General features: G+C 58.0%; 44 protein-coding genes (1 of these 44 running past the window's edge). 14 read left to right on the top strand and 30 right to left on the bottom strand.

Annotated features, from left to right (window positions below):
- Positions 1 to 530: the end of an NADP-dependent isocitrate dehydrogenase gene (locus BOSE62_RS01840; protein WP_159640941.1), read on the top strand. 697 nt of this gene lie to the left of the window's left edge; the window shows 530 of its 1,227 coding nt (coding positions 698-1,227); its start codon lies beyond the left edge, outside the window; the stop codon is at positions 528 to 530.
- On the opposite strand, the gene BOSE62_RS01835 is transcribed toward BOSE62_RS01840, so the two are convergent.
- Positions 525 to 1,751: an FAD-dependent oxidoreductase gene (locus BOSE62_RS01835; protein WP_159640938.1), complete on the bottom strand. Its 1,227-nt coding sequence runs from the start codon at positions 1,749 to 1,751 to the stop codon at positions 525 to 527. The genes BOSE62_RS01840 and BOSE62_RS01835 overlap by 6 nt on opposite strands.
- 60 nt (positions 1,752 to 1,811) lie before the next feature.
- Here BOSE62_RS01835 and BOSE62_RS01830 point away from each other — a divergent pair, with 60 nt between their 5' ends.
- Positions 1,812 to 3,641 carry a cation:proton antiporter domain-containing protein gene (locus tag BOSE62_RS01830; RefSeq protein ID WP_159640935.1) on the top strand — a complete coding sequence of 610 codons (1,830 nt, stop codon included), beginning with the start codon at positions 1,812 to 1,814 and terminating at the stop codon, positions 3,639 to 3,641.
- Here BOSE62_RS01830 and alaS read toward each other — a convergent pair.
- From alaS to dapA, 8 genes are all read right to left on the bottom strand, one after another.
- A complete protein-coding gene (gene alaS / locus BOSE62_RS01825; RefSeq protein WP_159640932.1) occupies positions 3,619 to 6,267 on the bottom strand; it encodes an alanine--tRNA ligase in 2,649 nt (882 codons plus the stop codon). The genes BOSE62_RS01830 and alaS overlap by 23 nt on opposite strands.
- A 55-nt stretch (positions 6,268 to 6,322) precedes the next feature.
- Positions 6,323 to 6,808: a hypothetical protein gene (locus BOSE62_RS01820; protein ID WP_159640929.1), complete on the bottom strand. Its 486-nt coding sequence runs from the start codon at positions 6,806 to 6,808 to the stop codon at positions 6,323 to 6,325.
- Complete coding sequence (locus BOSE62_RS01815; RefSeq protein ID WP_159640926.1) at positions 6,801 to 7,427, bottom strand: glutathione S-transferase family protein; 627 nt, start codon at positions 7,425 to 7,427, stop codon at positions 6,801 to 6,803. The genes BOSE62_RS01820 and BOSE62_RS01815 overlap by 8 nt, the downstream gene beginning before the upstream one ends.
- 312 nt (positions 7,428 to 7,739) lie before the next feature.
- On the bottom strand, positions 7,740 to 8,828 hold the full coding sequence (recA, locus tag BOSE62_RS01810; protein ID WP_159640923.1) for a recombinase RecA: 1,089 nt from the start codon (positions 8,826 to 8,828) through the stop codon (positions 7,740 to 7,742).
- 147 nt (positions 8,829 to 8,975) lie between these two features.
- Positions 8,976 to 11,363, bottom strand: coding sequence for a response regulator (locus BOSE62_RS01805; protein WP_443028815.1), 2,388 nt, complete (start codon positions 11,361 to 11,363; stop codon positions 8,976 to 8,978).
- A gap of 43 nt (positions 11,364 to 11,406) precedes the next feature.
- Positions 11,407 to 12,021 carry a DUF2062 domain-containing protein gene (locus BOSE62_RS01800; protein WP_236553772.1) on the bottom strand — a complete coding sequence of 205 codons (615 nt, stop codon included), beginning with the start codon at positions 12,019 to 12,021 and terminating at the stop codon, positions 11,407 to 11,409.
- The gene (gene smpB / locus BOSE62_RS01795; RefSeq protein ID WP_159640920.1) at positions 12,014 to 12,496 is read right to left on the bottom strand and encodes an SsrA-binding protein SmpB; all 483 of its coding nucleotides are present in this window, start codon (positions 12,494 to 12,496) and stop codon (positions 12,014 to 12,016) included. The genes BOSE62_RS01800 and smpB overlap by 8 nt, the downstream gene beginning before the upstream one ends.
- A complete protein-coding gene (dapA, locus tag BOSE62_RS01790; protein ID WP_159640917.1) occupies positions 12,496 to 13,371 on the bottom strand; it encodes a 4-hydroxy-tetrahydrodipicolinate synthase in 876 nt (291 codons plus the stop codon). The genes smpB and dapA overlap by 1 nt, the downstream gene beginning before the upstream one ends.
- A 114-nt stretch (positions 13,372 to 13,485) precedes the next feature.
- On the opposite strand from dapA, the gene BOSE62_RS01785 reads away from it, so the two are divergent.
- Together BOSE62_RS01785 and BOSE62_RS01780 are read left to right on the top strand one after the other, a co-directional pair.
- Entirely contained in the window at positions 13,486 to 15,477 is a 1,992-nt protein-coding gene (locus BOSE62_RS01785) for a lytic transglycosylase domain-containing protein (protein WP_159640914.1), read from the top strand.
- A gap of 191 nt (positions 15,478 to 15,668) precedes the next feature.
- On the top strand, positions 15,669 to 16,274 hold the full coding sequence (locus BOSE62_RS01780; RefSeq protein WP_159640911.1) for a hypothetical protein: 606 nt from the start codon (positions 15,669 to 15,671) through the stop codon (positions 16,272 to 16,274).
- A gap of 43 nt (positions 16,275 to 16,317) precedes the next feature.
- Here the strand turns inward: BOSE62_RS01780 and BOSE62_RS01775 are convergent, their stop codons facing one another.
- The 5 genes from BOSE62_RS01775 to BOSE62_RS01755 all read right to left on the bottom strand — a co-directional run bounded on the left by BOSE62_RS01775 (position 16,318) and on the right by BOSE62_RS01755 (position 21,501).
- Positions 16,318 to 17,103, bottom strand: a complete 786-nt coding sequence (locus tag BOSE62_RS01775; protein WP_159640908.1) for a polyphosphate kinase 2 family protein — start codon at positions 17,101 to 17,103, stop codon at positions 16,318 to 16,320.
- Positions 17,104 to 17,267: 164 nt separating this feature from the next.
- Positions 17,268 to 18,209, bottom strand: coding sequence for a tetratricopeptide repeat protein (locus tag BOSE62_RS01770; RefSeq protein WP_159640905.1), 942 nt, complete (start codon positions 18,207 to 18,209; stop codon positions 17,268 to 17,270).
- 55 nt (positions 18,210 to 18,264) lie between these two features.
- Positions 18,265 to 19,125, bottom strand: coding sequence for an alpha/beta fold hydrolase (locus BOSE62_RS01765; RefSeq protein WP_236553770.1), 861 nt, complete (start codon positions 19,123 to 19,125; stop codon positions 18,265 to 18,267).
- Between the two features lie 102 nt (positions 19,126 to 19,227).
- On the bottom strand, positions 19,228 to 21,012 hold the full coding sequence (gene aspS, locus BOSE62_RS01760; protein ID WP_159640902.1) for an aspartate--tRNA ligase: 1,785 nt from the start codon (positions 21,010 to 21,012) through the stop codon (positions 19,228 to 19,230).
- 207 nt (positions 21,013 to 21,219) lie between these two features.
- Entirely contained in the window at positions 21,220 to 21,501 is a 282-nt protein-coding gene (locus BOSE62_RS01755) for a hypothetical protein (RefSeq protein WP_159640899.1), read from the bottom strand.
- An 884-nt stretch (positions 21,502 to 22,385) separates the two neighbouring features.
- Between BOSE62_RS01755 and BOSE62_RS01750 the strand changes: the two genes are divergently transcribed.
- Positions 22,386 to 23,006, top strand: a complete 621-nt coding sequence (locus BOSE62_RS01750) for a cation transporter (protein ID WP_159640896.1) — start codon at positions 22,386 to 22,388, stop codon at positions 23,004 to 23,006.
- A gap of 43 nt (positions 23,007 to 23,049) precedes the next feature.
- On the top strand, positions 23,050 to 25,044 hold the full coding sequence (locus tag BOSE62_RS01745; protein WP_159640893.1) for a TonB-dependent receptor plug domain-containing protein: 1,995 nt from the start codon (positions 23,050 to 23,052) through the stop codon (positions 25,042 to 25,044).
- A 303-nt stretch (positions 25,045 to 25,347) separates the two neighbouring features.
- Here the strand turns inward: BOSE62_RS01745 and BOSE62_RS01740 are convergent, their stop codons facing one another.
- On the bottom strand, positions 25,348 to 26,862 hold the full coding sequence (locus BOSE62_RS01740) for an FAD-binding protein (RefSeq protein WP_159640890.1): 1,515 nt from the start codon (positions 26,860 to 26,862) through the stop codon (positions 25,348 to 25,350).
- Positions 26,862 to 27,194 (bottom strand): hypothetical protein, encoded by a 333-nt coding sequence (locus tag BOSE62_RS01735; RefSeq protein ID WP_159640887.1) that lies wholly within the window; start codon positions 27,192 to 27,194, stop codon positions 26,862 to 26,864. The genes BOSE62_RS01740 and BOSE62_RS01735 overlap by 1 nt, the downstream gene beginning before the upstream one ends.
- 72 nt (positions 27,195 to 27,266) lie before the next feature.
- Here BOSE62_RS01735 and rnd point away from each other — a divergent pair, with 72 nt between their 5' ends.
- Positions 27,267 to 28,448, top strand: coding sequence for a ribonuclease D (gene rnd, locus BOSE62_RS01730; RefSeq protein ID WP_159640884.1), 1,182 nt, complete (start codon positions 27,267 to 27,269; stop codon positions 28,446 to 28,448).
- Here rnd and BOSE62_RS01725 read toward each other — a convergent pair whose 3' ends face one another.
- The 4 genes from BOSE62_RS01725 to BOSE62_RS01710 all read right to left on the bottom strand — a co-directional run bounded on the left by BOSE62_RS01725 (position 28,449) and on the right by BOSE62_RS01710 (position 34,075).
- Positions 28,449 to 29,969: a Ppx/GppA family phosphatase gene (locus tag BOSE62_RS01725; protein WP_236553768.1), complete on the bottom strand. Its 1,521-nt coding sequence runs from the start codon at positions 29,967 to 29,969 to the stop codon at positions 28,449 to 28,451.
- Complete coding sequence (locus BOSE62_RS01720) at positions 29,966 to 32,155, bottom strand: RNA degradosome polyphosphate kinase (protein ID WP_159640881.1); 2,190 nt, start codon at positions 32,153 to 32,155, stop codon at positions 29,966 to 29,968. The genes BOSE62_RS01725 and BOSE62_RS01720 overlap by 4 nt, the downstream gene beginning before the upstream one ends.
- A gap of 3 nt (positions 32,156 to 32,158) precedes the next feature.
- A complete protein-coding gene (locus tag BOSE62_RS01715) occupies positions 32,159 to 32,716 on the bottom strand; it encodes a DnaA ATPase domain-containing protein (protein WP_159640878.1) in 558 nt (185 codons plus the stop codon).
- A gap of 72 nt (positions 32,717 to 32,788) precedes the next feature.
- The gene (locus tag BOSE62_RS01710) at positions 32,789 to 34,075 is read right to left on the bottom strand and encodes a heavy-metal-associated domain-containing protein (protein WP_159640875.1); all 1,287 of its coding nucleotides are present in this window, start codon (positions 34,073 to 34,075) and stop codon (positions 32,789 to 32,791) included.
- Between the two features lie 62 nt (positions 34,076 to 34,137).
- Between BOSE62_RS01710 and purM the strand changes: the two genes are divergently transcribed.
- Together purM and purN are read left to right on the top strand one after the other, a co-directional pair.
- On the top strand, positions 34,138 to 35,244 hold the full coding sequence (gene purM / locus BOSE62_RS01705; RefSeq protein ID WP_159640872.1) for a phosphoribosylformylglycinamidine cyclo-ligase: 1,107 nt from the start codon (positions 34,138 to 34,140) through the stop codon (positions 35,242 to 35,244).
- Positions 35,237 to 36,202 (top strand): phosphoribosylglycinamide formyltransferase, encoded by a 966-nt coding sequence (gene purN / locus BOSE62_RS01700; RefSeq protein ID WP_159640869.1) that lies wholly within the window; start codon positions 35,237 to 35,239, stop codon positions 36,200 to 36,202. Before purM ends, purN begins: the two co-directional genes overlap by 8 nt.
- 175 nt (positions 36,203 to 36,377) lie before the next feature.
- Here the strand turns inward: purN and BOSE62_RS01695 are convergent, their stop codons facing one another.
- The 3 genes from BOSE62_RS01695 to BOSE62_RS01685 all read right to left on the bottom strand — a co-directional run bounded on the left by BOSE62_RS01695 (position 36,378) and on the right by BOSE62_RS01685 (position 41,999).
- Positions 36,378 to 37,010, bottom strand: a complete 633-nt coding sequence (locus BOSE62_RS01695; RefSeq protein ID WP_201295628.1) for a LuxR C-terminal-related transcriptional regulator — start codon at positions 37,008 to 37,010, stop codon at positions 36,378 to 36,380.
- Positions 37,011 to 37,193: 183 nt separating this feature from the next.
- The gene (gene putA / locus BOSE62_RS01690; protein ID WP_159640866.1) at positions 37,194 to 40,673 is read right to left on the bottom strand and encodes a bifunctional proline dehydrogenase/L-glutamate gamma-semialdehyde dehydrogenase PutA; all 3,480 of its coding nucleotides are present in this window, start codon (positions 40,671 to 40,673) and stop codon (positions 37,194 to 37,196) included.
- A gap of 552 nt (positions 40,674 to 41,225) precedes the next feature.
- On the bottom strand, positions 41,226 to 41,999 hold the full coding sequence (locus BOSE62_RS01685) for an SDR family oxidoreductase (RefSeq protein ID WP_159640863.1): 774 nt from the start codon (positions 41,997 to 41,999) through the stop codon (positions 41,226 to 41,228).
- A gap of 83 nt (positions 42,000 to 42,082) precedes the next feature.
- Here BOSE62_RS01685 and BOSE62_RS01680 point away from each other — a divergent pair, with 83 nt between their 5' ends.
- A complete protein-coding gene (locus BOSE62_RS01680) occupies positions 42,083 to 42,574 on the top strand; it encodes a nuclear transport factor 2 family protein (protein ID WP_159640860.1) in 492 nt (163 codons plus the stop codon).
- Positions 42,575 to 42,584: 10 nt separating this feature from the next.
- Here BOSE62_RS01680 and BOSE62_RS01675 read toward each other — a convergent pair whose 3' ends face one another.
- From BOSE62_RS01675 to BOSE62_RS01650, 6 genes are all read right to left on the bottom strand, one after another.
- Positions 42,585 to 43,577: a 5'/3'-nucleotidase SurE gene (locus tag BOSE62_RS01675; protein ID WP_159640857.1), complete on the bottom strand. Its 993-nt coding sequence runs from the start codon at positions 43,575 to 43,577 to the stop codon at positions 42,585 to 42,587.
- Between the two features lie 28 nt (positions 43,578 to 43,605).
- The gene (locus BOSE62_RS01670) at positions 43,606 to 46,230 is read right to left on the bottom strand and encodes a TonB-dependent receptor (RefSeq protein ID WP_159640854.1); all 2,625 of its coding nucleotides are present in this window, start codon (positions 46,228 to 46,230) and stop codon (positions 43,606 to 43,608) included.
- Between the two features lie 188 nt (positions 46,231 to 46,418).
- Positions 46,419 to 46,841, bottom strand: a complete 423-nt coding sequence (gene ndk, locus BOSE62_RS01665; RefSeq protein WP_100095272.1) for a nucleoside-diphosphate kinase — start codon at positions 46,839 to 46,841, stop codon at positions 46,419 to 46,421.
- Positions 46,842 to 46,926: 85 nt separating this feature from the next.
- Positions 46,927 to 47,433, bottom strand: coding sequence for a hypothetical protein (locus tag BOSE62_RS01660; RefSeq protein WP_159640851.1), 507 nt, complete (start codon positions 47,431 to 47,433; stop codon positions 46,927 to 46,929).
- Between the two features lie 66 nt (positions 47,434 to 47,499).
- Entirely contained in the window at positions 47,500 to 47,937 is a 438-nt protein-coding gene (locus tag BOSE62_RS01655; protein WP_159640848.1) for a DNA polymerase III subunit chi, read from the bottom strand.
- Between the two features lie 43 nt (positions 47,938 to 47,980).
- The gene (locus tag BOSE62_RS01650; RefSeq protein ID WP_159640845.1) at positions 47,981 to 49,438 is read right to left on the bottom strand and encodes a leucyl aminopeptidase; all 1,458 of its coding nucleotides are present in this window, start codon (positions 49,436 to 49,438) and stop codon (positions 47,981 to 47,983) included.
- 269 nt (positions 49,439 to 49,707) lie between these two features.
- Here BOSE62_RS01650 and BOSE62_RS01645 point away from each other — a divergent pair, with 269 nt between their 5' ends.
- From BOSE62_RS01645 to rsmA, 4 genes are all read left to right on the top strand, one after another.
- Positions 49,708 to 51,921, top strand: a complete 2,214-nt coding sequence (locus BOSE62_RS01645; RefSeq protein ID WP_159640842.1) for an LPS-assembly protein LptD — start codon at positions 49,708 to 49,710, stop codon at positions 51,919 to 51,921.
- Positions 51,922 to 52,019: 98 nt separating this feature from the next.
- Entirely contained in the window at positions 52,020 to 53,384 is a 1,365-nt protein-coding gene (locus BOSE62_RS01640; protein ID WP_159640839.1) for a peptidylprolyl isomerase, read from the top strand.
- Positions 53,384 to 54,391 (top strand): 4-hydroxythreonine-4-phosphate dehydrogenase PdxA, encoded by a 1,008-nt coding sequence (pdxA, locus tag BOSE62_RS01635; RefSeq protein WP_159640836.1) that lies wholly within the window; start codon positions 53,384 to 53,386, stop codon positions 54,389 to 54,391. The genes BOSE62_RS01640 and pdxA overlap by 1 nt, the downstream gene beginning before the upstream one ends.
- Positions 54,388 to 55,215 (top strand): 16S rRNA (adenine(1518)-N(6)/adenine(1519)-N(6))-dimethyltransferase RsmA, encoded by an 828-nt coding sequence (gene rsmA, locus BOSE62_RS01630; RefSeq protein WP_159640833.1) that lies wholly within the window; start codon positions 54,388 to 54,390, stop codon positions 55,213 to 55,215. The genes pdxA and rsmA overlap by 4 nt, the downstream gene beginning before the upstream one ends.
- On the opposite strand, the gene BOSE62_RS01625 is transcribed toward rsmA, so the two are convergent.
- Positions 55,212 to 57,317 carry a malate synthase G gene (locus BOSE62_RS01625; protein ID WP_159640830.1) on the bottom strand — a complete coding sequence of 702 codons (2,106 nt, stop codon included), beginning with the start codon at positions 57,315 to 57,317 and terminating at the stop codon, positions 55,212 to 55,214. The two genes, rsmA and BOSE62_RS01625, sit on opposite strands and share 4 nt — an antisense overlap.
- Positions 57,318 to 57,671: the final 354 nt, after the last annotated feature.

Here is a 57,671-nt window from a genome sequence, read left to right as displayed (position 1 = left end):
TCAAGGCCAAGTTTGACAAGGCCGGCATCACTTATGAACATCGTCTGATTGATGACATGGTCGCCTCTGCGCTGAAGTGGAGCGGCAAATTCGTCTGGGCCTGTAAGAATTATGACGGTGATGTTCAGTCGGACACGGTTGCACAAGGCTTTGGTTCGCTTGGTCTGATGACCTCGGTGCTGATGACCCCGACCGGCGATTGCGTCGAAGCCGAAGCCGCGCACGGCACGGTTACCCGTCACTATCGCCAGCATCAGCAGGGCAAGGCGACATCGACCAATCCTATCGCATCAATCTTTGCCTGGACCCGCGGCCTTATCTATCGCGGGAAATTCGACGATACGCCGGACGTCACGCGCTTTGCCGAGACACTGGAGCGCGTCTGCATCCAGACGGTTGAAAGCGGCAGCATGACCAAGGATCTCGCAATCCTTATCGGACCGGACCAGTCATGGATGACCACCGAGCAGTTTTTCGAAGCGGTTCGCTCCAATCTGGAAGCGGAAATGGAAAACTGGCAGAAGTCATAACGGTTTAGAGGGCATTTCGGGCGATTGGATATCCTCTCGCCCGAAACCCATGCCGATGATTCGTCCGGGAATGCGGCGCAACAGCGGCGCCCGGTCCAGCAACTTCAGCGGAAAAAACGGCCTTGCAATCGGTTTGCTGCGACGCAGCAACGGTTCAATCACACGGTCCTGTGCCAATTTCTGAAAAGCCTGCATGCGCCTTACCGGCTTTATTCTGCGCGCCTGGACCTGGCCCAGCCGCGAATCGGGATTATCCCCTTTCAGCATGGCAGCAGCCAGAACATTGGCCGCTGTCACTGCGTCCTGCACCGCGATATTAATCCCAACTCCTCCAATTGGTGACATGGCATGAGCCGCATCAACTATGGCCAGCAGCCCCGGTCGATGCCAGCGATCCAGCCGGTCAAGCGCCACTTCCAGTATTTTCACCCGGTCCCAGCTGCTTATCGGATTGAACGCCTCGCTCAGTTCGGGGACCAGCGATCGCAAACCGGCGCGAAAGGCCTCCAGACCGGCGGCTTTCACTTCATCAGCCTGCCCCTTGGTAAATATATAGGCGCATTGATAATAGTCCCGACGATCGATCATTACCATGAACCGGCCTGCTTGCACTGTCCCGAAGACGTCACCGCCGGCATTTTTTGGCTTGGTGACGCGGAACCAGAATACATCCATGGGTGCGCCGATATCCTGCAGCGGGAGCTCCGCCTTGCCCCGCAACACCGATCGCCGTCCATCGGCGGCAACGACCAGACGAGCGTTCAATATGTTGCCCTGCCGGGTATGAACTCCGCACACGCGTTCATCTGCGTCATAGACAAGATCGACCGCCTCGGTCTGCATCAACAGCTCGAACCCGGGATATTGCCCAGCCCTGGTCGCGATAAAATTCAGCAAATCCCATTGCGGCATCATCGCAATATAGGGTGCCACCAGAGGCAGATGGCTGAAATCCAGGATTTTCATCTGCTGTCCGGCAATATGGATCGAGGCCTGATCGATCCTGCTATGCGGCAGCTTCAACAGATCGGCGAGCATGCCAAGTTGATGGAACAGTTCCAGCGTTGAAGGATGAACCGTGTCGCCCCGAAAATCGCGGAGAAAGTCCGCATGCTTCTCCAGTACGGCCACTTTCAGTCCGGCCCGGGCAAACAGCAGTCCGGCCATCATCCCGGCAGGACCGCCACCCACAATCACGATGTCGCGCTGATTTTCCGACATTCTTCTTCTCCGTCATGTAAGCTGCTGACAAATAGCATTGTTCGCGTATAGAGTCGCCCCATGCACAGTCCGCTTGAGAATCCAGCCTTCATCGATGCCATCGTAATCCTCGGCGCCGCCGGGATCGTTATTCCGGCCTTCGCCCGATTTCGCATCACCCCGATCATCGGCTTCATTCTGGTCGGCGTTCTGCTCGGTCCTTCCGGGCTCGGGTCACTTGGAGATCAATATAGCTGGCTGCAATATGTCACGATCAACGATCGCGAGACCATCGAACCATTTGCTGAAATGGGGATCATATTATTGCTTTTCTCCATCGGGCTTGAACTCTCGTTCAAGCGTCTATGGTCCTTGCGCCGTCTTGTTTTCGGCGTAGGCGCGGCGGAATTGCTGGCTTCCGGTCTGCTCATCGGCTCCGTTCTATATCTTCTCGGCCAAAATTCTGCGGGCGCACTGGGCCTCGGGCTGGCCCTTGCCCTGTCCTCGACCGCATTGGTCCTGCCGATGTCGGGCACCAAAAGTCCGGTCGGACGGGCCGCTCTGGCCATGCTCCTGTTCGAGGACGTCGCCATTGTTCCGATCATCTTCCTGCTCGGCGCCATTTCCCCGGCGATCACCGCCGATGGTGGGTGGGACGATCTGGGGCGCACGCTGCTGATGGGCGGTGCCGTGATCATCGGCATGCTGGTGCTCGGCCGGCTGCTGCTGCCGCGCATATTCGCGCAGGCCGCCCGAACCAAGAGCCCGGAACTGTTTCTTGCGGTGAGCCTGCTGGTGATCATTCTCGCCAGTCTTGCCACCGGTGCAACCGGATTGTCGCCGATCGTGGGTGCCCTGCTGGCCGGCCTGCTGATTGCGGAAACCGAATATCACGGTGAAGTGGAAGTCATTACCCAGCCCTTCAAGGGCCTGGCATTGGGCGTCTTCCTGATCACGGTGGGCATGCAGATCGATATAAGGGTGATCATGGCCAACTGGTCGGATCTGCTGATCGCGGTTGTCGGCGTCGTGTTGATCAAGGCCATCGTCACCAGCAGCCTGTTGCGTTTTGCCGGCGCGCGACCGGGCACTGCAACCGAAGCCGGCGTCCTGATGTCCAGCCCGTCCGAAACGACCCTGATCGTTCTCGCCGCAGCAACACAGGCGCAGCTGATCCAGCCACAGACCGCCGCCTTCTGGCAGATCGTGACCGCCATCGGACTGACCATCACCCCGCTGCTCGCCCGCTTTGGCCACGACATCGCTCGGCGGATGGAAATGCGCAGCGACGGCGGTGCAGCGGCCGATGAAAAACCGGTTGAAGCGCAGCAGACCATCATCATCGGCTTTGGCCGGGTCGGCAAGCTGATCGCCGATCTGCTGACCACCCATGACCAGAAATATCTCGCCGTTGAAACCAATATCGATACGGTCGCGAAAGCACGGCGCGAGGGCTATCCGATCATGTTCGGCAATGTGGCGCGCAACGAAATGCTCGACCGGTTGCGGCTGGGCCACGCCAAGGCGCTGGTTCTGACCATGGATGAACCGGTGCTGTCGGTGCAGATCGTCAAGAAGGTGCGCGCCTGGGTACCAGACCTGCCAATCATCGCAAGAGCGCGGGACATTGAACATGCCGCTGAACTTTATCAGGCCGGCGCAACCAATGCCGTGCCCGAAGCGCTTGAGGGCTCGTTGCAACTGTCGGAGGCGGTTCTGGTTGAAAATGGCGTGGCCATGGGCCCCGTTATCGCCTCGATCCATGAAGTCCGGGACATTTACCGGAAAAGAATTCAGGAAGAAGGTGACCTGGAATATGAACCCAAGCTAAAATCTATGTCGACATCAACCGGCCAGGCGACCGCCGACGATCTGGTGCCCGACGGCCTTAGCCCGCAAGAACAGACCTGATAGCAGCGATCGCGTCATCGGCCTTGGCACCATCGGGACCACCGCCCTGCGCCATGTCCGGACGGCCACCACCGCCCTTGCCACCAACCGCAACCACGCCAGCCTGAACCAGATCCACCGCGCTGAAACGGTCGGTCAGATCTGCAGTTACGCCGACCGCGACCGTCGCCCGGCCATCGTTCACCGCCACCAGCGCGCTCACGCCGCTCGACAGTTTCTGCTTCGCCTGATCGACAAGACCGCGCAATTCCTTGGGATTTAGACCCTGAATGACCTGTCCGGCAAACGCGATATCACCAATGGTTTCCGTTTCCGCTGCCTTCGCGCCGCCGCCATCACCGGCCAGCGCCAGCGCTTTCTTTGCTTCGGTCAGCTCCCGTTCCAGCTTCTTGCGTTCGTCGACCAGAGCCGCAACACGCTCGACCGCCTCGTCGGGCGAAGCTTTCAATGTGCCGGCAATCGACTTCAGCTTGGCATCGCGATCCAGCAGCCACAGCCGTGCGGCCTCGCCGGTCAGCGCTTCGATTCTGCGCACACCGCTAGCGACCGCGGATTCGGAAATGATGGTCATCAGGCCGATATCGCCCAGTGCCTGGACATGGGTGCCGCCGCAAAGTTCGACCGAATAATCGCGATCGACATCCCGCCCCATCGACAGCACGCGAACCTCGTCGCCATATTTTTCGCCGAACAGGGCCAGTGCGCCCGCCGCCACCGCATCATCCGGACTCATCAGTCTTGTGGTCACCGCACTGTTGCCCCGAATCTGCGCGTTCACATCCGCTTCCACGGCCTGTATCTCGGCCTCGGTCAGTGCCGAGACATGGGAAAAATCGAAGCGCAGGCGATCGGGCGCAACCAGACTACCCTTTTGCGTCACATGATCACCCAGATGATGGCGCAGGGCCTTGTGCAGCAAATGGGTGGCGCTGTGATTGGCGCGCAGCGCGCTACGCCGTTCTTTATCAACAACCAGATGGACGCTGTCACCGACCGACACCGAGCCCGAACGGATTTCAATCTGGTGGGCGTGCAGCCGTCCCAGCGGTTTTCTCGTATCGGTCACGTTCGCTGCGAATCCGTCTTCACCGGATATTTCGCCAGCATCGCCCATCTGGCCGCCGCTTTCGCCGTAAAATGGCGTCTGGTTGGTCAGCAGGGTGACTGTGTCACCGCTCTGCGCGCTTTCGATTTCGGCACCATCCCTGACCAGAGCGACAACAACGCCCTCGCCTTCCTCGGCTGTATAGCCGGTAAATTCAGTGCTGCCCTCGCGCTCGGCAATGTCGAACCAGACGGTGTCGGACGCCTGGTCACCGGAGCCTTTCCACGCGGCACGGGCAGCGGCCTTCTGCTCGGCCATCGCCTTGTCGAAACCTTCACGGTCGACGCCCAGCGATTTGGCGCGCAGCGCATCTTCGGTCAGATCATAGGGGAAGCCATAAGTGTCATAGAGCTTGAACGCCGTTGCGCCGGGCAGGACATCGCCCTCGCCCATATCGACGATTTCCGCGTCAAGGAGCTTCAGGCCATTGGCCAGTGTCTGTCGAAAATTGGTTTCCTCGCGCAGCAACGTCTCCTCGATAAGCGGTTGCGCGCGGATCAGTTCAGGGAAGGCATTGCCCATTTCGCCAGTCAGCGACCCGACCATCCGGTGCATCAACGGATCCTGCGCGCCGAGCAAATGGGCATGGCGCATCGCTCGCCGCATGATCCGGCGCAGCACATACCCGCGGCCCTCGTTGGATGGCAGTACGCCATCAGCGACCAGAAAGGACGAGGCGCGCAGATGATCGGCGATCACCCGGTGGCTGGCCTGGTTTTCTCCGGTCGTGGCGGTGCCGGTGAGCGCGCCGGATTCGGCGATGAGCGCCTTGAACAGGTCGATGTCATAATTATCGTGCACGCCCTGCATGACCGCGGCCACACGTTCCAGCCCCATGCCGGTATCGATCGACGGTTTGGGCAGATCGACGCGGTCACCCTCGCCGCGCTGGTCATATTGCATGAACACGAGATTCCATATCTCGACAAAGCGATCACCATCCTCGTCGGGACTGCCCGGAGGACCACCGAATATATGCTCGCCATGGTCGTAGAAGATTTCGCTGCACGGACCGCACGGGCCGGTATCGCCCATCGACCAGAAATTGTCATTGGTCGCAATCCGGATGATCCGCTCATCCGGCAGGCCGGCAATTTTCTTCCACAGATCGAAGGCTTCGTCGTCGGTGTGATAGACGGTCACGGTTAACCGGTCGGGCGATATACCCCAGATCTTGGTGACCAGCGTCCAGGCATGGATGATCGCCTGTTCCTTGAAATAATCGCCGAAGGAAAAATTCCCGAGCATTTCGAAAAACGTGTGATGCCGCGCGGTATAGCCGACATTGTCGAGATCGTTATGCTTGCCGCCAGCACGCACGCATTTCTGGCTGGACGTAGCCGTCGCATAAGGACTCTTCTCTGCGCCGGTGAAGATATTCTTGAACGGGACCATCCCGGCATTGATGAACATCAGCGTCGGATCATTATAGGGAATGAGCGGCGACGACGGCACAATCTCGTGACCTGCGGCCGCGAAATAGTCGAGAAAAGACCGTCTTATATCATTGGTTGTTTGCATGAAATCGACTTAGGCGACCGATGTGCCGTTGACAATCCCGAGAATGGATCAAAAGCTAATCGCGCCAGCAGGTAACCCGCGTGGTCTCTCCGTCCGCCGGCGATGGACTGATACCGATTGAGGCATATCCTTCGAGACCCTCGATATCCCTCGCCTCGCCGATCGGAGGCAAATTCCACCCCCGCTGGTTCCAGACCGCTCGCACCTCTTCCGGACTATCCTGAAAAACAAGAGAAAAATTATACGGTCCCCGCTCTATCCCGAAATAGAGATGAAAGCCCGAGAGCTTCAACCCGTGCCAGTTGACCGGTACATCGAGTTCCAGATGATGTTCGATATTCCCCGAAACCGTTTGCAGGATGGACAGATCCAGATTCTGGCCCGCCATCATCTCGACGATCTTCTGAAACCCGTTGTTCGGCGCACAATCGGGAGAAAAGCCAATCTGCTCTGCCCGGAATATATTTCCGCTGTCCGGCACTGGCTCAGCGCCGGTCCCGGCGAGCGACGTGAGACCCAGAAGCAGTAATCCGTCAAGCATAAGCATAAGGCCCGCCCTTCTCGAGTGCCGTCTGATATTGTGGACGGGAATGTATGCGCTCGAGATAGGCCATCAGATTGGGATAGCGCCGATCCAGCCCGGCCCGCGATTGACACGCTTCGAGCGGGAAGCTCATCATAATATCCGCTGCGGTCAACTGATCACCTGCGAAATAGTCTCGGTTCGCCAGTTCGCTTTCCAGCCAGACCAGAATGTCGGTGACCATCTGTCCTACGGGCTTGCGCGCCGGCAAGCCCAGCAGGCCAAGACGTCCGACCACCAGCAAGCCGTAGAGCGGCGGCATCATCGATCCTTCAGCAAAGTGGAGATACTGGTTATATAACCGTGCCCCCTTTTTATCAGCAGGAGCGCCTAGTTTTCCGCCAGCCTTCTCTACCAGATATTCGGCGATAACCGCAGTCTCGATAATGACCTCGGCGTCATCCTCGATCATCGGGGATTTGCCGAGTGGATGAATGGCTTTCAGACTATCCGGTGCTTTTTGGGTTTTGGGATCGCGCTCATAGCGCTTGATTTCATAAGGCAGGCCGAGTTCTTCGAGCAGCCAGAGAATTCGCTGTGACCGGCTATTTTCGAGATGGTGAACGATGATGGTCATTGGCAATGGCCTTCCGATAGGTTTGGCATCTGTTTAGGCTAATGCGATGAAGCGTCTTTATCGACGAGATGTCAACCGTTTCGCCGTGAGGCGCCCGTAGATGTATCGGCCATTCCAAATATAAAAACGGGCCGTCCTAGCAGTCGGGGGACAGAAGGACGGCCCTATGCCAGAGATCGCCTCGGGGGAGAGTGATCCGGCAAAACCTGTGATAAATTTAATTCTTCGTGCCGGCATCAACCGGAGACGGCACGACAAGAGGCAGGTCCGTCAAATCGGCGGCCACAGACCCCGGTCTGACGGCATAATCACCTATTTTCCATCATCGCCGTCATCGGCCTTGCCAATCGGACCGGTCATCATTTCTTCCGCCACTTCTTCCTGTTTGCCGCGAATCTGGTTTTCCAGCTTCGCCATCATTTCCGGATTCTCCAGAAGGAAGCGCTTTGAATTCTCGCGTCCCTGCCCGATGCGGACCGAGTCATAGGAGAACCATGCACCGGATTTTTCAACCACACCGGCTTTCACGCCAAGATCGATAATCTCGCCAACCTTGGAAATGCCCTGGCCGTACATGATGTCAAATTCGACCTGTTTGAACGGCGGCGCAACCTTGTTCTTGACGATTTTGACGCGGGTCGAGTTGCCGACAATGTCGTCGCGTTCCTTGATCTGGCCGGTGCGCCGGATGTCCAGCCGGACCGATGCATAGAATTTCAGCGCGTTGCCGCCCGAGGTGGTTTCCGGATTGCCGTACATCACGCCGATTTTCATACGGATCTGGTTGATGAAGATTACCATGCATTTGGAACGGCTGATCGAGCCGGTCAGCTTGCGCAGCGCCTGACTCATCAGGCGCGCCTGCAGACCGACATGGGTGTCACCCATTTCACCTTCGATTTCCGCGCGCGGTACCAGCGCGGCAACCGAGTCGACCACCAAAATGTCAATCGCATTGGACCGGACCAGCGTATCGGTGATTTCCAGCGCCTGCTCACCGGTATCTGGCTGGGAGATGATCAGTTCGTCGGTATTGACGCCGAGCGCCTTGGCATAAACGGGATCGAGCGCATGTTCCGCGTCCACAAAAGCGGCGGTGCCGCCGTTCTTCTGTGCTTCGGCGATGACGTGCAAAGCCAGCGTTGTCTTGCCCGAGCTTTCCGGCCCGTAAACCTCAATCACGCGTCCTTTAGGCAATCCCCCGATGCCCAGCGCGATATCCAGTCCCAGACTGCCCGTGGAAATGGCTTCCACTTCCAATGCCTTGCGCTGGCCCAGCTTCATTGCCGAGCCCTTTCCGAAAGCGCGGTCGATCTGCGCCAATGCTGCGTCTAGCGCCTTTTGTCTGTCTGATGAGTTCAACTGATTTTCCGATTCTACGACTTTTAAATTGCCGGCCATTTGCCTGTCCCCTTCGCTAAATGCTTAACCATCATCAATCAATGATTGAGATTATGTACCGCATTTGTTCTTAAAGAACAAGAAGAGAACATGTATTTTTAACGACAACAATAATATACTGAAAAGGTTAGAAAATATTCCGGATCTCTAGTCCTGTTTGGCATGTTCGGCCAATGTTTGTCCGACCGCTTCGGCAATTTGTGCCACCGAAAATGGCTTGGGCAGAAAATTCACCTTGTCGAGATCGATTGATTTGCGCAATTGCTCCTCCGCATAGCCCGACATGAACAGGATCGGCAACGCCGGGAAATTTCTGCGGACATGCTTTGCCATCGTCGGGCCGTCCATATTCGGCATAACCACATCGGAAACGATCAGGTCGAACTGCTCGTCCTCGTCAACCTGCGCCGCAAGCAGGCCGAGGGCTTCTTCACCCTCGCTGGCGGTTACAACCGTATAGCCTTGACGCGTCAGGGCCCGCTCGGCGACAGCGCGCACCATATCCTCGTCCTCGACCAGCAATATATGCGCGCTGCCCCACAATTCCTTTTTCGCCGTTGCCTTCACCGGCTGCGAATCGAGCGTTGCCCGGTCCAGGCCTTCCTTCGTCGGTTTGTGAACCGGGAAATAGATCGAGAAGGTAGTGCCCTCGCCCGGCTTCGAGTCAGCGAATATATAGCCGCCTGACTGCTTGATGATTCCATACACTGTCGACAGGCCGAGACCGGTCCCCTTCCCGACCGCCTTGGTGGTGAAAAACGGTTCGAAAATCTTGCCGATCACATGCGGCGGGATACCGTTGCCGGAATCGGAGAAGATCAAAGCCGTGTAGTCGCCCACCGGCAGGATATCGCTTTTCAGCTCCTGGACATCGGTGGCCATCACTGCCTGGGTCGAGATCGAGATCTTGCCGCCATTGGGCATAGCGTCGCGGGCATTGACGCCAAGATTGATGATCACCTGCTCGAGCTGTCCCGGATCGGCGCGCACCAGTCCGAGATTGCGGCCGTGCCGCACCTCCAGCTCGATCGTCTCGTCGAGCAGCCGCTTGAGCAGGTTGGAGACATCGGCAACCACGTCGGGCAGTTGCAGCACCTGCGGCCGCAGCGTCTGCTGGCGCGAAAAAGCGAGCAATTGCCGGGTCAGGCCGGCCGCTCGGTTGCTGTTATTCTTGACCTGCTGGATATCGTCATAGTCGCTGTCCCCCGGCGCGTGGCGCAGCAGCATCAGGTCGCAATGGCCGATGATGGCGGTCAGGATATTATTGAAATCATGAGCGACGCCACCGGCAAGCTGGCCAACTGCCTGCATCTTGGTTGCCTGCGCCACCTGGCTCTTCAGCTTTGATTCCTCGCTATTGTCGCGGATCGAGAGCAGCACCGCCGCTTCGCCAAGCCCCCGCACACCGGCAATACCCAGCGCCACGGGTTCCTCGCCGCCGTTGCGCAGCCGTACCGCCAGATCGCCGGCCAGCGGCGGGCCGCTAGCATAGCGCCGCACCGCATCGGAAACCGCCGACTTGTCATCGCGGATCATCAGGTCGCCGGGATAAAGCGGCTGCTCCTTCTCGCCTATACCGGCGGTCTTGGCAAATGCCTCGTTGAGAAACAGGAAACGCCCGTCGCGATCGGTCAGGGCCAGACCCAACGGCAGCAGCGACAGCATCGATTCCACCTGTTCGAGCGCCTTCCCGCGTTCGACCATGCCGCCGTCGTCGTCGATCAGCAGGATCAGCGCCGGTCCCTTTTCCTTTTCCCGGTCTAGTGGAACGTGGAAAAGGCGCACCGGCGTGCCATGCCGTCCCTCGCGCTCGAAAAAGATCGTGCCCTTGTCATCGGAACGCAGGAAATTGATAAAATTGCGGCCGGTTATATTGGCATCCACCTGGCCGGTTGCGCGCAACGCAAAAGCCTGGTTGGAGGCCCTGATCCGTCCTTCGCCACCGATCACGCTGGCCAATATGCCGACTTCCGAAAAGGCCCGGCCGCCGCCACCACTGACGAGACTGATCATCTCGTCGAGCAAATCCGCCCGGATTTGCGGTATCATCTGCCAGAGCAGATATTCCTCGCCCTGCCCCGCGCGGACAACTTTCGCGTTATATTCCGCCACGCCGCGCTTCAGTCCCTCGGCATAGCCGCGGCCATCGCGCCAGGCCGTCCGCCCGGCCGCCGCGAGCAGTTCGTTGCCCCCCGCCTGCAACGGCAGTTCGGGTGGAATCGCTGCACCATTGAACCATTTGGTAAAAAGCTCGTTGGCACAGACCAGCCGGCCGGCCCGGTCGGTAATCGCCAGGCCAATAGCCGACTGATCGGCGACCATTCGGGTAACCGCCCAGTCGTCGGGATCCGCCTGATCCTGATCGGTGGCGACATGTTCCGGGCGCAGGACATAGGCCACGCCGGCCAGACTGAGCACCAGCGCCAGAAACGCGATCAGCAGCGTGATATTCTGTACCTGCCAGTAAAGGAGTCCTGCGGACGCCAATATTGCAATCACCAGAACGAGGGCCCGCATCCGCACGTCATTCTGCATCTTGCGCGTGCTGGGGTTCAGCAATCCCGACTTGTGCTGCGCCTTACTCGCCATCATCCGTCCCGTCGGCGATGATCTTGCTCAACCGCCCTTTCCGTTTCCGGCCGATCCACCAGCGCCAGCCAAAGGAACTCACGAGATAGCCGACAGCAGCAAAAAATATCGCAAACAACAGAAACCCGAACGCGGTCACCCCTGCTTCGCGGCCCAGCCAGCTCAGCCATTGGCCGAACTCGCTCTGGATATGGGTGTTGATCGGCTGGCTTGACGTGAGGGCATCTATCTGCAGGGCAAATTTGCCGGTCTGGTTGGCCGCAGCGATCCAGAACGGATAGGTCAGTGGATTGGTGATGAATGTCGTTATCGCCGCAATCGGGACATTGGCGCGCACGGGCAACGCCAGAAAGACCGCCGCAAATATCTGCCCCACCGGGACCAGAAAGGCTGCCAGCATTCCGAGGGCAACCCCGCGCGGTACCGAGCGACGGGTGAAGCGCCACAATTCCGAACGCAAAAAGCGGTGGGCAATCGGCTTGAGATATTTGTTCCGCTCCATCGCCGCGCGGGTCGGCATCTTGCGCTGGAACCAATGGACCACATACATGATCAAACGCGCCGCAAAATCCTTGTCTCGGATATTGGGCCTGGGATCAGCCATGATCGCGCATCAGCCGGCCCTGCTGCCTTTTCCAGTCGCGATCCTTTTCGGTCTGCCGCTTGTCCGGCGCTTTCTTGCCCTTGGCCAGAGCCAGTTCCAGCTTCGCCCGTCCCTTGCTGTTGAAATAGATGGACAGTGGCACAATCGTCATGCCCTTGCGCATGACCGCGCCGTGCAGCTTGTTTATTTCGCGTCGGCTGAGCAGCAACTTGCGCGGCCGCGTCGGTGTGTGATTGTGCCGGTTGCCATGGCTCCATTCCGGAATATTGGCGTTGACCAGCCAGACTTCTTCGTCCTTCACCTCAGCATAGCTTTCGGCAATCGACCCCGACCCGAAGCGCAGCGATTTTACTTCCGTACCGGTCAGCATGATCCCGGCCTCGAACTTGTCTTCCAGAAAATAGTCATAACGCGCACGCCGGTTCTCGGCGACGACCTTCTGCTTGTCAAATTCTACCGGCCGCGGTTTTGCCATCAGACCAGCCCAGCCCCTTCCAGAGCAGCGTCGACAGCGTTGCGGCTGGCTTCGGACGGCGGCGTCATCGGCAAACGCAGATCGGTCGAGAAATCCTCGAGCACCCGCGACATGGCATATTTGATCGGACCAGGCGAAGCATCGGAGAACAGCGCCTTGTGCAGGGGATAGAGTACATCGTTGAGCTCGCGCGCCTTGGCATAATCGCCAGCGGCACAGGCAGCCTGGAACTCGGCACATAATTTCGGCGCGACATTGGCGGTCACCGATATGCATCCGATACCGCCGGCGGCGTTAAACGCCAGCGACAGCTCGTCGACACCGGACAGCATGACAAAATCATCGGCACAGCTTAACCGGTGCGCGGTAACCCGGTCCAGATCGCCGCTGGCATCCTTGATCGCCACCACACCGGGCAGTTTCGACAAGGCCGCGACCGTGTCGGGCATGATATCCGTCACGGTGCGCGCCGGAACATTGTAGAGCACCAGAGGCAGATCGGTCTTTTGCGTCAGCGTGGTAAAATGCGCGGTAATGCCCTCCTGATTGGGCCGGTTATAATAAGGCGCAACCACCAGACCCGCTGTTGCGCCGCATTTCTCCGAAAAATTCAGGTGGAGCAGTGCGTTGGTCGTATCATTGGAACCGCAGCCGGCGATAACCGGCACCCGGCCGGCTGCCTGTTCAATACATATTTCGATCACCCGGTGATGCTCCGCATTGGACAATGTAGAAGCCTCTCCGGTGGTCCCGCAGGGCACCAGGGCACTGCTGCCCTGATCGATTTGCCAGTCCACCAGAGCGCGAAACTGATCTTCGGCAAACGATCCGTCGCGAAAGGGAGTCGCCAGAGCCGGTATTGAACCCGAGAACATCTATTAATCCTTTATATTTGCCTTGGAAATGGGCAAAGCTGCCACCAAGTCATTTTCATTATTAACGGTGATATAGTTCGCCGTTCAGCGCCTGATAAGGAGCCTAGCCGTAAAATGTCCAGCATGGTATCAAGATTTGTTATAGCGGCACTGCTTTTCAGCCCCGCCACCTGCATGGCCGCCGACAATATCGGCGAACAGATGGGCTGGCAAAACGAAAGTGCGGGCCTGTCCGATCCGACTGGCGGCAATGCGGTTCTGGGGCTGCAGCGTTGGCGTGTGCTGACGCAGTCCGACAATTATTCCTTCGAGGATTATGCTGGCTTTCTGGTAACTTTCCCGGGCTGGCCCGAAGACACGAGAATGCAGCGTAACGCCGAACAGGCAATCAATATCAACAGCTTTTCCCCTGCCCGCGTGCTCGCTTTCTTCAGTCGATTCGAACCGATAACCAATGCCGGCGCGGCCAAATTTGCGGTTGCCCTGCAGGCGACCGGTCAGCGGGAGCTTGCCGAAAAATGGGCCAGAACGGCCTGGCGTGGCGGCACTCTGACTGACGAGGACGAGGCAGCACTGCTCTCGCGTTTCAGTTCGGCGTTCAGCATCGAGGATCATGACGCGCGCATGGACGCGCTATTATGGGCCAGGGCGACACGCGATGCGGCGCGACAACTTGGATTTACCTCGCCCGCACGCCGCCCGGTGTTCCAGGCGAGACTGGCCCAGCTCACCGAATCCTACGATGCCAATGACCAGGCCAGCGCGGTTGGCGGCATCGCTCGCGACGACGCCGGCTATCTGGCCGATCGCGCCCGCTATTTGCGCAATCAGGGACAAAGCGCGGCGGCGCGCCAATTGCTTGCCATCCGTCCGCCACTGCGCGTCAAACCCGCCTCGCCGGAAACCTGGTTCGAGGCAATGCTGATCAATGCCAAAGCCGCTGCCAATGACCGGCAATGGTCGACGGCCTATAATATCGCCTCGAAGATCGAGGATGCCTATGCCGTGCCGACACGGATCGCTGACGAGAATTCGCGTGTGCGGGACAAATATTCCGATCTCGCCTGGATTGCTGGCACAGCGGCGCTGAACGGTCTGCGCCAGCCCGCCATGGCGGTACGGATGTTTGATCTGTACGCGCAATCCTATGACTCGCCGAATATAACCTCCAAGGGCTATTACTGGGCGGGCCGCGCCGCTGCCGAAGCGGGCCAGGCCGAACAGGCAAATGCCTATTTCGAGAAAGCCGCAGCTTTTCCGGACTATTTCTACGGCCAATTGTCGCTGGAACGGCTCGGACGTCCGCTGCCGGAATTCAACCGCAAGCCGGCGATCGAAATAACCGAAGAAGACCGCAAGGCCTATGACAGCGAGCCACTTGTAATCGCGGCCAAGGCTTCGATCCGCACCGGTCCGTGGAAAGAGCAGATCCGGTTTCACCGGGCACTCGCCTATAATGCCAAGACAGCCAAGGACTATCTGCTGCTCAGCGATCTCTCAACCCGTATCGGGGCCCGAGATCTCGGCGTGATCAAGGGCATCAGCGCGCTGAGCGCCGGTGTCGGAGCAATCGACGAGACATCCTTCCCGACCATGCCGGTGCCGTTTGGCCATGAAAGCACCTGGACGCTGATTCACGCGATTACCCGGCAGGAAAGCCAGTTTGCCGAAGGCGCGATCAGCCATGCCGGCGCGCGCGGCCTGATGCAGCTGATGCCCGGTACCGCCCGCGAACAATCCGGCAAGGCGAACCTGTCCTATAATCTCTCGTCGCTGACCGATGATCCGCAATATAATATCCAGTTGGGAAGCGGCTATATCCAGAGGATGATGGACTATTACGGCGGCAGCTATCCGCTCGCGATTGCAGCCTATAACGCCGGCCCCGGCAATGTGAACAAATGGCTCCGCGCCAACGGCGACCCGCGCACGGGCGGCATCGACTGGATCGAGTGGATCGAGGACATTCCGATTTCCGAGACCCGCAACTATGTCAAACGCGTGCTGGAAAATGCAGTCGTTTACGACACGAAAAACCCTCGAGGCCCGACGATCCGCAGCGACACGCCACTGACACGCTATATAGGCAAGAATTACAAGGGTTGAGCGATCGGGCACGCTCGCAAGCTTCTATGGCCGATTCGGCCCGTAAACCAGCATCGGATCATGCGGCAGGCAGCACCGGCATGACATTCGGAATATCGCGCGAATGCAGGACCCGCGAATTTCGGAATCACCTGTAACCTGCCCGCCTGTCTTCGCGAATAGAGTGCAGGTTCAGATATTTTGGAGAATTCATGCCCCAGACGTCCCGCGGAATAGCGATATCGCTATCCATCATGCTGCTGCTCAGCGTAGCAACGCAATTGCTCTATATCATAACCCTGAAGGGCGTCGGGATTGTCGAAGGCTGGCCGCTGCGATCAACCATCTGGACCACGGAAATCCTCCTGTTTACCGGTATTACGATCGCTTCGCTTGCCGCTCTGGTGCGATCGCCATCCATGCAATGGGGCTGGGCCGCTCTTGCCGTGGCCGGGATGATAAATATCGTCCAGTCCGGTATCGGCCTGTCGATGTTTCTGCCAGCCGCCAAAGCCGGTCCCGAGTTCGCACCGCTGATGGGCACGCTGCTCGCCGGGTCTTTCCTGTTCTACAATCTCGCCAAGGCGATAATCGGACTGACGGCGTTTCTTTTCGGACTGACGCTGTTCGGCAGCGACAAGACGAAAGTTCGGGTGGTCGGCCTGATCGCAATGGCAGCCGGAGCTATCGCAACCATCCTGAACATAGCCGCGGTCTATCTGGGGCTAGGCGCAGTGCCTTTGGCCGGAGCCAGCGGCGCTATTGCGACATTTTTGGCAGCTGGAACAATCTGGCTGTCGGCGCCCGCGGCGGAATGAAACCGGTCGCGACATAGTCCAAGGAAAATTGGCGCGACAATCGTTATTCTTCCACCGCGTAGCCGAAGGCCTTATGCGCCAGTTCGACCAGCTCCGGATCAGCCTCCGGCAAATGATCCGGCAGCGCCGCTTCCAATGCATCTGCGACATGGGTCATGGCTGCAATGCGGGCGGACTTCTTGTCGTTTCCGGCAATCACCTTCCATGGCGCCCAGCGGGTGTCGGTATATTGGAACATGTCGTCCATCGCCTCAAGATAATCGTCGCGCCTTTCCCGGTTGCGAAAATCCTCGGCGGTAATCTTCCAGCGCTTGTGCGGTGTGTCGAGCCTTTTGGCCAGACGCTTGTCCTGCTCTTCCTGCGTGGTGTGGAAGAACAGCTTCACCAGATTGGTGCCGCCGTCGATCTGCTGCGCTTCAAATTCGTTGATCTCGTCATAGGCGCGTTTCCAGTCGGCCGGATCACAAAAGCCCTCCACACGCTCGACCAGCACCCGGCCGTACCAGCTGCGATCAAACACGCCGATTTCGCGGCTGCCCGGCAATTTCTGCCAGAAACGCCAGAGAAAGTGACGGTCTTTTTCTTCCTTGCTCGGTGCGCCGATCGGCCAGACATCATAATAGCGCGGATCCCATTCGCCGGTCATCCGGCGGATCGTACCGCCCTTGCCCGCTGCGTCCCATCCCTCAAAGACGAGGATCGAGCGGCTGCCGTGAATGATATGCTTGAAATGGACATGCGCCAGCCGGTCCTGCAGCGCTTTCAGCGCCTCGCTATAATCGCCGTCAAACTTCTCGTCGGATTCATAGTCGGACAGATCTATGGTCATTCTCACTCCGTTCGCCATATATGTACCAGAGCCGGGACGGCGAGGCACGATCGGTGGTATCTTTCGCATTTGAAGAGCCTTTGACAAGCTCGGTCCAGGCAGGTCAATCTATATCAGACGCGCCCACAGGGCCATTCGCTTAACCACAACCATCGGTGCTGATGTCACAAATCTCCGGTCTGACGCAATTCCCAATCGCCCAAGGCTTGCCGATGATCGTTAACGCGCCGCAAGGCTTCCGTCACTTCCGACTTTCCGGGCGAGATCCGGCCCGCCTCATTATAGAGGTCCAGTGCGGCCTCAAGATCGCCGCGCTGTTCCGCGCAAAGACCGCGGTTGAAGCCGAGCGAGATATGCACCTGTCCGTTTGCCGCTGCCTCGTCCCACATCCGGCAGGCTTCGGCCGGATTGCTCTTGGTCATCCTGATCGCAGCCTTGAAGAAATTGCTTTCGGTTTTGGTCATGCCTTTGCGACTCTCCAATATACGAATGTCCCGCCGATATTGTTTGGGCGCCAGATCAGCACGAACCGCATTGGCCGTCGCCGAGACCATGTTTCGGATTACCGACTCGCTGCTTGCAAAATCCTCGTCATCGCCGAAACATATCGTCTGTTCATCCGTTTCCGGAAAGCGTTCCGTATAGATTCTCCGGCCATCATCATATCGTGTCACACGCACCTGCGCCCGATAGTCAATGGTCCGGGTCAGGCAGTCCGTCTTGATATTCTTGTGAGTGACGCATCTTCCCTTGTCGTTCCGCTCGACACAACGCCGCCGTTTCGCAGTCGTTTCATATTGCTCGACGCCGGCGGTTACATTGCCGGTAAGCAAGGCATCCGATCGCACCGCCGATCGTCCGTCAAGGATATCGAAATAGGCCTTTCCGAACAGCGTGACCGCCAAAAGACGATCCTCCAATTCAAAGGCCAGAGCCCGGCCGTCACCGCCACCAAAGCGTTCGATGGCGATCGACTGTATTTGCACAAAATCGGGCGAATTGGCTGGTGTCAGGCCCTCGATGGTGAGCACCTCTGCCTGTGCTGCACCTGACAGACCCGATAGCGCCACCAAAGCGGCCATTGTGGTGCTCAATAATCTGATCATGTCCATCCCCGCGCTGCATCTGTTCACAAATATCGGTGTTATTATGAACAGGTCATTAGCCGTTGATGATCAGCTCCGCAATCCGTTTCGGTTCCTGCATCGGCATGAAATGGGTCAGATGGGGCAGATAGACATCGCGGCCTTTGGCAAAAGCGTCGGCCAGCCCGGGAGGTGTTGGTGAACTGGCAAAATCAAACGCGCCATCGCGAGCGAGCTGCGGCGCCCGCAGAACAGTGACCGGCTGCGTGATTGCGTCGATCAGGGGCCACGGATCCACCGTGCCGCTGGTTGCATAGACCGATGCTTCGGTCTGCGGCGGACAGGCTAGGCGATAGCCACCCTGCCCGTCCGGCAGCAAGCCATGCGCGCAATAGTCGCGCAGCACCGCCGGGTCCCACAATTTATAGGGGTGCCGGTCCTTGAACCGCTCGAACATTTCCTCCGGTCCGGTCCAGCTGTTGCGGCGTCTGGCGACCATTTCGTTGGTCGCACTATAATCGGGCGGATTCTGATAGACCGCCCGGTCCATGATGACCGGATCGATCAGGACCAGCCGTTCCAGCAGATCGGGATGGCTGGCCGCAACCTGGACCAGACAATGACCGCCCATACTGTGTCCCGCGCCGACCGCGAAGCGAATGCCGAGCGATTGCACCAGTTCGGCGGTTGCTCCCGCGACAGCGTTCCAGTCGATGATGATTGGCGCGGCGCTGCGGCCGTGACCCAGCTGGTCGACCGCGATGACATGGGTGCCATCGGGGAAGGACTCGATCACCTGATCCCAGCAGCGTGCATGAAAGCCGGTCGCATGAAGCAGCAGCACCGAGGCCCCCTCGCCCCGCTGGCCCCATTCAAAATAGCAGATATCACCATGGGAAGACGCGAAATGATGTTGTTCGGGGATGATACTGGTCAATTCCTAACTCCGTCCGTCTCCGGCATAGCCAGAAGACATGGCCTGCTTCCCAGCGTGTCTCGACTAGGCTTAACACGAACGGAACTGGCTATAATGTTGAGGCTAGCCTTCCTTTGGCGGCTCGACCACCCGGATATGCAGTTCGCGCAACTGTTTCTGCGACACGCCGCTCGGCGCGCTCATCATCAGATCTTCGGCCTTCTGGTTCATCGGGAAGAGGACGACCTCGCGGATATTCGGCTCGTTCGCCAGCATCATCACGATCCGGTCAACGCCCGGCGCGGAGCCACCATGCGGCGGCGCGCCATATTTCAGCGCGTTGATCATGCCGGAAAATTCGGTGTCGACCTGCTCCTTGGTGTAACCGGCGATTTCAAACGCCTTGTACATGATGTCGGGCCGGTGGTTCCGGATCGCGCCGGAGGACAGCTCGATGCCGTTGCAGACAATATCATATTGCCAGGCAAGAATATCGAGCGGGTCCTGATTTTCCAGCGCTTCCAGCTCGCCCTGCGGCATCGAGAACGGGTTGTGCGAGAAATCCAGCTTCTTCAGCTCTTCGTCATATTCGAACATAGGATAGTCGACGATCCAGCAGAATTTAAACGCATTTTCATCGATCAGGCCCAGCTGTTCGGCAGCCCGTGTGCGCGCCAGACCGGCCAGCCTTGCCGCTTCGGCTTCCTTGCCAGCCGCAAAGAACACGCCGTCATCCGGACCACAGCCGAGATCGGCGAGCAGCTTGGCCGTGCCTTCCTCGCCATGATTCTTGGCAATCGGCCCGCCGGCCGCGCCTTCCTTCATGTTGATATAACCGAGGCCCGCGAACCCTTCGCTGCGCGCCCAGTCATTCATCGCGTCAAAGAATTTGCGGCTGTTCTTGCCCGCTTCCGGCGCGACAAAGGCGCGGACGGTGCCGCCCGTAGAGGTAATCTTGTCGAACAGACCGAAGCCGGAGCCCTTGAAATGCTCGCTGACGTCCTGGATGATGATCGGGTTGCGAAGATCCGGCTTGTCATTGCCATATTTCAGCATCGATTCCTTGTAGGGAATGCGCGGAAATTCACCGGCCGGGGTGACCGAGCGGCCATTGGCAAATTCCTCGAACACGCCGGCCAGAACCGGTTCCAGCGTCTGGAATACGTCTTCCTGAGTGACAAAGCTCATTTCAAAGTCGAGCTGGTAAAATTCCCCCGGCGAGCGGTCGGCGCGGGCGTCTTCGTCGCGGAAGCAGGGCGCGATCTGGAAATAGCGGTCGAAACCGGCGACCATCAGCATCTGCTTAAACATTTGCGGTGCCTGCGGCAGCGCGTAGAATTTGCCGGGATGGACGCGGCTCGGCACGAGATAATCGCGCGCGCCTTCCGGGGAGGACGCGGTCAGGATCGGCGTCTGGAATTCGGTAAAGCCCTGCTCGGTCATCCGGTTGCGCAGGCTGGCGATCACCTTGGAACGCAGCATCATATTGGCGTGAACGCTTTCACGGCGCAGGTCGAGGAAACGGTAACGCAGACGGATATCCTCGGGATATTCCTGTTCGCCAAACACCGGCATCGGCAGTTCTTCGGCCGGGCCTTGCATGGACACCGTATCAGCGACCAGCTCGACATCACCGGTCGGCAGATTCTTGTTCACGGTTTCCTCATCGCGGGCGACAACCTTGCCGGTGACCGTCACAACCGATTCAACCCGCGCGCTGTCAAGCAGCTTGAAAGCTTCGCTGCCGGTCTCGCTGACGATCTGGGTCAGACCGAAATGATCGCGCAGATCGACGAACAGCAGATTGCCATGATCGCGCTTGCGATGGATCCAGCCGGACAAACGGACTTCCTCGCCGACGTGCGAAGAGCGGAGCGCGGAACAATTATGGGTGCGATATGCGTGCATGATGGGCCTTTGGAATTGGGTGCTTTCCCAGATGGAAAGATTGCTGGCGTAACACAGGTCTGCGCGCCATTTGTCAAGGCTTGAGATTGTCCGAACGGACCGCAGGCCGCAGGGCATATGGCCTATCGGCCGGGAAGAGACCCAAGTCACCCAAAACCCAGGTTCGCCGGTAAGGCGTCACCAGCGCGGCCAGGGATCCCGACAGGCTCAGGCCTGGCTGTCTTTCCGATCCCTCAGCGGGTAGTCTTCGGGCCGCACCGTCGAGACATTGGGCCGGTCGCCCACTTCTTCCGGAGATTGCCCTCCGGGCGTGCCGTCACTTTCTTCATCCTCTGGAAAACTGTCGGCCTCACCGTAAGTCCCGCCCGCTTTCCCGGTATTCATGCCGTAAGACGTCTCCGGCCGGTGCGGCGTCCCGGGCGCTGCGCCGGGGTTCTGCCGTTCATATTCGTGGGAATGTGCGGTTTTTCTCTTGTCACTCGTGGTCATGGCGGATTCTCCATTGTCTGAGGTCATAAGGGCATTACGCTGTTGTTGGCGGATGGTTCCCGGACGATGGAAACCGCCGCTCGACTTGGCAGGAAGGTCGGCGACGCGACCACGGAATATGACCCGCAGAACCCCGGATCTTTGGTCGCCACCATCGGAGAAAAATATTGATTAGTGCTGCTCGTCGGCCACAAAACACTGTTCCCGACCTGGTTGTTTGCTTCGGCGAGTAGTCTCAACCTGGACTGACCGACCAAGATCACGGGACAGTTTCGCGTATCGATAAGCACAGAATCGATAGAGCAATGATACGGTGTGACCAAAACCGGCGAACGGTCAAAGGCTGGCTCGACTGTCCGCGCTGATCGGAATTGATACCGAGATATCACTGCGGCCGCTTAGACCGATCTTCCACCGCTCAGCGCTGCCTCGCACCAAGCAATTCCGCGATATGGCATTCACCGATCCGTCCGCTATCGCACGCGTCAAGACGCTTTGACTAATCTACGCGCAGCCATGTCAGGTCAGCAATTTTGCGGTTTGCATAGATCATATGGTCGGGGACCAGTGCATCGACACCTCCGCATGGCTGGTCATCATCGCCCGCCAAATCCAGTTACGAGTTCCCCCTGAGCCATGCCGGACCCGAGATCGAATAAACGCCGGACAAGGATCCGCTTCGTCAGATGTGCGAATGGAATAATCACGCTAGTTCGTATCGGTCCGCTCAACTGCGGACAATATGCTTTCGCGTTCGTAACTGCAGATGGTTTCGACCTTGATTTTCGTCGCCTTCGGCAATTCACCGATAAGCAGATATTGACCCTGTAGTAGCTACAGGGTGCATAGGGTTTTGCGACTCGAAACTACAGGAGACGCAACTCATGGCAAAGTCGTGCTGCGACGTTCCCGCCGATTCGGGAAATAGCCTCAACGACCCGCTGTGGCGCCGGATATTGTGGTTCGCACTATTCGCGAATGCCACGATGTTCGGGGTGGAAATAGCCGCAGGCGTGGCAGCGGATTCGCGCGCATTGCAAGCTGATGCGCTCGATTTTTTTGGCGATACTGCCAATTACGCGATCAGCCTGTTTGTCGCCGGTATGGCGCTGAGCTGGCGAGCCCGCGCGGCGCTGGTTAAAGGTGCGACGATGCTTGCCTTTGGCCTGTGGGTGATCGGTTACGCAATTTACGGTTTTTTCGCCGGGTCCGAGCCTGAACCGCATATGATGGGAATAATCGGTGCAGCAGCGCTGGTTGTTAATATCATTGTGGCGCTGATGTTACTTCGGTTTCGCAATGGCGATGCCAATATGCGCTCCGCCTGGATTTGCTCCCGCAATGACGCGCTCGGAAATATCGCAGTCCTCGTTGCGGCGCTGGGCGTATTTGGCACAGGCAATGCGTGGCCCGATTTGCTGGTCGCATCTATCATGGCCTGGCTGGCGATATGGGGAAGCATTGACGTGTTCTCCCAAGCCCGGAAAGAACTTGCTCAGACATGAAATACGCGCCGAAATTTTTCTCCACAATCAAGAAAGAATTCTAATGACCCGCTCCCTACTGCATTGGCGGCTTATCGCCACTGCCGTCCCTATCGTCCTTGCGGCTCCGGCATTCGCTCAGGATTCTCCCGCCGCTGACCACCCGGAGGCGAACCACGCGGACGATCATCACAGCGGGGAAGCTGAACAAGTAATCATCGTTCAGGGAACCCGCAACCGTCGCCGGGTGCAGGATGAACCGATCCGCGTCGAAGTGATTGTGGGGGAAGAGATCGAAGAGAAGGCGATCATGCGCCCCGGCAATATTGCCATGCTGGTTGCGGAAACCGGCGGTGTTCGGGTGCAAGTCACCTCGCCTGCGCTGGGTGCTGCAAATATCCGGATTCAGGGTCTGGAAGGGCGATACACCCAGCTGCTGGCTGACGGCCTGCCGCTTTACGGCGGCCAGGCCGCATCGCTCGGCTTGCTGCAGATTCCTCCAACTGATCTCGGGCAAGTCGAAATCATCAAGGGCGCGGCTTCCGCATTATATGGTCCGTCCGCGCTCGGGGGCGTCATCAACCTTATCTCCAAAAACCCCGGTGATGCGTTTGAAGCCGAGATACTGGCGAACGCAACTACGCGCGACGGGCAGGACCTGACCGGATATATATCTGCCCCGTTAAGCGACAGCCTCGGTGTGTCGCTAACCGCTGGCGCGCATCGCCAAACCGGGCAGGATATCGATGGCGACGGTTGGTATGATATAGCCTCATATGATCGTTTCACCGCGCGCCCTCGCTTTCAATGGGACGATGGCAGCGGCAGTTCCCTATATCTGACGCTCGGCGCGATGACGGAAGAACGGGTTGGCGGCACGCTGACCGGCCAAACCGTGCCCGATGGCACATTCTTTCCACAAACGCAGGATACGGAGCGTTTCGATGCCGGCCTCGTCGGCGAAACACCGATAGACGATAGCATGATCTTGCATTTTCGCGCTTCCGCCATGCAGCAAGACCATCTGCACCGTTTCGGCACCACATTGGAGGATGACCGGCACCAAAGCGTGTTCGCTGAAGCATCCGTCTCGGGCGGGAGCGGGGCCACCACTTGGGTTGGCGGGATCGCCTTCCAGTCTGACGCCTTCCGTTCGGAAAGCTTCCCGGCGTTTAATTACAGCTACGACGTGCCGGGCATATTTGCGCAAGTGGAACATGAGATAAGTGCTGAACTCACTCTGGCGGGGAGCGGACGTGTGGATTTTCACGATGAGTTCGGAACCCAGTTCAGCCCGCGCCTGTCGGCGCTTTACCGTCCGGGTAACTGGACCATCCGGGGATCGCTCGGAGGCGGCTTTTTTGCGCCCAATCCCTTTGTCGACGAAATTGAGGCAGCCGGGCTTTCTCAGCTCGAACCCCTCGGGGATCTCGAAGCTGAAACCGCCGCGACAGCATCACTCGATGTCGGCTATGCCAGCGGACCATTTGAAGCCAGCGTGACATTGTTCGGTGCCGACATAGACAACGCAACGCGACTGCAGGAAATTGCGCCGGACCGGGTACGCCTTGTCAATGTCGACGGAACGACCAAAGTGCGTGGATCGGAACTGCTTGTCCGCTATAAGCAAAACGGTTTTACTGTGACGGGCAGCTACGTCTATGTCGACGCCACTGAACCCGATGCTTCCGGCCTAGGACGGCGCGAAGTTCCGCTGACACCGCGGCATACCGCAGGGTTGGTCGGCATGTGGGAAGAACATGGCAAGGGACGCATCGGGGTTGAAGCCTATTACACCGGCGCGCAGTCGCTTGAAGACAATCCCTTTCGCACGCGCAGCCGCCCCTATGTGCATTTGGGTATATTGGGCGAAATCGTCTTGGGCCGGATCAGTCTGTTCGCCAATGCGGAAAATCTGCTCAATGTGCGGCAGACTCGCTATGATCCGCTATTACGGCCGCAGCGCGATGCAAGTGGACAATGGACGGTGGATGCATGGGCGCCGCTCGACGGATTTACCCTGAATGGAGGAATCAGGCTTCGGTTCGGTGGAGAATGATGAATGTTGTTGCGATGGCAATGGGCAAGTGGAGACTGATTGCCTCTGGCCCTGATGCAGCATGCCTCCGCTCAAGCAAGTCGGGATATTATCCGAATGACCGAGATCGGGCGCTAAGCTGATATTGAATCTGGCTAAGCTGCGAGACCGCAAATAAGGCGGTCAACGGATAACAGCCAGAACCATTTCAACGCCTTCACATATTTTCTATCGGAATCTGCGATCATTCAAGCCGTCGATACCCCGCCTTGTCCGATACCTCACTCCAACCCTCACAATCTCAACGCTGATCCCGCAAACCGCCTATATCAAACCCAGCTTGCGAAGTTCCTCATTGGCAAAAACCTGTCGGTCCGCCGGGTCCGGCATGACCTGTGCCTGGACCCATTTCCAGTCGGCGAAATTCTGGCCATAGTCGCGCTTCACCCGCTGCTCGTCGAGATTGTTGGTCTTGCCCCAGTGGCGGGTGAAGGGAATCCCGGCCTCGTCGAGCGCCTCGATCACCTTCTTGTAACCCTTGTGGCTGGATTCGACATTGGGGCCGTCAAAGTCGATCACGACATTGTCGGGCCAGTGCGCGGGGGCGAGCAGACCGGCGGCCTGCCGGACGAACCGCAGGGTGACGACCGTGCCACCACCGCCTCGTTTGAAATTATCTATAACCAGATCAAAGACCTCTCCCAGCCTGTTACGATCAAGTGTAACCGATCCGTTGAACAGACTGGCGATCGGCGCATGCTCTTCGGTGGTATGCCCCCAGGTGGCGATGGCCGGCGGATCATCGACATCGCGGTTGTCGGGATAGCCCTGCTCCATCGCAAATTGCATGATCGCGCCCTTGAACAGATCGCTGTGCGCCATCGCCTTGCCGAGCAAGGTCAGCGCGTCATAGCCGGCTCCCATGTCACGCGGGGGCGGCGGCGGGATATTGGGATCAAAGGGGCGCTTGTAGAGGAAGCGGAGCAGGCATTTCTTGTCGAAAGGATCAAAAGGATTGATAATAAGCTGCTGAAAATAGGGATTTTCATTCAGTCCGAATTCGCATGAAAATTTCCGGAACTCGCCGCGCGACAGCCAGTCGATATGCTCGCGCCTTATCTTCGTCGCTTTCTGGATATTCTGCACCATATAGATCGGATCCGTCTCGATAAGCATCGCGGTGACAAAGCCCATCGCGCCGATGTGCAACTGGGCTGCGGCAAATACCCGGTCGTCGCGAATGATTTCGGAACCGGTCTGGGCGATGAACGCGTCCGACAGCACGGGCTTTTCAGGCGAAATCCACAATATCCGCTCGGGTGTCACCATTTGCACCGCCCGGACATGGTCCTGGATACCGCCCGCCTGCCAAACGCTGCCATGGGTTCCGGTGGCGCAGGCGCCGGCAAAGCTCTGTCCGTTGCTCGCCCCGCCGGTTCGCAGCGACCGGCCGATTTCTTCGGCACTTTCGTAAACTTCGTCGACGGTCGCGCCGGCCTGCACCAGCAACAGCGCTTCCGCGGCAACTTCGCAATCTTCATGCAAATCTTTCGCCGCCACTGTATAGGTCCGGTTCAGCCGCAAGGTCTCGACCAGCCAGCCGTCTTCCACCACGTTGATCGGCGACGGTGACCAGCCCGCCCCGATCGGTCGCACCGGGATCTGATACTGCCTCGCCTCCCCGAGCAAATCCCGGACAGTTTCGGCCACGCCTTTCAGATGCGCCCGGCCGTTTTTCTCGTCGCTATTGACCAGCTCGATCCGGCTCTTGAGGTTGCATTCTGCGGTCTGGTGATAATTGGTCCAGACCTGTTGTCCGAGATTCACGATCCGCGCCATCAGGCTTCTCCGACGCCATGATCGCCAGCATAGCAGCGATAGGCGATGCTGACCTTTCGGACAAACCCGAAGGTAAACAGGCAGACCAGAACCGCTTTGCCAGTCATGAAGAAACGCATGTCGTTGATACCGAGCTGATAGCAGTCATCCACCTGCAGAGACCGCCCTCGCCGCGCAGCAAGGCCCCAGGCCAAGATCGTAATCTCGATTGTCTTGCCGCCAATCGGCCGGGGATCGGCTACCGCCAGACAGGCGTCACCCCACTGTGCCATAATCTGCCCCAGCAACAGCAATACCAATAAGCTGATCAAAGCCAGTGACCAAAATGTCATGATTTCCCCCAAATTTTAATCCTGCGCCCACGAATTGTTTGCGGGACGAGCCACCCGCTGTATAGCATAAAAATGCACATCCATAATTTGCTGACGACCAATCAGGACATCGCCGATATTTGCGCCCGCTTTGCTACTGCCGACTTTGTGGCAGTCGATACAGAGTTCATGCGGGAGAACACCTATTGGCCTATCCTCTGTCTCATCCAGATTTCCGATGGCAAGGAAGCCGCCGCAATTGATCCATTGGCCAAAGATATTGATCTCGGACCGCTGATGGAATTGCTGGTTGAGAATGAGAATGTACTCAAGATTTTCCATGCCGGCGGGCAGGATGTCGAAATCATCCACAATATGACGGGCAAGACCCCGCACCCGATTTTTGATACCCAGATTGCAGCCATGGCAATCGGACAGAGCGAGCAGATCGGCTATGCCAATCTCGTGGATAGCTGGCTGGGCATCACCCTGGACAAGGGCGCCCGCTTTACCGACTGGTCACGCCGTCCGCTCAACGCGCGCCAACTGGAATATGCGGTGGCCGATGTTACCCATCTCGCCAAGATCTTCCCGATGATGCTGGACAAATTGCGCGAAACCGGCCGGGGCATGTGGATCAATGCCGAGATGGAAAAGCTCGCTGATCCCGACAATTATGTCAATGATCCGGAAAGGTCCTGGCTGCGGGTCAAATCGCAGGGCCGTAATCTGGAGATGCTCGGCAGGCTGAAGGCGCTGGCCGCATGGCGGGAGCGCGAAGCCCAATCCAAGGATTTACCACGCGGCCGGATCATGCGCGACGAAACGCTGGCAGATATCGCAGCGCATCCTCCCAAGGATCAGTCCAAGCTGGGACAGGTCCGCGGACTGTCGGCAGGCTGGAAGAATAATGATATCGGCGCACGATTGATGGAAGTAATCGAACAGGCGGAACCGCTGTCACGCGATGATCTCCCACTGAAGGTTGGCCGGCGTCCCAAAAACGGGAAATCCAACGCACTGGTTACGGATTTGCTCAAATTATTGCTAAAAATCCGGTCGGCAGAGATGAATGTTGCATCGCGACTGCTGGCACGGGCCGATGATCTGGAACGGATCGTGGCCGGAGAACGCGAAAATGTGCCGCTGCTCGAGGGGTGGCGCTATGAGGAATTCGGCCGTGACGCACTGGATTTAATCGAAGGCCGCGTCAGCTTCACGGTGAAGGACGGAAAATTGAAGATGACGCACCAGCAGGAAGGCGATGCGGAATAGCTAAACCGCAGTCATCACCGGCTCAAGCCCCAGCATATTTGCCAGATGCCCGTGCCGCTTGGCAACCACATCGCCATAGAGATGAACCAGATCACCCGCGATCGTGAGTTCAAGCTTCTTTCCGGACTTGCGGATTTGCGTCTGCTCCAGCGGGGTTCGGGTACCGCCACTAAGCCGTTGCCCCAGCCGCATCGCAAGACCCCAGGCGATGGCCCGCCGTGTCGCCGCAGCGCTAGCCAGTTTACCGCCGCCAGGAAAGACGTCGTTGCCGCCTCCGAAACTGGTAAACAGCGCTTGTCCCAGCATCTCCCTTTCCGGCCCGGTAATGCCGACCCAATTGCCATGCAATCCGACTTCCAGTCCTCGCTCCGCGCGAAAATTGGGATTGGCGCGCCAGGCGACATCACCGAGATTACAGGCAGCCTGACGGATGCGGTGCCATTCAACCGGATCATCCGAGAAAATATCGGCAATCCATTTACCCAGCAACTTGCTATTTGCCGGGAACCGAGCCTGAGCCGCACCGGTATCTTCGGTTGCCAGTAAAAGCGGATCGCGCGCGGCTTCCTGCTTGCTGACAGTGTGGAACAGCATGCCTTCCCGCACGCCATAAGCGGACACCACCATTTTGCTGCTATTCAGATAGCGGACCAGCAGCGACAACAGCCATGCGGCGTCCTTAAGCGTTGGTATCCGAGAGGTTGATAATCCAGGGACATTTTTCAACTTGTCCCTGTTCAGTTGGGCCAGGCGACTGACGAGCCGGCGCGCGCGTCTGGGTTCCATCTCGTAATTGTGGATGACCGGCAGCGGATACTGACTGTCAAACATGTCCAGACGGGCCAGCGAACGCCACGAACCGCCGACGAGATAGAAAGGGAGGTCTTGCCCCTGCTTATCCCATCCGGTTTTCTTTAGCATCTTGCGCACTTTGCTTTTTAGCGCATCCTGCCCCTTGGCGCGCAGGTCAGCCACCCTCAGTACGCCTAGAGGAAAGGAAAACCGCTCCAGCACCCTGCCCTGATCGACCATGGCCAGCTCCAGACTGCCTCCGCCAAGATCGCCGACTATTCCACTAGCGTCGGGAATTCCGGAGATCACTCCGAGCGCTGCCAGCTCCGCTTCTTCTTCGCCTTGAAGCACCGCAACATCATAGCCGATCTCGCTGGCAATATTCAGCAAATCCTTGCCGTTGCTGGCGTCCCGGACCGCTGCGGTGGCAAAACTCTGTACATTGTCGACGTCCATTTCGATGCAAAGTCGGTAAAATCGCTTCATTCCACGCGTAGCAAGCGCAATTGAATCCTTGCCGATTGCGCCGGTCGTCGACAATTCTTTACCGAGTCCGGCCATGACCTTTTCATTGAACAGAATTGCGGGAACTCTCGCAGGCCCCTGATAGACAACCAGCCGGATGGAATTGGAGCCGATATCAACAATTGCCGTACGCCGACCAGATCCCCGCTTTTTCTTCTGCGCCAGTCCGGACGCGCTATTTTTGTCTCCCGGCAACCCGCTCACACCCTTTTCTTCCGACGTCGCAAGCTGAGCCGCGGCACCGCGTTGCTCTTCTTCAGCGCCTTGCCGCGTCCGGAGAGTGAGGGATTCGTCATGAAATAGCGGTGCAGATTGAACGGTTTGCTGGATGGCTTTACACGGGTGTAACTGCCATCGGCGTTGAGTTCCCAGCTTTGCTCGTCATCGATCAGATTGGCCACCATAACCTGATCCAATATCTGGTCATGAACGGTGGGATTTGTAATCGGCATCATATATTCCACCCGCCGGTCCAGGTTGCGCGGCATCCAGTCCGCCGATGAAATATAGAGTTTCGCACCGTCATTCGGTAATTCCCTGCCGTTGCCGAAAGCCCAGATACGGCTATGTTCAAGAAACCGGCCCACCACCGATTTCACGCGAATATGATCGGACATGCCCGGTACATCAGGCCGGAGACAGCAGATTCCGCGGACCACCAGATCTATTTCCACACCGGCATTGCTCGCCTGATACAGTTTCTCGATCAATGCCGGATCCACCAGTGAATTCATCTTGGCCCAAATCATTCCCGGATTGCCGGCGCGGACATTTGCAATTTCCTGATCTATCAGTCCCATCAGGTCGTTACGCATATCGCGCGGTGACATGGAAATAAGCTCCAGCGCCTTGGGTTCGACATAGCCGGTGATATAGTTGAACAGTTGCGCCGCATCGCGTGCGGCCCTCGGATCAGCAGTGAAGAAACTGAGATCAGTGTAGATTTTGGCGGTTATCGGATGATAATTACCGGTTCCGAAATGGCAATATGTGCGATAGCCTTCCTGCTCCTTGCGCACGACCATCGATATTTTTGCATGGGTTTTCCATTCGATAAACCCGTAGACGACCTGCACACCGGCGCGTTCGAGCGCACTCGCCCAGAGCAGATTCTGCTCCTCGTCAAAACGCGCCTTGAGTTCGACGATTGCGGTGACCGATTTGCCCGCTTCAGCAGCATCAATCAGCGCCCGGATAACAGCGGACTGCTTGCCGGCGCGATATAAAGTCTGCTTGATCGCCACCACATCGGGATCGGCAGCCGCCTGACGCAGGAATTCAATAACCACCTCGAAAGACTCATAGGGGTGATGAACCAGAATGTCCTTATCGCGGATCGCCGCGAAACAGTCACCGCCATGATCGCGAATACGCTCTGGAAAACGCGGACTATAGGGCGTGAACTTAAGATCTGGACGATCTTCATCGACCAGAATATCGAGATCACCGACACCGACCAAGCCGTTGATCCGGCTTTCCGTAGCACCGTCATCAAGCAGATTTTCGCGCAGCAATGCAGTCACGGGTTCGGCAAGATTCGGCCCCATTTCGAGCCGGATCACGTCTCCGCGACGGCGCCGTTTGATGGCGCTGCGGAAATAGCGCACCAGATCTTCCGCTTCTTCTTCCACCTCGATATCGCTATCGCGGATGATCCGGAACAGTCCGCTATTTTTCACCGCATAACCGGGGAACAGAATATCGGAAAACTCCTGAATGACCGTCTCGACCGAAACATAGATCGCCGACTCACCGGGCAAGCGGATAAATCGGGGCAAACCAGACGGGATCATTACCAGTTCCCTGATGCCCTGATTGTCCGATTCCCGGACCAGATCAAACACGAGACTCAATCCCTTGTTGGGAATGAACGGGAAGGGATGCGCCGGATCAAGCGCCTGCGGAGTCAGCACCGGGAATATCTGGTCAATGAAATGCTGTCTCAACCAGGTTTTCGACGGCTCGGTGAGATCATTCACAGCCGACACAATAATGTCTTCGTCGGCGAGCGTCCGGGATAGAGCTGCCCAGACCCGTTGCTGATGTTCAATAAGCGAATCCGTGCGAGCTGCTATGGCTTCCAGTTGCTGTGTCGCGGTCAGGCCATCGGCCGATCGTTCCTCGATATTCTGACGATATTGCCCGACCAGTCCGGCGAAACGAACCATGAAAAATTCGTCAAGGTTGCTGCCGGATATCGACAGAAAGCGCAGCCGCTCGAGCAATGGATGCGCGCTGTTCTCGGCCTCCTCGATCACCCGTTCGTTAAAGCCCAGCCAACTGATTTCTCGATTGAAATATCGTTTGCCGTTATCCTCAGGCAATGCGCCGGTGACAGTATCTACGGCCGAGATATCCCCTTCCCGCGATTCTACAGCAGAGTTTTCCATGGGCTAGGTATCCATTTTTTCATCACCGGCATCGAACAAACCAAGCGCCGATTTCGCTATAGCCAGATTTATCGGCTTTCTGGTTTCAATCGCTAGCGAGTCCATTTTCTGTGCCAGTTGACGTACCATAGCATAGGTGCGGACCATCCTCTTTTCCAGATAGCGCAAGGCATCTTCGGAAATTGTCAGGCCGCGTATCGCGAAATATTTCTGGAACAGGCCGTCGATCATCGCCTGATCGGGCGTTCCAATTTCCAGATGCAGCGACGCGGCAAGGCGGGATTTCAGATCTGGAAGCAAAATTCCCCAATCCGCAACCGGTTTCGCGGCCAAGAGCAGAAGCGGTTTTTGCTCTTCATTGGCGCGATTCCATAAATGGAATATTTCAGTATCTTCGTAGTTTGCAGCATCATCGACGCAGAACCCGCCGCTTTCCGCTTCAAACGCTGCAGCCATCGTGGTTTTACCGGAGGCTTCGGGGCCGGTTAGAATTAACGTGTTATGCGCCCAGTCCTGCCAGTTTTGCAGATGTCGATGCACTTCGGCATTGGCAGCAGTCACCAGATACCCTCGCTGTTCTGACGACGGCTTCTGTTCAAGAGGAAGGGCTATCTGACTCACGGTCTCGCTTCGTTACTGTCCGGAGCGACTGATACGCAAGGCGCCCGCTCCTTGCTGCACTTGCCAGCCTTGCGCCCGAAGGGCTTGGGCCAGTGTGGAAATATCGCCTTTGTAAGTCACGCTCATGACAGACACACCACCCAGCGCGAGGCTGGACGTGGAAGCGGATGTGACGCCCGGTATCGCACGTACCGATGCTTCGCCGCGGCCGACAGCGCCAACATCCGGCGTGTCGAATTGCAGCGAGATACTGGTAGCTGCCACCGGTGCGGCTACCTGCGCTTCTGCGGCCGACTCTGATGATTCGGCATTTGCCGGGGCTGAACTATTATCGCCCGTATCCGTCTCGTCTGCCAGTTCGACATCTAGATCGAAATCATCAAGATCAAGATCATCGAGATTGAACGGATCTTCAATGATAAGCGACTTGTCGGTTTTCAATATGCCGCGCGACAAAGCACTCGAATAAATATTGTCCAGGCGAACGATACCTTGGTCCATCATTTTGGGGATATCTTCGCTGCGGTCCACTTTCAGGGTAAAGCTGTCGATATAGCGATTATCCGGACCATAGCGCGCGGTAAACCGGGCGGTGACAGGACCGCCGGGATATTTATAGGTGAGCCTGACGATCGGAACGATAACATCCGCTGCGCCAAACTGGTCAAGAATATTGCGCCACCAGCGCCGACTCGGACGATTGGCCTGCCCTGCTGTCAGCACCAGCGATTCGCTGTCCGACCCATAAGGCCGCACATAGTCGATGGCGCTGTCACCGGACCGGAATCGCGCCCAGGCTTTTTGCCATTCGGTCCGATTCTCGAATACCTGGGGAGATCCTCCGCTCCACATAATCGGCAGCACCAGCAAGGGCGGAGATCGCAATCGCCGACCACCTACACCGAGAATCGAGCCTGTTCTTGCACGATCGAACATAACGCCGAGCGTGGCAATATAGCGTTTGGGGCCGATCTGCTCTTGCTCGACAATGATAGCCGAGACGATCGTGTTGAGCGTACCGTCAGGCAGACCGGAGGTCTCGCCCCCCTGCGTCCGCTTGTACAGCATCTTCCATGCCTTGCGCTGGGCCTCTTCCCAGCCTTTTTTCCGCGCATCGAAAGCATTGTCGCCATGGACGTCGACTTCCACCCCCATCACTTCGAAATCACCGGTGCTGGCGAGCGGTGCCACACCGCGCTGGGTACCTTCAAGCTGGGCATAGACGACCGTTCCCGCGAGCACAGTCACGAGGGCAATGGCGGCGGCTATCTTGGTTCGGAAGTCACTCAAAAAACTCATTTGCGCCCTTTTGACGATTATGGCGTGGAAATCCAGCCGCGACTTGTCTAATCGCTCAATCTATGAGTGAAAAGCAAAATGAGCCGGATTCTTACACCTATGCGAAAGCCGGTGTGTCTATCGAAGCGGGCAATGCCCTGATCAAAGCAATCGCACCGCTGGCAAAAGCCACTGCACGTGCGGGTGCAAACGCCGAACTAGGCGGGTTCGGCGGATTTTTTGATCTGAAAGCGGCAGGCTATCAGGATCCGTTGCTGGTCGCGGCCAATGACGGCGTCGGTACGAAACTCAAACTCGCGATCGATTATAACCGTCATGACACGGTCGGCATTGACCTTGTTGCCATGTGCGTCAATGATCTGATCGTGCAGGGAGCAGAGCCCCTGTTTTTCCTCGACTATTTTGCTACCGGCAAGCTCGAGAACGGCATTGCCGAACGGGTTGTGGCGGGCATCGCCGAGGGCTGCAAAATGTCCGGCTGCGCCTTGATCGGCGGAGAGACCGCGGAAATGCCGGGCATGTATGCTGACGGTGACTATGATCTTGCTGGCTTCTGCGTCGGCGCGGTGGAACGCGAAAAGGCCGTGACCGGAATGACGATCGCGCCGGGTGATGTGCTTCTCGGTCTCGAATCCTCGGGCGTGCATTCCAACGGATTTTCTCTGGTCCGGCGTCTGGCTGCCGACAAAGGCTGGAAATTGGACCGCCCCGCCCTATTCAATCCAGACATATTGCTGATTGAGGCTTTGATTGCGCCCACCCGAATCTATGTGAAGTCGCTGCTGCCACTGATGCAGTCCGGCCGGATCAAGGCGCTTGCCCATATCACCGGCGGCGGATTACTGGAAAATATTCCTCGCGTGTTGCCCGATGGTACGCACGCCCACGTCAATGCTTCGAACTGGGATCAGCCCCGCTTGATGGCGTTTCTGCAGGCACAAGGCAATATCGAACCGGAAGAAATGGCGCGGACATTCAATTGCGGAATCGGAATGGTGCTGGCGGTTTCCCCCGAAGAAGTTCCTTCCATTACATCTGACCTGGAAGCCGCGGGCGAGACAGTCCACAAAATTGGCGACGTTCGCACCGGCACCAGAGGCTGTACGGTAAGCGCTGCGCGCGGCATATGGTCAGCTACGGATGACTGGACCGCCACGCACAATGGCTGACAAAGCCAAAATCGCTATACTGCTTTCCGGGCGCGGGTCGAATATGGCGGCGATGGTTTATGCCGCAAAATCACCCGACTGTCCCTTTGAGATCGTTCTGGTAGCGTCCAATGATCTGAAGGCGCCGGGCCTGAAACTGGCAGAAGCAGAAAGCATCGCAACCTTCGCCCATTCGCACAAGGGACTGACGCGCGAGGCCCATGATATAATCATGCACGATGCCATCGTCCGATCCGGCGCCGAATATGTGGTACTAGCCGGCTATATGCGCATTCTGAGCGACGGTTTTGTCAGGAAATGGGCAGATCATATGCTCAACATTCATCCCAGCCTGCTGCCCAAGTACAAGGGTCTCGACACTTATCAGCGCGCGATTGATGCGGGCGACGTTGTCGCTGGATGCAGCGTCCATCTGGTCACTGCCGAACTGGATGATGGTCCCATTCTGGCGCAAACGGACGTTGCCATTCTGCCCGATGATGATGCCGACAGTCTGGCCAGCCGGATACTGATCGCGGAACATCAGCTCTACCCCTCCACCCTGGCCAAATATGTCACTCGCGAAGCGGATCCTGACTGGATTCTTGGACAGGTACGTCAACGGGCGCTGGCACTTGCAGAAACCCACGAACGCCCCAGCTTCGGCGCCCCGGGCTGGCGCGTGGGCAGCAAAACGACAGGGAAATATTTCGCCTATTTTGCGCAGAGCCATCATGGAGAAGCCAGTATTGCTCTGCTCGTCAAGACCACCGGGCTGGACGAACAGGCCGCGCTGATCGACGCCGACCCCGACCTGTATTATATACCCAAATTCTACGGAAAATCCGGCTGGATCGCCATTCGGCTGGATACGGGCCGCACCGACTGGGACCATATTTCCGATCGGCTGTACGCTAGCTGGCGCCAAGTCGCGCCAAAGCGGCTCACCAAGATGATTGCAATCGCCGACCAATTTTAAACCAGTCTGCATCGCGGGCTGAATATCTTCGGATAACTAGGAGGAGGGAGAACTGTTATCCAAAAATGATTTGCGACCCGAAGGGAAATAAAGATTTCAGCCCGCGATGCATAGTTAGGAATAGATTGTGCCAGCTTTGAAATCGATACGGCCCTTGGACCGTATCTCCATCCACCTACATTCCCGCTTCTACAGCCAGCCGGACCATGTCCGCCGCACTCGGTACGTCGAGCCGTTTCATCAGGATCGACCGATGCATTTTCACAGTCCGCTCGCTCAGGTTCAACTCGTGGGCGATCTGCTTGTTGAGCAGGCCCTTGGCAATGAACTGAAGCACTTCCCGCTGCCGCTTTGACAGGCCTTTGACAATCTCGACCGCTCGCATCCGGCGTGCTTTTGCCAAGGTAGGGACATCGGCATCGATTTCCACCTGCGATCCCAGAAAATATTCCAGTTCGCCTTCTTCATCAAACAGCGGCGCGACCAGCACCGCATTCTGGAACGGCGTACCGTCTTTCTTGTAATTGAGTATTTCAACCAGCACGGACTTTTGCTGCCGCACACCACGCCGGATCTCCTCGGTCAGCCATGGTTTCGTTTCTTCCCCCGACAGAAAGCGGCAGTTTCGACCGATAATGAAATCCCGGTCATAGCCGGTCAGTTCCACGAACGCATCGTTGACCGCCACAAGCGGGTTGTCTGGCAAACGCGGATTGCTGACCACCGAGGCAATCGGACTTTTTTCGATCAGCCCCATGACCGAGGCCGTTGGCAGATCGGATCGGGAAATCTCGATCTGCTTTTTCATGCTGGAATTCTCTTGGCGCTCCATCGCTTCAGGCTACTCTACATATATGGTCCAAGGCAAGCGCAGAGCGCAGCTCTCGCTTATACCGCAGGCCGCGACCAATTCCGCCCTGCCCGATATTCCATCCGACAGCTCTAACGTGCTGCTAGCGGTTTGCACCCATATCCAGACCGTCCGACTTAATCAGGTTAGCAGCGAGACATTGCCTCCCGCAGCGGTTGTATCGATACACACATGCCGTTCGACCAGACACTGCTGGCCGAAATTCTCTTCCGTGATGATCGGGATCAACCGCCCGTCACGTTTTGCAAGAGCCTTGCGAATGGCGCGGATGTCCTCGCCTTCACTCCAACAAACAACGGCATCGAACCCGGTCAGCCGAGCCAGTGCTTCGCGCGGGACAAATCCGTCAATCGCCTGTTCTCCGGCCGCGCCCGGGACACAGATCAAGGCCACACAGCCCTGCTGACGCGCCGTCTCGGCCTGCCTTCCAGCGGCTTCCGGTGTTGGGCCGAGGCATAATATCGTTCCCCGCGCATAGGTGAACAGCTCGTTTGATTCCCCGGTGGGTCCGGGCATGACCTCGGAACCGCGCGGTCGCATATCGCCTTCCGGGAGATTATCTAGTGCCGCCTGGACCTTTTCGATGGTCAGGGCATTGCCGCTCTCCAATGGAGAGACCGGCCTGGAACCGGCGTGAAAGCGCGGCAGATAATGCGGACCACCGGCCTTGGGGCCGGTGCCGGAAAGGCCTTCTCCACCGAAGGGTTGCGAACCGACTACCGCACCGACCTGGTTACGGTTTACATAGATATTCCCGACTTTCAACGCACTGGTCAGCTTGTCGATGCGGCGCTCGATCCTGGTCTGCAGGCCGAACGTCAACCCGTATCCGCGATTGTTGATATCCCCGATGATATCGTCGAGTTCGTTATTTTTGAATGTCGCTACATGCAGAACAGGACCGAAGATTTCCTCTTCTAGGTCGTTAATTCCATCGACCCTGATGACCGCCGGTCCGACAAAATAGCCGTCATCCGGGCAATCCAGCTGCTTCAGCAACCGGCGCTCCATTCTGGCGGTCGCGATATGGTTGCTGATCTTGTCATGGGCCGCCTGATCAATGACCGGCCCGATGTCGGTGGACAGCCACCAAGGATTGCCCATTTCGGTCGCGTCCATGGCACCGTAGAGCATGTTCAGAAACGGCTCGGCGACATCTTCATGCAGATAGAGCACACGCAAGGCCGAACAACGCTGGCCGGCGGACTGGAATGCCGATGTTATGATATCGCGAACCGATTGTTCCGGCAAAGCGGTTGAATCCACGATCATGCAATTCAGGCCGCCCGTCTCGGCGATCAGCAGTGAGTCCGCCTGCCCATTGTCGGCGATATTCCGGTTTATCGTCTGCGCCGTTGCGGTCGAACCGGTAAAACAGACACCCTGGATCCGGGCATCCCCGCTTATTGTTGATCCCACGGTCGCCCCGGCGCCTGGCAGCAACTGAAGCGACTCCATGGGAACGCCGGCTTCGTGCAACAAGTTGGTGGCCAGCGCCGCAATCAGGGGTGTCTGGTCGGCCGGCTTAGCCAACACAGCATTGCCGGCAGCGAGGGCCGCCGCCACCTGGCCGGTAAAGATCGCCAGCGGGAAATTCCAGGGCGAGATGCAGCTGATTATGCCACGGGGCTTGCCGTCAGGATATTTTTCCGCCTCCTTAGCATAATAGCGCAGGAAATCGACCGCCTCGCGCAGCTCCGCGATCGTATCGAACTGGGTCTTGCCCGCCTCCCGCGCCAGCAGCGCGAAAATTTCGCCGTGATGGTGCTCATAGAGATCGGCAGCACGGCGCAGGATCGCGGCCCGCTCGGATACCGGAGCATCCCAGGCACGGGCATCTTCTATCGCCTGTAGCGCCTGGCTCTCGTCCGCCTCGATCACTTCGCCAACCTGACTGTCCACACGCGCCGGATTGAATATCTTGCGGGTGGTTCCGCTGGTGACCGGCCGTACGGTGAGCGGCGAGGAGCGCCACAGTTTCTCGGCAAAGGGTGCGCGTTCGCCGACATATTCGTTCATATCGGTGCGATTGGCCAAGTCCCAGCCACGCGAGTTGACGCGTTCCGGCTGATAAAGATCCGCGGGCTTGACGATTTTGGTCTGGCTGGATTGCTGATCGGCTTTCAGCGTATCGAATGGATCGGTAGCGATCATTTCGGCCGCTACCGCATGATTGGCCAACTGGTTGACAAAGGACGAGTTTGCCCCATTTTCCAGTAATCGCCGGACCAGATAGGCGAGCAGTTCGCGGTGCTTGCCAACCGGAGCGTAGATCCGCGAACGCACTTTTTCATTTCGCAGCAAGGCTTCGTGCAAGGCTTCCCCCATGCCATGCAACCGCTGGAATTCGAAGTCCTGCTGATTGCCCGCCATTTCAAGAATGGCGGCGACGCTGTGCGCATTATGCGTGGCAAATTGCGGATAGATTCGGTCGGTCATCTTCAGCAGCTGTGAGGCACAGCAGATATAGCTGATATCGGTCGCCGACTTGGTCGTGAATACCGGAAAGTCAGGCACCCCGTCCATCTGTGCGCGCTTAATCTCGCTGTCCCAATAGGCGCCCTTGACCAGGCGAACCATGATCTTTCGGTCCAGCTGCGTCGCCAGCGAATAGAGCCAGTCGATCACGAAGCTCGCGCGCTTGCCGAAAGCCTGAACGACAACGCCGAAGCCGTCCCAGCCGGTCAGGCGGGGATCGCTGAGCACCATTTCGATCATGTCGAGTGAGAGCCCCAGACGATAGGCTTCCTCGGCATCAATGTTCAGGCCGATATTGGCATCCCGTGCGGCCCGTGCCAGTTCACCGACACGATCGGCAAGCTCCGGGACTGCCTTGGCCTGCTGGCTCATCTCGTAGCGCGGGTAAAGCGCTGACAATTTGATCGAAAGTCCCGGATTTTCCCGCAAGTCATCAGACACGGCTACCTTGGCAATTTCCTGAATCGCGTCGGCATAAGCGGCGAAATACTCATCCGCCCCTTCCTGTGTGATCGCGGCCTCTCCCAGCATATCATAAGAGTAAGTCGCACCCTTGGCTTTCCATTTCTCCGCCCGCTTCAGCGCCAGCTTCATGTCCTCGCCGAGCACGAACTGGTTACCGAGTTCCTTCATCGCTTGCCGCACGGCCACCCGGATCACCGGCTCGCCCAGGCGTTTAATTGCGCCGCGCAGAGCATCGAGCGGCCCGCGGCTTTCCGGCTTGTTGATCACGCTACGCGTCATCTCCAGCGCATAGGTCGATGCATTGACCAGCGAGCTTTCCGACTGGCCGACATGTTCGCGCCAGTTGGATGGCCCGATCTTGTCCTCGATCAGCGCGTCAATCGTCTGGTTGTCCGGTACCCGCAACAGAGCTTCTGCCAGTGTCATCAGCGCCAGACCCTCGTCGGTCGACAGCCCATATTCACCCAGAAAACTTTCCGTAAGCGTCGGCCCCGAAGCGCTCCGCACATCGCGTACGACCTGAATCGCCCGCTCCTGAATCCGCTTGCGGGTCTGCTTGTCTGGCGCATAGTTGGAAATCAGATAATCCAGCACCGCATCTTCATCGCTGCGGTGATGCGTACGGATCTTTTCCCGGTAGTCCATCAGGGTGTTCATGGGGCAACGGCTTCCTAATAATTGTGGCGATATGTTTTCGATCGGGGGAACAATGTCATTGTGAGGCCGGACAGCGAACGATCACATGATCGTGTTGATCGGTTCGGCCGGGTGGCACCGAATATCTCACTTCCGGTTGCAAACGCAACCTTTGTGAAATGGCCGGAGCGAACCTTACACAAACTTCCACTTTTATTTTTTGCCAACCTTGTCCCGAAGCCCCAGATTTACTGGCTTCTCGCTCCAGCGACAGTACATCGACTGTAACCTTTCGATTTAGCGCGACAATCGGTCCCCTTCAATTCCGGGGGTGTGCGGAGGGGTTTTCGTCATATCCAGATTGTCAAAGAGCCCAGCCCGCATTTCGTGGAAAGCCGATGGAGAGGATAAACGATTGGCAAATGTGTAGGAAAGGTCCGCCTACTGCAAAACGCAAGATTGCATGGTGACAACGCGCTGGGTCCAGCCCTGAGGCACGCAGACCGCTTGTCCGGTGCAGCACAGGTTCAGAAAATGCGCTTTTCGCGTAACATAAAAGCGCTCCCGAAACGGTCAGGGAACCACGCCCTCCACCACCGACTTCGCATTATCGACGCGGATGGCCGCACCGTTGATGAACTTGCTTTCGTCGGAGGCCAAGAACAGCACGGTGTTCGCAATATCATCCGGTTCGCCGAGCGCGCTTGGTGCCGGGCCTTCGCTGGAAGGGCGGAGATCGTCACGGCCCATGACCTTGGGGCCGATCCCCTCGACCATCGGTGTCAATATGCCGGCCGGATGGACGCTGTTGCAGCGGATGTTGTATTTGTTGTTTGCGCAGTGGACTGCGACGCTGCGCGTCAGACTTTCGATCGCGCCCTTGGCCATCGAATAGGCGACGACAATCGGTTCGCCGATGATCGAAGCGATAGAGCACATGTTGATGATCGCACCGCCGCCGGAAGCTTTCATCGCCGGCACCGCATATTTGCAGCCGTAGAAGGCACCGTCCGCGCTGACCGCCATCACGAAACTATATTCTTCCGCAGTCTGCGTCTCGATCGTGCCTAGTTCGACCACACCGGCATTGTTGACCAGTATGTCAAGCCGGCCATGACGCGAGACGACATCGGCGATAAGGTCTTCCCAGCCCTGTTCATCGCGAACATCCTGCAACTGGAACTCCGCCGCGTCCCCGATTTCACCGGCAACCCGCTTTCCGTTTTCCTCGTCCATGTCGGTCAGGATGACGGTTGCGCCCTCGCGTGCGAATATTCGTGCATCGGCTTCACCCAGTCCCTTGGCCGCACCTGTTATTATTGCCACTTTGCCTTGCAGTCTGCCCATGCTTTATCTCCTCAACGACATTGCAAGGAAAGCTAGGGCCAGAGTCAAATTATAACGACTGGCAAAATTAGGAGATATCAGGAATGTACAATTTGGAACAGCTTTCGGCACGCGAAGAAATCCGGGATGTCCTGCACCGCTATTGCAAGGGAATCGATCGTCGCGACTGGGCGCTGGTCCGCTCCTGCTTTGCTGATGACCATGTCCACAAACATGGTGATTATGAGGGGTCCCCGGACGAGTTTATCGGATTTGCCAGCGAGACGCTGAAAAATATTCCCGGCACCCATCATTCGATCTCGAATGTCCATATCACCCTGTCCGACGACGGCAAAAGCGCCACCACCGAAGCCAATTTTGTCGCCTATCACTATATCGAGCCCGGCAATCCGGACTTCCATGCATGCCACGGCAGCAGCAAAGCCATCGACTGGATCGTCGCCGGCCGCTATTGCGATACACTGGAAAAGCGCGATGGTGCCTGGATCATTGTCCGCCGGAGCGCGGTCCACGACTGGGAACGCTCGGAAGAGGCAACCGCCGCTGCGATCACCGAAGGGCATCACGCATTGTAATCGCAATGCCCTATTCCGCCGGGGCGGTCAGGCCTTTCAGATAGCCCGCCAGCCAGTCAGCTTTCGGGTGCGACCTATATTCATAGCCGGCCTGCATCGGGCTGACCGCAATGGCAGTCTTGTAGACAACCGATTCGTCCAACATTTGATCCGGCGACGGTTTGGCATCGTTGAACCCGAAAGAGATGCCCGGCAAGTCGGGTAATTCCATGCCGCGTGCCTTGGCCATCGCTGCCATCGTCGGGGACGCCTCTTTGACCATGCTCTGTACGAAGCCCATTTTGTAGGCGTTGTAGGTTCCGATCCGCGAAACTCTCCACACCGGATTGTCCAGATTGTCCGGAAAATTCACGTTGAGCGCAAAGCCGTCCGGCAGCATGGCTCCCCCGTCAGCCCGCTTGTCCAGCACCGATACCAGCTGCGCCGTCAGCGTGCCGACCTTGGCCGACTGCGGACCGTCCAGTTCATCGTCTTCCGTTGCTGGCCCGGCGCTGAGCGCGATGGCCGGCAAGCCGCTCACGGCGGCATATTGTGCCGCGCTCACTGTACCGGAGCTGAGGATGATCGCGCCGACATTCTGTCCTTCATTGGGACCGGACAGCACCAGATCAGGCTCCTTGCCCCAGCGCTGTGCGGCGACGATATCCAGCCCGTAAACCAGCGCCATCACCGGTGTACCGTCGACATAGTAGAAATCCGCATCCATGCCCTTGCGAGTCATCGATCCGGCACCTGCATCACCCGCTTCGGCCGCTGCGTTCAGGCACGCATCGGCCAGCGGCGCGAGCGGACGAGCGATCAATATTGCCGCTCCCATGCCGCTCTGGTTTTTGCACGGCACAGACACGATCACGTCGTGACCGTCCTTTTTCAGCGCGTCGTAGAGCGCCACCACATTGCTGGTCAGCCCGTCATCATTGGTGATCACGATGTTGCGGGCCTGCGCGGCCGTCGCGATACAGGTTAGCGATGCCGCGACCAGGGCGATGGTTAGTTTGCGCATGAAAACATCCTCTCTCAAATCATTGCCGCTAGAAATCGAAGCGTAGCCCGAACATGTAGCGCGCGCCAATCTGCTCAACCTCGACCGGGAAATCCGACGTGCCGTCAAAGGCGGTATAGATTTCATCGGTCAGGTTGGCCAGATCGGCATAGACGGTAAAATTGTCATTGATCTTGTACCGCAGGGTCACATCGAGATTTTCATAGGCGCCGCGGAACTCGCCATCGCCGATGCCGAGACCGCCCACCGTATCGATATAGTCCGATCGCCATTGGTAGGATACCCGCGCCGATATGCCGTATTTCTCATAGAAAACCGAAGCATTCACGATCGTGTCGGAGAGGCCAGGGAAGTCTGATGTGACGACCATGCCGCCTGCATCCAGCGCGTCAAATTCGCCGTCGAGCAGGGTCAGCCCGCCCTGCACACCGAAGCCGCCCAGCGCACCCGGCAGGAAGTCGAACTGGTGCTGGACGTTGAACTCGACCCCGGATACAGTCCCACTCTGGCCATTGAAATTGGCGCTCAACAGATAGTTGGAGCGGTCTATGCCGTCACTGTCAAAGGCATCGCTGTTGACCCGCTGCGTGCCGGTATAGAGGACATCGTCAACCCAGCGGTGGAAAGCGGCAACCGAAAAGATGCCGTTGCCAGGCAGATACCATTCGAAACTGGCGTCCACGCCCCAGGTATATTCCGGCTTCAGCGCCGGATTGCCGGATTCGATCACTTCGCTTACATCGTTGATTGCCGAGCCAATCCGCACCGCCGCATAGGCCGGACGCGCCGTCCCGCGGAGGCCGGCAAGGCGCAACACGATATCGTCGCTGACATTATAGCGCAGATTTACGCTCGGGAAGAGATCGAAATAGTCATCCTCGAAGGTCAGCGGGGTCAAGATACCGCCGGTCGAGGCCGTGCCCGAATTGCGGACCTTGTAATATTCCGCCCGCGCGCCGGCGATGATCTGCAGATCACCCAGTTCGAATTCCCCCATCAGATAGGGTGCAAAAATCGTTTCCTTCTGATCGAAGAAATCCTGCGGCGGATTGAGATCGCTGAGATCAATCCCGGCCTGTTCGAGCAGGCGTTGCTGATCATCGTCGAGCGCTTCGTTATCGGTATAGGTGAACGAAACACCGAGCGGAAAGCCGGTGTCCCAAGGCGCGCTACCCGCATAATCATTCACATTCTGGCCGATAACGGCGAGCGGGACGATACCGGCGTCATTGAAAATGTTGCCGGAAATATCGCGCTGCTGGAACAGGCCGCCGAAACGAACGGTAAAATCATCCCATTGTTTGTACAGGTCGACCTTGGCCGTCATCGAATCCGATACAGTCTCGGTGACGATCGGCAGGATGAAGTTGAAACCGTTGAACGAGGTCGGGTCGAACCGGTCGATGGCGGCGCCCCGTCGAGGGTTGATCAGATCGCCGGTGATCGGGTCGACATCGAAGTCGGTCGCGTAGAGTCCGGTGATGACCGGGAAATTGGGATCGCTGCGGTCGTAGGTCAAGGAGACGTTATTGGCGCCGCCGGTGGTAGCAAGCGTCAACGGCAAATAGGTGCTGTTCTCGGTCCGCGTATAGCCCAATTGCGCACTCAAGCCCCAATCGTCAAATTCCAGATCCGCTCCGGTGGACAGGATCAGGTTACGGTTGCGATATTTGGCGTCATTGAAGGCACCATCAACCGGTACGTTGACCAGGTCTCCGCCGGTAGATGTGCGGGTTCCTGACGAAGCTTCGTCAAGTTCGAACTGATAGGCATTGCGCTGCTCGTCGTCCTTGAACTCGGTATAGATTCCGCGAACATGGAACACTTGACCGTCCACCGGCTGAAACTCGATATCGCCGTACAGACCGTTGGTTTCGCGGTCGAGCAGATAGCTGCGCACGTCGATATCGGTGGGCGCGATTGTGCCGTCGGTGCCGGTCGAATAGCCATATTCCCGGTTATCCGTGACCTGCTCACGCTTGTAATGCGATCCGCCGAGTACGATACCCCAGGTGCCATCCGACCAGCCAAGGCGAAGCGAACCCTGACGCTGCTCGCCATCTCCGAGATCCATCATGCCGTAGCCGACGTCGCCGCTCGCGGTAAAACCTTCGTTGCCGAGCGCGGAATAGGTCAGCAGGTCAACATTGGCGGTCACCGCCTCGGCGGTAATATTCGGGGTCAGCGACTTGTTGACGCGCAATTCAGACAAGAGCACGGCGGGGACAGCGTCGAAACGATAGGCGCGGCCGGCGCTGCCTTCGTCGGTCCCGGTCTGCGGGATGCCGTTGATGCTGACCGAGGTCCAGCGGTTGGGTGCGCCGCGCACCTGAATGTAGCGCGCCTGCCCCTGGTCGCGCTGCACCGCGACACCGGGCAGTCGGGTCAGTGCGGCTGCAATATTTTCATCGGGAAAACGGCCAACAGAATCGGCGGAAGCGACGTCGACGACATTTTTTGCTTCGCGTTTCTCTGCAATCGCGGCCTGCTGGGCTTCGAGAATGGAGCCGGTAACGACGATCACATCCCCTTCTTCGATATCATCTGTACCGGTCTGGGCAGAAGCCGGGCCCGCCAGCGTCGCAGGCGATAGCAGCGCCGTTCCGATGATCAACTTGTGTTTGAAGGATAGGCCAGCAGAATTTCTTGTCATTTTCAGTCCCCGTTTCGATGCGTTGGTCGCCCCGATAGGAGTGGTCCGCGTCACCTGTGCTTCGGCTTGGTGACTGCTCTGAGAATCTTATAAAAACCTTTTGTGACAGGGCTCGGCCAAGCCAATGAAAAACGCCCGGCTGCATTTCTGCAACCGGGCGTTTAAAACGCTAGAACCAGACGAGAGGCCTAGCCGACGATTTCGTCTTCGTTGAAAAAATAGGCGATTTCAATCGCTGCATTTTCTTCGCTGTCCGAACCGTGGACGGTGTTGGCTTCGAGGCTTTCGGCCAGTTCCTTGCGGATCGTGCCCGGAGCGGCGTCTGCAGGATTGGTCGCGCCCATGATGTCGCGGTTCGCCTGCATCGCATTTTCGCCTTCGAGCACCTGTACGACGCACGGGCCGCTGATCATGAAATCGACCAGCTCGCCGAAGAAAGGACGGTCCTTGTGCACCGCGTAAAAGCCTTCGGCCTGTTCGCGAGTCATGTGGATGCGCTTGGACGCGACGACGCGCAGACCGGCTTCTTCCAGCATCTTGGTGACAGCGCCGGTGATGTTGCGACGGGTCGCATCGGGTTTGATGATCGAGAATGTCCGTGTCACGGCCATGATAAAGCTCCATAAATGTAGGGATAGTCAAAAGTTGCGCCGCCCTTAGCCGCTGCACTGCACCATGGCAAGTTTTCGATTCGGCCTAGTTTTGCGCACCCGCCACAATCGTACCGGTGACACCGCCGTCCGGCGATTTTGTGACGGAAACATGCAAGCCCTCGTCTTTCGCCCGTTCGCCGCCAATCATCTGCATCTCGCCGGACTTGATCTCTGTTTTCACCGCGATTCCCCGGGCCTCCATCTGCTTGCGATAGAATTCTATCACTTCATCCGCACTGTCCCCAGTCCGGAACACAAGCATCGCACCCGATTTGCCCTCACCCATTCCGGACATGCTGGTCTGGATATCGGCACCGGGATAAAGTTTAATATCAAAAGGCAGGTCGTTGGCTGCCTTGTCGCCCGTGGCGATGCGCACCTCTTCCTCGCCAGACCTGATCACAGTCTCGCTATTTTCCTCGTCGCCACGGATCGAATAGCTGCCCTTGTTGCCATCGCCATCGTCGAAGGAACCGGCGGCTCTTTCGTTCTCATTGCTGCCGCAGGCGGCAAGAACAAGGGTCACGGACAGAATCAGAAATCTACACATGGGACAGGCTCCGGTTTGCTGGTGCGACCGGTCCGCAAAATAGCGAAGATCCATGCTATTGGCAAATCACGGCCCTTCGACCCAGCGTCCTCCGTCCTGTTTCCAGTAGCGCGGGATGACATCTTCCTTGGCCTTCAGCTCCCGCCAGACGGTTCGGGCATGATCAATCTGATCGGGGACAAACAGGAAGAAGGCCCGCTCGAAATTCAGCGCACCGTCCCGCCACAAGCCGTCCGACAGAATGATATAGGATGCGCCGTTCGCTGCCGCGCACTGATCGGAAATCAGAATCGGTTGCTCGGCCTCCCTCCCGGATCCGGCAAAGTCGTGCGCGAGAAAGCTGGCCGGGTCGGTGCTCCAAAGCGCATCGCTGAGCGCCCTGCGACGGCTTTCGTCCTGCGCCAGCAACAGCAGCCTTTTGCCCACGTCCAGCGACTTGCTCGCCAGCATCGGTACCAGCTGGTCCGCCGGATCGCGGGTCAGGTGATAGAAATCAACCTGCACCGCGCGCCTTTCCAGCCTGGGCTTGTCGCATGGCTAAACCGCATCAGTCTTCGAAATTGTCGGCGACATACTGGTTCAGCAGCCGCACGCCGTAACCGGTCGCGCCCTTGTCCCAGACCGGGCTCGGCTTGTCCGCCCAGACCATGCCGGCAATATCGAGATGCGCCCATTTCACGCCATCCTTGACGAACCGCTTGAGGAATTGCGCCGCCGTGATCGAGCCGGCACCGCGCGGCCCGACGTTTTTCATGTCGGCGATCGGCGAGTTGATCAGCTTGTCATAGGCCGGACCAACCGGAAGCCGCCACAGCGGATCACCGGCATCCTTGCCCGCATCGATTAGATCTTCTGCGAGATCATCATCATTGCTGAAACAACCGGCATGTTCATTGCCGAGCGCGATTATCATCGCACCGGTCAGGGTCGCCAGATCGATCAGCACGTCCGGTTTGAACATTTCCTGGGTCCAGTGCATTGCGTCGCACAGCACCAGCCGCCCTTCGGCGTCGGTGTTGATCACTTCGATGGTCTGGCCGTTCATACTGGTGACAACATCACCGGGACGCTGCGCCTTGCCATCCGGCATATTCTCGACCAGTCCGCAAACACCGACGACATGCGCCTTGGCCTTGCGCCCCGCCAGGGCCTTCATGGTTCCGGCCACGGCGCCAGCGCCGCCCATGTCCCATTTCATCTCTTCCATGCCGGCACCCGGTTTTAGCGAAATCCCGCCGGTGTCAAAGGTAACGCCCTTACCCACCAGCGCGAGCGGTTTCTCCTGTTCGCCATTGGTACCGTCCCAACGCATGGCCAAAAGCCGTGGAGGACGTTCGGACCCCTGCGAAACCCCGAGCAGCGCGCCCATGCCGAGCTTTTCCATTTCTTCCCAGCCGAGCACGGTGAATTCGACACCCAGTTCTTTCAGTTCTTCGCAACGAGCGACGAAACTTTCGGGGTAGATAGCGTTGGCCGGTTCGGCGACCAGTTCGCGGGTCAGCGCGACACCGTCAGCAACTGCGGACAAGTCCGTCCAGGTTTTGGCGGTCTCCAGATCCCGGTCGAGCACAGTGATTGTCTGCAGTGTAACCTTCTGCTTTTCCGGCATGGTTGTGCGGTATTTGTCATGCCGCCAGCTGCGCAATTTCGCGCCGAAGAGCAATTTGGCGAGCCGCTCCTGATCGAGACCCGACGGTTCGATGACCGCATGTTTCGCGCCGGATGCCAGGATTTTGGCAATGGCCGAACCACCGGCCGATTCGGCATTATTGGCCTTGCCCTTGCCCAGTCCGGTCAAGATGATCCGCTGGACGGTGCCCGCCTCGGTAACGAAAATCTCGAAAACCTCGCCCAGCTTGCCGGAAAACCGGGCGGCTTTTGCCCCCGCCTTGACGGTATTTGCTTGTTCAAGCCTGAGCTCGAAATCGTTCAGTCCATTCTCGGCGATAGCAAAGATAATCGCATCAGCATTCGCGGGGCGCTCGTTGGCAAAGTTGAAATTCATTGGAAAACTGTCCCTATTTTCAAGTTTTGAGGAGTGAAGCATCTGATTGGCTCACTCGTCGATCCGACTCAAAGACGAATGGACCGACATTTATCCTGTCGTGAGCCGTTGCTGCACCGTCTGGGTTTTCCGGTCAAGCATCTGTTCATCAGATTATGGCAAAGAAAATTTGCAGACAAGGCAAACTGGTGCAATAGGCGTTCGGAAGGTGGACAGTGCAATATTCAATGCCGTCCGAAATGGGGCTAAAAAGCAGGTTGAGCCAGTCGATGAAATCTTCATTCGCCCTTGTCACCCTGGGTCTGGCTGCTGCAATTCCGTCTGCTGCCATAGGGCAGTCGCAAAATGACGAAGCGGTTGCCTCTGACCAGCAAACCAATGAAATCGCATTTAGCGCCGACAGCATCGACTATGATTTCGAGAATGATCTGGTCACGGCCAAGGGCAATGTCCTGCTCAACCGGGACGGATATCAACTGCGTGCCGATCAGGTTCTGTGGAACCGGAACACCGGCGCCGTCGTAGCTGAGGGAAGTATAAAGTCGACCAGCCCCGATGGCGACGTCGCCTATGGCGATCGTATCGAGCTGACCGACAGCCTGCGGGATGGTGCGATCGACAATCTTCTGCTCGTTCTGGAAGACGGCAGCCGTCTGGCGGCGCAGCGCAGCGAACGGTTCACTGACGGCTCGATTGCGCTGCACAGCGCTGCCTACACCGCATGCGCCGTGACAACAGAAGAAGGATGTCCGAAAAATCCAAGCTGGCAGATCAAGGCCGTCAAGGTGCTCTACGACCCGGTTAGGAAGCGGGTCAGGTATCAGGGCGCCCGGATCGAGATTTTCGGACTGCCGGTCATTCCCCTGCCCGGTCTTTCCCATCCGGTTAGCGATGAAAACCGCAGCGGCCTTCTTGTACCGGACATTAAGTTCGACACGGTCAACGGCGTGGGAATTACCGTGCCCTATTATTTCAGCATCGCGCCCAATCAGGATGCAACGGTTACCGCCCAGGTCTTTACCGATGTAGCCCCGCTGGTCAGCGGCACTTTTCGCAGTCTGGATGACAAGGGCGCTTTCCAACTCACCGGATATGCCACCTATGGCTCCCGTATTCCGACCGGTGCAACCCAGGCGGTGCCGAACGCCGAAAAGGATTTCCGCGGCTATTTCGCGACCAGCGGCCGGTTCCGGCTGGATGACGAATGGACGATTTCGCAATCCGCCCGCATCGTGTCCGATCGTACCTTTCTGCGGCGCTATGACATTAGCGATGACGATAGCCTGCGCTCGACGATCAATGTCGAACGGATCAGCGACAGCAGCTATTTCTCTCTGGCTGGCTGGGCCTTCCAGACGTTGCGGGTGAATGACCCGCAAAATCGGGTTCCAGTGGCCCTGCCGGTAATCGATTATCGCAAGCGTTTCGACGATCCCGTTCTTGGCGGCCGGCTTGAAGTGCAGGCCAACAGCCTGGCAATCGGGCGCTCCGAGGGTCAGGACACACAGCGCGCCTTTGGTTCTGCCCGCTGGGACATGCGAAAACTGACCGACTGGGGACAGGAAATCACCTTCACCGGTCTTGTTCGCGGAGATGTCTATCATAGTGACGACAATGCCCTCAACGACACCGATATCTATCGGGGCCAGAGTGGTTGGCAGACCCGTGCCATTGCAACGGCGGCGATCGATGTTAAATGGCCACTGATCGGGGAAGCTTTTGGCGGCACCCAGACGATCACCCCACGGTTCCAGATTGTAGCGACACCCGGTCTTTCCAATCTCTCGGTTCCTAACGAGGATTCCCGCGCCGTTGATCTGGAAGATTCCAATCTTTTCTCGCTCAACCGTTTCCCCGGCTATGATCGCTACGAAGATAATGTCCGCGCGACTTACGGAATGGAATGGGAAGTCAATCGGCCCAATCTGCAGGTAAATATGATCGTCGGTCAGAGCTACCGGCTCGAAAACAACAATAATATCGTGCCAGAAGGTACCGGCCTGTCAGACCGTTTTTCCGATATTGTCGGACGCACCAGCGTGCGGTTCAAGGATATCGTCAAGTTCACCCACCGTTACCGGCTCGACAAGGATAATCTGGCGATCCGGCGAAACGAGATCGATGCTACCATCGGTTCAAAAGAAACTTATGCTCAGATCGGCTATCTGCGCCTGAACCGGAATATCGGCCTTGAGCTGGAAGATTTGCGGGACCGCGAGGAAGTGCGCGTCGGCGGACGCTATCAGATTGACAATTACTGGTCGGTTTTCGGGTCGGCGATCATCGACCTGACCGATCGCAGCGAAGACCCGGTCTCGGTAGCCGATGGCTTTGATCCTGTTCGGCACCGGCTCGGCATCGCCTATGACGACGGCTGCCTTTCGATGGGCGTGACATGGCGCTATGACTATGAAGATACCGGAGACGCGCGAAGTGGCAGTACCTTCCTGTTCCAGCTAGCCTTGCGCAATCTGGGTGTGTAGAGGTCTTTCCGGCGGGTCGGTCCACTCATATTCGGTTCAGCAGATATTTGCTATTTGCTTCGTAAAATTTACTCTGTGTAGTTGAGAAGAAACAAAAGATGAATGTATTGAGCATGAAAATCCAGGGCTTGAAGACCAAGGCTATCCTGACCGCAGCGCTTGTCGTCGCAGGAGCGTCTCCATCCGTCAGCCAGACGGTCGCAGATACATCGCTACCACAGAGCGGACTGGATATTCCGGACGAACTGACAATATTCGGCAATAATGATCCGAATGTTCGCCGCGCTACCGCGATCGTCAACGGAGACATCATCACCGGTACCGATGTTGGCCATCGTCTCGCCCTGATCGTTGCAGCCAATGGCGGCGAAGTTGCGGAAGAAGAAAAACAGCGGCTGCGGCTCCAGGTATTGCGCAATCTGATCGATGAAACGCTGCAGATCCAGGAAGCAGAAGCCAATGAAATCGTCATCGCGCCCGAGGAAGTGGAAGCCACGTTCCGCCAGGTTGCACAGCAGAATTTCAAACAGGATCTTGGTGCATTCGATCAGTATCTGCGCTCGCAGGGTTCGTCTTCGGACACATTGAAACGCCAGATCAAGGGCGAGCTGGCCTGGAGCCGCCTGCTACGGCGCAATATCCAGCCGTTCATCAATGTCGGCGATGAAGAGGTCAACGCCATTATCGAACGGCTGAATGCTTCAAAAGGCACGAGCGAGTTTCGCATCGGTGAAATCTACATGTCGGCAAATCAGGAAACCGCCGAGCAGGTTGCCGGCAATATGCTCAAGATTCTGGAGCAGATCCGCGCCGGGGGTTCCTTCGTTGCCTATGCACGCCAGTTCTCGGAAGCTTCAACCGCTGCAACAGGCGGCGATCTGGGCTGGGTGAGGCCGGCGCAATTGCCACCGACCCTTGCCCAGGCAGCAGAGCAGATGCAGGTGGGACAGGTTGTCGGACCGATCGAAGTCCCGGGAGGCTTCTCCATCCTTTACCTAATTGATTCGCGGCAAGTACTAACCGCGGACCCACGCAACGCGCTGCTCAGCCTCAAACAGCTGGCGATCGAATTCCCGCCGGGCATTACCGAAGAACAGGCGTCTGCGCGAGCCGCAAAATTTGCTTCGGAGACGCAGGCGATCAAGGGCTGCGGCGCGGCCAACGAAGTGGCTGCCAAGCTCGGCGCCAGCGTGGTCGATAATGACCAGGTAAGGCTCCGCGATCTTCCGGCCGCCTTGCAGGGCACCATCGGACAGCTGCAAATCGGGCAAGCAAGCCAGCCATTCGGCTCGGTCGAAGACGGTGTCCGTGTGCTCATCCTCTGCGGACGCGATGACCCGCAGAGCGCGGCTGCACCATCCTTTGATGCAATCATGTCCCGACTGGAAAATGACCGGGTCAACAAACGGGCGCAGATTTATCTGCGCGACCTGCGACGCGACGCCATTATCGAATATAATTAATGGCAGAGTGGAACGCCAAGCCTTTCGCCGTTTCCTGCGGAGATCCGGCTGGCGTCGGTCCCGAAATTATCGGGAAGAGCTGGCAACGGCGATCGGAAGCGGGTCTCAAGCCCTTTTTTGCAATCGGGAACATCGCCGACTTCGAGAAACTTGCCGGCATTCCGGTCCGGAAAATTGAACAACCGTCGGAAACAATTGGCACATTCGGAGAAGCCTTGCCGGTGTTTCATATCCATGACGCCGCCGCGGCCATTCCGGGCAAGGCGACTTTGGACAGCGCGCAATGTTCGCTGCACGCGCTCGAGATTGCCTGCGGATTGGCGCGCTCGGGCGATGCCGGCGCGGTCATCACCGCTCCTGTATCCAAGACGCAGTTGTACGAGGTGGGCTTCCGCTATCCCGGCCAGACCGAATTTGTCTCGGAGCGTTGCGGCATCGCAAGAGAGAATGCCGTGATGATGCTGGCTGGCCCCAGCTTGCGGGTGATTCCAATGACGACCCATATCGCCCTGAAAGACGTGCCGGAGCAGTTGACGGGCCCGCTGATCATCGCCCGCGCCCGGGCGGCCGAGAAAGCGCTGATCCGCAATTTCGGCATCGAAAAACCCCGCCTCGCGGTGGCAGGACTCAATCCGCATGCTGGCGAGAACGGCAATCTCGGCGACGAAGAACAACGGATCATGCAACCGGCAATCGATACGCTGCGCAACGACGGCATGGATATCACCGATCCCATGCCGGCCGACACGATGTTCCACGAGGAAGCGCGCCAGCAATATGATGTCGCTCTGTGCCCCTATCATGACCAGGCCCTGATACCGCTCAAGACCCTGCATTTTTTCGACGGCGTCAATATCACGCTCGGCCTTCCGATTGTCCGCACCTCGCCCGACCATGGCACAGCCTTTAACATCGCCGGCCAGGATATTGCCGACCCGCGTTCGATGATCGCGGCGATCCAGATGGCCGCAACCGCGGTTGCCAACCGACAGATGCACGACCATTGAACCAGCCTGCTGCCCTGCCCCCGCTGCGGGAGGTGATCAGGAAGCACGGCCTGACCGCGAGCAAAGCGCTGGGCCAGAATTTCCTGTTCGACATGCAGCTTCTCGACCGGATCGCTGCGGTCCCGGGCAGTCTGGACGGCCAGTCCGTCTTTGAAGTCGGCCCCGGTCCCGGCGGCCTGACCCGCGCCCTCTTGCAGGCCGGTGCCCATGTGACCGCGGTGGAACGGGACGAACGCTGCCTGCCCGCCCTGTCCGAACTGTCCGATCATTTCCCGGACAAGCTGACGCTGATCAACGACGATGCGCTCGCGCTGGACCATGGCAGCCTGTTTGACGGTCCGTTCCATATCCTGTCCAACCTGCCCTATAATGTCGGTTCGGCGCTGCTCGTGAAATGGCTCTCCGCTCCGCAATGGCCACCGCAATGGCAGTCGCTGACCCTGATGTTCCAGCGCGAGGTCGCCGACCGGATCGTCGCCCGGCCCGGCTCGAGCGCCTATGGCCGCCTGTCGATCCTCGTCCAGTGGCGCAGCACGGCCAAGCTCGCCATGACCGTCCACCGCTCGGCCTTCACGCCGCCGCCCAAGGTCATGTCGGCGGTCGTCCATATCACGGCCGCGGCGCAGCCCGAAGGCGTCGACTTCGCCAAGCTGGAAGTCCTGACGCAGACCGCCTTCAGCCAGCGGCGCAAGATGCTGCGGCAAAGCCTGAAGAAACTGCCCGGCGGCCTCGAAGCGCTCGAACAGGCCGGGATCGACAGCCAGCGCCGGCCCGAGACCCTTGCCGTGTCCGAGTTCGTCGAACTCGCCCGGCGGCTCTCCTAGCCCGCCGCTTTCAGCTTCCGCCGATAGGCATGCAGCAAGGGCTCGGTATAGCCGCTCGGCTGTTCGACACCCTTGAACACCAGATCGCGCGCCGCCTGGAACGCCAGACTGTCGTCCGGATTGGGCGCCATCGGCCGGTACAGAGGATCGCCCGCATTCTGCCCGTCGACCTTGGCCGCCATGCGCAGCAGCGCGGCATCGACCTGCTCGGGCGAACAGACGCCGTGCAGCATCCAGTTGGCCATATGCTGTGAGGAAATCCGCAGTGTCGCGCGGTCTTCCATCAGGCCGACATCGTTGATATCCGGCACTTTGGAACAGCCGATTCCCTGATCGATCCAGCGGACCACATAGCCCAAAATGCCCTGCGCATTATTGTCCAGCTCGTGCTCGATTTCGGCATCCGACCAGTTGTGGCCATCGGCCAGCGGAATGGTCAGCAGCTTGTCGAGCGGCGCAACGCCGTCCGCCGCGACTTCTTTCTGCCGGTCGAAGACATTGACCCGGTGATAGTGAATCGCGTGCAGCGTCGCCGCCGTCGGGCTGGGCACCCAGGCGGTGTTGGCGCCAGTCATCGGATGGCCGATTTTCTGTTCCATCATGTCGGCCATCATGTCGGGCGCGGCCCACATGCCCTTGCCGATCTGCGCCTTGCCGGACATGCCGCAAGCCAGGCCGATGGCGACGTTGCGCTGTTCATAGGCGGTGATCCAGTCGCTTGTCTTGATATCGCCCTTGGCCAGCATCGCGCCCGCCTGCATCGAGGTGTGGATTTCGTCGCCGGTCCGGTCAAGGAATCCGGTGTTGATGAACACGACCCGGTCCTTCACCGCATGGATGCAGGCGGCGAGATTGACGGATGTCCGGCGTTCTTCGTCCATCACGCCGACCTTGATCGTGTGACGGTCGAGGCCGAGCAGATCTTCGACCGCATCAAAGAGATCATTGGCAAAGGCGCATTCTTCCGGTCCGTGCATCTTCGGCTTCACGATATAGATGGATCCGGCGCGGCTGTTGCGCAGTTCGCCCAGTCCCTTGAGATCATGCATCGCGATCAGGCTGGTGAACACGCCGTCGAGCAGACCTTCCGGCGCTTCCGATCCGTCGGCCAGCAGGACTGCGGGGTTGGTCATCAGATGCCCGACATTGCGGACAAACATCAGACTGCGGCCGGGTAATGTGAAAGCCTTGCCGTCGGGATCGACATAGTCGCGATCCGGATTGGCCTTGCGCTCGACCGTCTTGCCACCCTTTTCGAAGGAGGCGTCGAGATCGCCGCGCATCAGGCCGAGCCAGTTTGTATAGGCCAGAACCTTGTCTTCGGCGTCCACAGCCGCGACCGAATCTTCCATGTCGATGATCGTGGTCAGCGCCGCTTCCATGAGGACATCGGCGATATGGGCGGGGTCATCCTTGCCGATCGGGTGGGCCGGATCGATGACGATTTCGGCGTGCAGCCCGTTATGCTTGAGCAGCAGCGACTGGCCGTTGCGGCCAACCAGTTGCGACGGGTCTGCCAGTACAAGCTCGCCACCGGCATAATCGGTCCATGATCCGCTCGACAGAGGGAAAGCTTCATCAAGGAAGGCCTTTGCCGCCTTGATAACCGCCGCTCCACGCTCCGGATCATAGCCACCGGGTTTGGCCGGTGGCGCGTCCAGCGCATCGGTACCGTAGAAAGCGTCGTACAGGCTGCCCCAGCGCGCGTTGGCGGCGTTCAGAACGAAACGGTCGTTGAGCGAGGGCACCACCAGCTGCGGTCCGGCCATGGTCGCGATTTCCGGATCAACATTTTCCGTGTTGATGGAAAAAGCAGCCGGTTCTTCAACCAGATAACCGATGTCTTTCAGAAAGCCTTGATATTCCGCCTGATCAATCGGCTGCCCCTTGTGGTCGAGATGCCAGGCATCGATCTGCGCCTGCAGCGTCTCGCGCTTCGCCAGAAGCTCCGCATTGCGCGACGCGAATTTTCCGAGGAGATCGGCAAATCCGGCCCAGAATTTTGCCCCGTCCACCCCGGTTCCCGGCAGCGCGCGATCGTTGATAAAATCGAGCAGTTCCTGCGCGATCTGGATATTGTTCTGGCTGATATATTCGGACATGATAATTCCTCGTTCACATGCGTTTTCCCGCAGCATAGAAACTACACCGGGGGCGTTCAAATTGTTCCGGGGAGGACTCGCTGCCGTCTATGACGGCTCTTTTTCGCCCTGTAAATGGGATGGCCCATCGGAGCGGCGAAAAAGGATAATGCCGGAAATGAACTTGACAAACTTTACACTGTTATGAATATTTTTCCTTTTCCTGCGATCGCTTATTAGAGGCCATTGCAAACCAACTGAATTTCGGTCCATTTTTTGCCATTGACGGAATTTGTGACAAAGGAGAAAAAGGACGAACGGGCGAGATTGATCACGGGACACTCCTTTTGAAACGGCACGGCAAGGCCTCTGCGG

The organism is Sphingorhabdus sp. 109 (genome assembly GCF_902506555.1).
Classification (GTDB): Bacteria; Pseudomonadota; Alphaproteobacteria; order Sphingomonadales; family Sphingomonadaceae; genus Parasphingorhabdus.
Note: the sequence above shows the minus strand (reverse complement) of the source record. Positions and strands in the feature narration are given on the sequence as shown.

Bases quoted from the DNA above. Each gene is read 5' to 3' on its own strand.
- BOSE62_RS01835 (WP_159640938.1), bottom strand. From the start codon at position 1,751: ATGTCGGAAAATCAGCGCGACATCGTGATTGTGGGTGGCGGTCCTGCC.
- BOSE62_RS01830 (WP_159640935.1), top strand. From the start codon at position 1,812: ATGCACAGTCCGCTTGAGAATCCAGCCTTCATCGATGCCATCGTAATC.
- alaS (WP_159640932.1), bottom strand. From the start codon at position 6,267: ATGCAAACAACCAATGATATAAGACGGTCTTTTCTCGACTATTTCGCG.
- BOSE62_RS01820 (WP_159640929.1), bottom strand. From the start codon at position 6,808: ATGCTTGACGGATTACTGCTTCTGGGTCTCACGTCGCTCGCCGGGACC.
- BOSE62_RS01815 (WP_159640926.1), bottom strand. From the start codon at position 7,427: ATGACCATCATCGTTCACCATCTCGAAAATAGCCGGTCACAGCGAATT.
- recA (WP_159640923.1), bottom strand. From the start codon at position 8,828: ATGGCCGGCAATTTAAAAGTCGTAGAATCGGAAAATCAGTTGAACTCA.
- BOSE62_RS01805 (WP_443028815.1), bottom strand. From the start codon at position 11,363: ATGCAGAATGACGTGCGGATGCGGGCCCTCGTTCTGGTGATTGCAATA.
- BOSE62_RS01800 (WP_236553772.1), bottom strand. From the start codon at position 12,021: ATGGCTGATCCCAGGCCCAATATCCGAGACAAGGATTTTGCGGCGCGT.
- smpB (WP_159640920.1), bottom strand. From the start codon at position 12,496: ATGGCAAAACCGCGGCCGGTAGAATTTGACAAGCAGAAGGTCGTCGCC.
- dapA (WP_159640917.1), bottom strand. From the start codon at position 13,371: ATGTTCTCGGGTTCAATACCGGCTCTGGCGACTCCCTTTCGCGACGGA.
- BOSE62_RS01785 (WP_159640914.1), top strand. From the start codon at position 13,486: ATGTCCAGCATGGTATCAAGATTTGTTATAGCGGCACTGCTTTTCAGC.
- BOSE62_RS01780 (WP_159640911.1), top strand. From the start codon at position 15,669: ATGCCCCAGACGTCCCGCGGAATAGCGATATCGCTATCCATCATGCTG.
- BOSE62_RS01775 (WP_159640908.1), bottom strand. From the start codon at position 17,103: ATGACCATAGATCTGTCCGACTATGAATCCGACGAGAAGTTTGACGGC.
- BOSE62_RS01770 (WP_159640905.1), bottom strand. From the start codon at position 18,209: ATGATCAGATTATTGAGCACCACAATGGCCGCTTTGGTGGCGCTATCG.
- aspS (WP_159640902.1), bottom strand. From the start codon at position 21,012: ATGCACGCATATCGCACCCATAATTGTTCCGCGCTCCGCTCTTCGCAC.
- BOSE62_RS01755 (WP_159640899.1), bottom strand. From the start codon at position 21,501: ATGACCACGAGTGACAAGAGAAAAACCGCACATTCCCACGAATATGAA.
- BOSE62_RS01750 (WP_159640896.1), top strand. From the start codon at position 22,386: ATGGCAAAGTCGTGCTGCGACGTTCCCGCCGATTCGGGAAATAGCCTC.
- BOSE62_RS01745 (WP_159640893.1), top strand. From the start codon at position 23,050: ATGACCCGCTCCCTACTGCATTGGCGGCTTATCGCCACTGCCGTCCCT.
- BOSE62_RS01740 (WP_159640890.1), bottom strand. From the start codon at position 26,862: ATGGCGCGGATCGTGAATCTCGGACAACAGGTCTGGACCAATTATCAC.
- BOSE62_RS01735 (WP_159640887.1), bottom strand. From the start codon at position 27,194: ATGACATTTTGGTCACTGGCTTTGATCAGCTTATTGGTATTGCTGTTG.
- rnd (WP_159640884.1), top strand. From the start codon at position 27,267: ATGCACATCCATAATTTGCTGACGACCAATCAGGACATCGCCGATATT.
- BOSE62_RS01720 (WP_159640881.1), bottom strand. From the start codon at position 32,155: ATGGAAAACTCTGCTGTAGAATCGCGGGAAGGGGATATCTCGGCCGTA.
- BOSE62_RS01710 (WP_159640875.1), bottom strand. From the start codon at position 34,075: ATGAGTTTTTTGAGTGACTTCCGAACCAAGATAGCCGCCGCCATTGCC.
- purM (WP_159640872.1), top strand. From the start codon at position 34,138: ATGAGTGAAAAGCAAAATGAGCCGGATTCTTACACCTATGCGAAAGCC.
- purN (WP_159640869.1), top strand. From the start codon at position 35,237: ATGGCTGACAAAGCCAAAATCGCTATACTGCTTTCCGGGCGCGGGTCG.
- BOSE62_RS01695 (WP_201295628.1), bottom strand. From the start codon at position 37,010: ATGAAAAAGCAGATCGAGATTTCCCGATCCGATCTGCCAACGGCCTCG.
- putA (WP_159640866.1), bottom strand. From the start codon at position 40,673: ATGAACACCCTGATGGACTACCGGGAAAAGATCCGTACGCATCACCGC.
- BOSE62_RS01685 (WP_159640863.1), bottom strand. From the start codon at position 41,999: ATGGGCAGACTGCAAGGCAAAGTGGCAATAATAACAGGTGCGGCCAAG.
- BOSE62_RS01680 (WP_159640860.1), top strand. From the start codon at position 42,083: ATGTACAATTTGGAACAGCTTTCGGCACGCGAAGAAATCCGGGATGTC.
- BOSE62_RS01675 (WP_159640857.1), bottom strand. From the start codon at position 43,577: ATGCGCAAACTAACCATCGCCCTGGTCGCGGCATCGCTAACCTGTATC.
- BOSE62_RS01670 (WP_159640854.1), bottom strand. From the start codon at position 46,230: ATGACAAGAAATTCTGCTGGCCTATCCTTCAAACACAAGTTGATCATC.
- ndk (WP_100095272.1), bottom strand. From the start codon at position 46,841: ATGGCCGTGACACGGACATTCTCGATCATCAAACCCGATGCGACCCGT.
- BOSE62_RS01660 (WP_159640851.1), bottom strand. From the start codon at position 47,433: ATGTGTAGATTTCTGATTCTGTCCGTGACCCTTGTTCTTGCCGCCTGC.
- BOSE62_RS01650 (WP_159640845.1), bottom strand. From the start codon at position 49,438: ATGAATTTCAACTTTGCCAACGAGCGCCCCGCGAATGCTGATGCGATT.
- BOSE62_RS01645 (WP_159640842.1), top strand. From the start codon at position 49,708: ATGAAATCTTCATTCGCCCTTGTCACCCTGGGTCTGGCTGCTGCAATT.
- BOSE62_RS01640 (WP_159640839.1), top strand. From the start codon at position 52,020: ATGAATGTATTGAGCATGAAAATCCAGGGCTTGAAGACCAAGGCTATC.
- pdxA (WP_159640836.1), top strand. From the start codon at position 53,384: ATGGCAGAGTGGAACGCCAAGCCTTTCGCCGTTTCCTGCGGAGATCCG.
- BOSE62_RS01625 (WP_159640830.1), bottom strand. From the start codon at position 57,317: ATGTCCGAATATATCAGCCAGAACAATATCCAGATCGCGCAGGAACTG.